Genomic DNA, 56,057 nt, shown 5'->3' on the forward strand with positions numbered 1-56,057 from the left:
GTTCCCGTATCGCCTGTTCGGCTGCAAAAAGCAGTTCAACACCGGCCGCGCCCGCGCCGATCATGGCGAGCGACACCGCACGATCGCGCGCAAGCTCCATCACCTGGGGCCACAGGTGCACAAAGCCTTCAATGGGCCGCACGTTGAGCGCGTGGGTGATGGCGCCGGGCATTTCAGCCTCCAGCCGTGCGCGGTCGATCGTGGCGCCGGTGTCGATGGAGAGCAGATCGTAGTTCAGAAGGGGGGGCGTGTCGATGCCTGCACCCGCCACGCTCACCGTGCGGTGCTCAGCGTCCAGGCCCACGCAACGGCCCTGTATCCAGCGCGCACCCGCGGCTTTCATCAAGGGCTCCAGCGCAATGCGCGATTCCTCGGCGGTGTAGTGGCCGGCGACGAAGCCGGGCGTCATGCCGCTGTAGGTCTGGTGGTCGTAGGGAGAGAGCACCGTCACGTCCAGATCGGCGGGGCGGTGTTGGGCCAGACTCGCCAGCACATGCACATGGGCATGGCCGGCGCCGAGCAGAAGGAGTTTTTTGATGCCGTGGTGCATGGCACCGATGTTACGGGCTGTTGCCACCGGGCTTGCCGCACCCCGTGAAGAACCACCGGGTACTGCTCGGGCAGACCGGGCGATTCAGGGCGCTGGCGTGGCCCACTGCAGATCGGCGATCCACGCTGTGCTGCGGCTGGCGGTGTTGTCGCTGTCAGCCCCAATGACGACGGACGTGACCATCGGAACGTCGGTCAGTGCGGTGGCCTTGCCCTGTGGCAGCTCGTCGGCGAACAGGGTGACGAAGTCCTGCGCCACGTTGCGCGACTGCGCCACCCACTGGCCCAGTGGTGCACCCTTGCCCTGCAGGCTGAAGAAGCGCACACGATTGGTGTAGGGGTTGGTGCCCTGCAAGGTGGCTGGCCTGCCACTGTCCCACACGTAGCACACGGTGGCTGCAGGCAGGTTCTCTCCACTCACCCCGCGTGCGATGCGCAGCACGGTGCGCTCCATGAACGGCACGCGGTCCAGCGCGTGGTCGAACATGACACAGACCTTGAGCGCTGCGTCGTCGCCCGACTTGGCCATCAGGTCCGGCGGGGCGGTGCCACCGGTGAGGGGCTGATCCAGCCGCCAGCGCCAGCGCAATGGCTGCGCGGGACCTTTCCAGTCGTTCACCAGTGTGCCGTAGGAGGCGTTGGTGTCCACGCGCAATGCGGACTGACCGTCGATGGCGTCGGCCTGAAACAGGGTGGGGGGGATGTCGGCGTGACGCCTGGGAAAACCCACCACCCGCCAGGCCGGATGAATCGATCCGCTCTCAACGGCCACGAGCGGTGGCAGCGGGCGGTCAACGGGCTGGGCCTGCGCGGCGCAACTGAGCAGCAGAAGCAACGGTGCCCAGAGGGGAGGGGTTGGGAGGGTCATACCGCTGGATTCGACCATGCGCCAGTCGATCGGTTCAGTTCCGTTTCCAGTCATGGTATTTCTTTACCCATTCCAACATCTTTCGCGGCGCGTGCGCGCGCTTCCATTCGCCTGCTGCGTACTTGTTGGCCTCGGCCAGCGTGGGGTATGTGTGGATGGTGCCCAGCACCTTGTTGAGCCCCAGGCCATGCTTCATGGCCATCACGTACTCCGCCAACAGGTCGCCCGCGTGTGTGCCCACGATGGTCACGCCCAGGATGGTGTCTTTCCCCGGCACGGTGAGCACCTTCACGAAGCCGTGGGCCTCGCTGTCGGCGATGGCGCGGTCGAGGTCGTCAATGCCGTACTTCGTCACTTCGAAAGGAACGCCCTTTTCTTGCGCCTCCTGCTCGTTCAAGCCCACGCGCGCCACCTCGGGGTCGATGAAGGTGGCCCAGGGAATCACGGAATAGTCGGCCTTGAACATCTTCCATTCGCCGAACAGGGCGTTCACGGCCGCGTACCAGGCCTGGTGCGCAGCCACATGGGTGAGCTGGTAGGGGCCCGCCACGTCGCCAGCGGCGTAGATGTTGGGGTAGAGCGTTTGCAGGTATTCGTTGGTGTCCACCGTGCGGTTGGTGGGAATGCCCAGCTCTTCCAGACCATAGCCGGTGAGACGCGCGCTGCGGCCCACGGCGCAGATCAGCTGGTCAAAAGCGATGTGAAGCGCCACGCCTTCGTGTTCAACCACCAGGATCTTTTCTCCGTCCACGCGTTCGCAGCGCAGCGCCTTGTGGTTTGTGAGCACGCTCACGCCGTCGGCTTCCAGTGCCGACTGCGCCAGTTCACTCACTTCCTCGTCTTCGCGAATCATGATGCGCGCCGCCATCTCCACCTGGGTCACCTGCGCGCCCAGGCGCGCAAAGCTCTGCGCCAGCTCGCAGCCAATCGGACCGCCACCCAGCACCACCAGCCGCTGTGGAATCTCGTCGAACTGGCCAAAGGTCTCCCACAGGGTGTCGCTGGTCACATAGCCCACGTCTTCCAGGCCAGGCAGGGGCGGTACAAAGGGTTGGGCACCGGCGGCGATCACGACGCTGCGCGTGGTCAGGGTCTGCGTGCCGCCGTCGTTGAGCGCGATCTGCACCGTCCAGGGGTTGATCAGCTTGGCGTATCCCTGCAAAACCTCCACGCCCAGGCCGGTGTAGCGCTCGATGCTGTCATGCGGTTCGATCGCACGGATCACGTCCTGGACGCGCTGCATCACAGCCTTGAAGCTGAATGTGGGTGTGGTGTCTGACAGGCCATATTTCGACGCGTGCCGCATCTGGTGCGCGAGCTTGGCGCTCTTGATCAGCGCCTTGCTGGGCACACAACCGTAGTTGAGACAGTCTCCACCCATCTTGTGGGCCTCGATGAGTGTGACCTTGGCTTTGACCGTCGCGGCGATGTAGGCACTAACCAGCCCGCCCGCCCCCGCACCGATCACGATCAGGTTGCGGTCGAATGATTGGGGTCGCACGCTGGCCCAGCGCGCGTACACCTTGCGCTTCTGCACCGCACTCACGATCTTGCGTGCGATCAGCGGGAACAAGCCTAGCAGCACAAACGAACCCAGCAGCGCAGGGCTCAGAATCCCTTGGAGCGAATCGATCTGCGCCAGCTGCGTGCCTGCGTTCACATACACCAGGGTGCCGGCGAGCATGCCGATCTGGCTCACGCCATAGAAGACGGCTGTCTTCATTTGGGTCAGGCCCATCAGCAGATTGATCGCGAAGAACGGCACCACCGGGATCAGGCGCAGCGTGAACAGGTAGAACGCGCCTTCCCTTTCCACACCCTTGTTGATTTCGGCCAGCCGGTTGCCGAACTTCGCCTCCACGCTGCTGCGCAACGCATAGCGCGACACCAGAAACGCCAGCGTGGCACCGATGCTGGAGGCGAACGACACGATCAAAGTACCCCACCACAGGCCGAACAAGGCACCACCGGCGAGCGTGATGATGGTGGCCCCGGGAAGCGACAGTGCGGTCGCGGCCACGTAGACAAGGAAGTAGATTCCCACCACCTGCACAGGCTTTTGCGCGTACAGATCGGCAAAGCTCGCCTGACTTTCCTTGAGGTAAGCCAGGCTGAGAAATCGACCCAGGTCCAGGGCGAAGAAGGCAAACACGCCCAGCAACACCACAGTCAACAGCAAGACCTTGCGAAGATTCACGACAACTCCCAGTGGATCGATGCCGATGAGTCGCAACGATGCGGCGATTCTTACATTGCCCGTGTCCCTGCGCCGGTTGTGCAGGTCGTTCACCCCATGGCCCGCTTCAACCCGGATCATCGCCGGTCACCAGCACTTGCGACACACTTGACCCATCCTCCATCACCAACGCAACCCACGCTGCATGTCGTCCGCCTTCCATTTCCAGCCGCTTTGCGCGCACTTGCATCAGGCGCTGCGCGAGGCTTCCCATCCGCTGGCCGATGCCAGGCTCGTGCCTTTGCCTGACAAGGGCCTGGCCCACGACCATGTGCGGCTGGTGGACACTGGCGTGCTGGCTCGGGTGCCGAAGCAAAGCCAGATGGGGCTGGCGGCGCGCGACAACCTGTCCTACCAGTGCGCTTGTTTCGAGCGGGCTTCAGCCAGCGGCCATACCCCTCGTTTGCACGGCTGGTTTGCGCCCTCCGATCATTTGCCGCGAGGCGCTTTGCTGGTCGAAGAGATCATCGGCAGATCAGCCCTTTTGCCACAAGACCTCGACGCCATCGCAGACGCAATGGCCGCCTGGCATCGCCTTCCCCTGCCTGCCAAAGCCGTCCGTGCGCCTTTGCTCAATGCGGATGATCCCCTGCGCGCCCTGGTGACAGAAATCGAGACCCAGGCTGCCCACTTGCCATCAGCTGCCATGGATGCCTCGGTGTCGCAGGCCATCCAGTCGCAGCTCACTCAACTGCGGCGTTTGTGCGAGCAAGGCGAACGCCCCGCGCGGCGCCTGATCGCCTTTGACGGTCACCCGGGCAATTTTCTGGTGCGTGCCGACGGGTCTGCCGTGCTCGTCGACCTGGAGAAATGCCGCTACAGCTACCCCGCGCTGGACCTGGCCCATGCCACGCTCTACACCTCCACCACCTGGGACGCTGATTCGCATGCGGTGCTCACGCCAGACGAGACCATCGGTTTCTATCGGCGATGGACGCAAGCGGTGGGCGATACCGTGCCCGACGCCCAGACCTGGCACGTGCCGCTGCGCCGCGCCATGTGGTTGTGGTCGGTGACCTGGTGTGCCAAGTGGCGTGTGCTGTCCGGGCAAGCCAGTGTGGCAGGGGCCGACGGCGAAGACTGGTCGACAGAGTGCAGCGAAGCGGCACTGGTGGCCCATGTGCGCGATCGGGTGGACCACTACCTGGGCAAGACGGTGGTGCGGCAGATGCTCGACGAGTTCGATGTGTTGGAGCGCGAGTTGCGCCCATGAAGCTCGCGATCGTGCTGCCGGTGCTGAACGAAGGTGCCTTGCTGGCCACGCGCCTGCATGGCCTGGCTGGTCTGCGCGCGCGGGGTGCGCGGGTGGTGGTGGCCGATGGTGGCAGCCACGACGACACGCTGGCCATTGCGCATCCGCTGGCCGACGCGGTGGTGAGCGCGCCACGTGGCCGAGCTGCCCAGATGAACGTCGGTGCCTATGTCGCTGCCCGGATCGGATGCGACACTTTGTTGTTCCTGCATGCGGACACGGTGCTGCCACCGGATGCCGGTGCGCTGATCCAACAAGCACTTGCGCGTGGCGGAGGCTGGGGTCGCTTCGACGTGCGCATCGAGGGCCACCACCCCTTGCTGGGCATGGTGGCCGCGTTCATGAATGCGCGATCCCGTCTCACCGGCATTGCCACCGGCGACCAGGCGGTGTTCGTGCAGCGCCGCTTGTTCGAATCCCTGGGTGGTTTCGCTCCCATCACTTTGATGGAAGACGTGGAACTCAGCAGCCGCTTGCGCCGCGTATCGCCACCGGCCTGCCTCGCTGCACACGTCACCACGTCTGGCCGCCGTTGGGACACGAATGGCTTCTGGCGCACCTTGGGCCTGATGTGGCGGTTGCGCGCTGCCTATGCGCTGGGCGCTGACCCTGCAACGCTTGCAAGGCGCTATGGTTATCACACGCGGGCTGGCGCAGCGGTGGCGGTGATGGCCAAGGCGCCGGTGGCGGGGCTGGCCAAGACACGGTTGATACCCTTGCTGGGGGCGACCGGTGCGGCTCGCGCACAGCGACGTTTCGCCTTGCAGGCCATGGCCACGGTGCGCCATGCCGCCACCGGGCCGCTCACGGTGTGGTGTGCGCCCGATGCACGACACCGCTTTTTCCGGAGCTTGCAGAACCGCCGTGGTGTGGCGTGTCTGGCGCAGCCGGCGGGCGACCTGGGGGAACGAATGTCTGTCGCAATGAAGACCCACTTTCAGGATCACTCACGTTTGCCCCTGCTCATTGTGGGCACTGACTGCCCGGCGCTCATGCCCTCGCATCTGCAGGAGGCGGCTGACGCATTGCAGGCCCACGACGCTGTGGTGATCCCGGCGGAAGACGGCGGCTATGTGCTGATCGGCCTCGCCAGACCCCTGCCCAAGGTGTTCGAACGCGTGGACTGGAGCACCGACCGAGTGCTTGCACAGACCCGGGAACGCCTGAGAGAAGCTGAAGCCAACTGGCATGAAATGCCCACCCTCTGGGACGTGGACGAGCCCGCCGACTGGCAGCGCTGGCAGGCCATTCATGCAACAGGCGCCTCTCCCACCGAACCCGAATTCGGTCCTCCTGACCATCGAACATGAAAACTGCCTCACACCGTTCCACCACCTGGTACCAGCAACGTCTCGCACCTCCTGCTGGCCCGGTTCGCGTCGTCATCGACACCGACGCGGCCAACGAGATCGACGACCAGTTCGCCATCGCCTGGGCCATGTGCCGGCCGGACAGGCTCCGGGTGGCTGGCCTGTACGCCGCGCCGTTCTCCTTCGCTCACCGCCGATCCATCCTGCCCCTCGCGTCAGCCGATGATCCGGCCTTCGCGCCTCCCGGGGTGGGCATGGCGCGCAGCTTCGACGAGATCCACAGGGTGCTCGACCTGCTGGGCGACCCGGTCAGTGTGGCGGCGAAGGCGCAGGTATGCCGGGGCAGCGAGGGCTACCTGTCAGGGCCTGGGCAGCCGCTGCACAGCGCCGCTGTGGATCACCTGATCGCCACCGCACGCGAACACGCCGCCGACGGGCCGCCGCTTTATGTGATGGCCCTGGGCTGTGTGACCAACATCGCCAGCGCGCTCATGCTGGCGCCCGATCTGATCGACCGCATCGTCGTGGTGTGGACCAGCGGCTACCCCAGCCACGCTCCCTGGCCCAACACCAGCCTCAACCTGGAGCAAGACCTGTGGGCCAGTCAGTGGCTGTTCGACTGCGGCGTGCCGCTGGTCTACCTGCCCGGCTACCACGTGGGCGCCCAGCTTCGTTTGTCGCTGCCAGAGATGCAGCGCCACGTGCAGGGGCGAGGCGCCATCGGCGACGAGCTGTACCGGCTCTACACGCACAACCCGCTGTGGGCCATCCTGGGCCAGACCGGTGCGGAGCCTTACAGCTGGGTGATCTGGGACATCATTTGCGTGGCCTGGCTGCTCAACCCCGACTGGGTGCCGAGCGGTCTTGTGGACACACCCCGACTGGGCGACGACCTGCGCTGGTTGGCCGATGCGACAAGCCTACCCATGCGCGAGGCCTACGCGGTGCAGCGTGATGCCATCTTCTCTGCGTTCTTCGCGCAGGCGCTGGGCGATGGCGGTTCATGACAAAAGTGCATGCCGAGATCGAAGCGAACGTATCCTTGCGGCAGGTCAACGCTGAAGCCTGAAAAGGTGGAAGACCTGCGCAGCGTCAGTTAAGGTTCGTCCATGGCGCATTCTTCACACACATCACAGTCGAACCAGACCTCGTCATCCGGAACCTCTCCAGGGCAGGATGCCAAGGCATGGCACACGTTGACACCTGAGAAGGCTGTGCAGGCGTTGGAGGCTTCCCCTGATGGCCTGTCGACGGACGAAGCCCGACAGCGTCAACAGCAGTACGGAGCCAACCGGCTCGATGCCGTGGCGCCGCCGCAGCTGTGGCGTCGCGTGGCCGCGCAGTTTCACAACCTGCTGATCTACGTGCTCATGGCCGCTGCCGCCACGACCGCTCTGATCGGGCACGGTCTCGACGCCGCAGTGATCATGGCCGTGGTGCTGCTCAATGTAGGCATTGGCGTATTGCAGGAGGGCAAAGCCGAGAAGGCGCTGCAGGCCATCCGCCATTTGCTGGCACCCCATGCCATGGTGTTGCGCGACGGACGCACCAACGAGATTGACGCCGCTGATCTGGTGCCCGGTGATGTGGTGCAGCTGGCATCAGGTGATAGCGTGCCAGCCGACGTCCGCCTGCTGAGGGTGCACAACTTGCGGGTGGATGAATCCGCGCTCACTGGCGAATCCATGCCGGTGGACAAAGCGCTGGCCGAGGTGGAAACCGACGCCGCCCTGGGTGACCGCCTGTGCATGGCCTACGCCGGCACGCTGGTCACGCAGGGGCAGGCGCGCGCACTGGTGGTGGCCACGGGCGCGGCGACCGAGATGGGTCGTATCGGGCATCTGCTCACCACCGTGGAGCAGACCACCACACCGCTGGTGCGCCAGATGACCCAGCTCGCTCGCTGGATCACGCTGGCCGTGATGGGCGCAGCGGCAGCCCTGTTTGCTTACGGCACTGCCGTGCGTGGCCTGCCGATGGCCGAGATGTTCATGACCGCCGTGGGGTTGGCCGTGGCCGCGATTCCCGAAGGCCTGCCCGCCATCATGTCCATCACACTGGCCATCGGTGTGCAACGCATGGCCTCACGGCACGCCGTGGTGCGACGCCTGCCGGCGGTGGAGACCCTGGGTTCGGTCACGGTGATCTGTTCGGACAAGACCGGCACGCTCACCCGCAACGAAATGACGGTGCAGCAGGTGGTGCTGGCTGGCCAGACCATTGAGGTGGCAGGTGCGGGTTACGCGCCGGAAGGCGCACTGCAAAGGGGCGACCATCATCTGCAGTCTGCCGAGTTGTTCCGCGAAGCTCCCGCGCTGCTTGCACTGGCCGAGGCCGCTGCACTGTGCAACGACGCCAGCCTGCACCGCGAGTCGCCCGACGGCGGCTGGCAGCTGGCAGGGGACCCGACCGAGGGGGCGCTGCTCACCCTGGCCATGAAGGCGGGTATCGACCCGCAGGAACTGGCACGCGACCGGCCTCGCGTGAACGTGATTCCCTTCGAATCCGAACATCGATACATGGCCACGTTGCACCGCGATGCCGATGGCTGTGTCGCTCTGCTCAAAGGTGCACCTGAACGTGTGCTGGCCATGTGCGAGTCCCAGCTCACAGCCGATGGAGCAGTCGAACCCATGGACGCCGACGCCTGGGAGCAAGCGATCGATGCCCAGGCGCGTGCCGGTCGCCGTGTGCTGGCACTGGCTCGCAAGCCGGGGATGGACGAGACGAGCTTTGGTCCCGACGACGTGGCCCGGGGACTCACGCTGATGGGGCTGGTGGGCATCATCGATCCGCCACGCGACGAGGCGGTGCGCGCCGTGGCGCAGTGCCGCGCAGCAGGCATTCGCGTGAAGATGATCACCGGTGATCATGGTGTGACCGCCAGCGCCATCGCCGGGCAACTCGGCATGGGCGAGGGCCTGCGCGCCGTCACTGGCCCGGAGATCGGCGCCGCCAGCGACGCTGCCCTGCAGCAGCTGGTGCTGGAGGTGGACGTGTTTGCCCGCGCCAGCCCGGAACACAAGTTGCGCCTGGTGCGTGCCTTGCAAGCTCAGGGTGAGGTGGTGGCCATGACCGGCGACGGGGTGAATGACGCACCCGCGCTCAAGCAGGCCGACGTGGGTGTGGCCATGGGCCGCAAGGGCACCGAGGCCGCCAAACAGGCCGGTGCGGTCGTGCTGGCAGACGACAACTTTGCCTCCATTGCACACGCGGTGGAAGAGGGGCGCACCGTCTACGACAACCTGCGCAAGACCGTGACCTTCCTGCTGCCGATCAATGGAGGCGAGTCGCTGTCTTTGCTGGCCGCCGTTCTGTTCGGCCTGGCGCTGCCCATCCTGCCGGCTCAGATCCTGTGGGTCAACATGGTGAGCTCGGTCGCGCTGGCCATGGTGCTGGCGTTCGAGCCCACCGAACCCGACGTCATGCGCAGGCCCCCACGCTCACCCACCGAACCCATGCTGTCGCCTTTTGTGATCTGGCGCGTGGGGCTGGTGTCGATATTGTTCCTGTTCGGCATCTTCGGTTCGTACCGCTGGGCGCTGGCTTCTGGCGCCGAGGTGGAGACGGCGCGCACCATGGCGGTCAATGCCCTGGTTTCCATGGAGGTGTTCTACCTGTTCAGCGTGCGCTTCCTGAAGTCGCCGTCGTTCACCTGGGTGGGCGTGCAGGGCACACCACGCGTGCTGGCTGCGGTGGCGGGTGTGGTGGTGTTGCAGGCGCTGTTCACCTATGCGCCTTTCATGCAGATCTTGTTCAACACCCGCGCGCTCAGCCTGCAGCAGTTGCTGGTGTGTGCGGGCATTGGGGTGGCGGTGCTGGTGGTGCTGGAGGTGGAGAAGGCTGTGCTTCGGCGAACTCACTGAGGGCTTCTTCTTGCTCCCTCCCCCGCTGGGGGAGGGAGGGCTGGGGTGGGGCCCTCTCCGCGCATTCGCCTTTTGTCTCCGGAAGCATGGTTTGGCCGGGTCTCGGCCCGGCGGCCGACCTACCTTTCTTTGCGTCGCCAAAGAAACGTAAGCCAAAGAAAGACGAGCCGGATGCGCTGTCCCTTCGCTTCGCTACGGGCACACTGCGTTGCTCGGTCCGGGCGGGGTGCGCGCAAACTCGCTTCGCTCAAACATGCGCGCCCCTTGTCCGCCCGGCCCTGTGCTACTCGCCAGCGCATGACGGCGCAAGTCGGGAGCGGGATCGGACTTCCCCTCAGGCGAGCATGCCTTCTCTCCTTGAAAGGGTAGCGTGAAGCGCCTCGCGGGGTCACCTTGTCTTCAGTGCCAACCCGCCCAGAGCGACCACGCCCACCGTCAGCCCCACGGCCAGCGGCAGCGTGCGACTCAGCAGTGCAGCAGTCAGCGCATCGGCCGTGCCCACGCCTTGCGTGTGCAGCAGCAGCACCATGGCGGCTTCGGTAGCACCCACGCCACCGGGGATGAACGAGGCCACGCCAGCCAGCAGGCCCAGCGCGAAAATGGCCACGGCGTCCGTGGCCGCAACGTCATGCCCCAGCGTCAATAGCACCGCGTGCATCGCCAAGCCTTGCGCGGTCCAGGCCATGGCGCTCAACGGCAGGGCCAAGCCCAGGCGTCGTCCAGACAGCAGGTGCGAGGTGGCGGCCAGGCCCTCGGCGGTGTGGCGACCCATTGCCCCCGCGCCCAATCGGCGCGCCAGCCACTCCAGCCCGTGCGCGCGGAACACCCAGACCACCGCCACGCAGCCTGCTACCGCCAGCCATGCGCCGGTGCGGTGATCTGGCAGCCAGCCAATGGCCAGCGTGGCCAACAGCCCCACGGTGAGCAGGTCCAGCAGGCGTTCTGACAAAAAGGCGGCCAAGCTGTGCACATAGCCCACCCCCAGTGGCTTCAGGTAGAGAGAGCGCACCGTTTCACCCGCCTTGCCTGGTGTCACCGCCATGGCAAATCCCGCCAGGTAAATGTGCAACTGGCGCCCCCAGGGCACACGATGCCCGAGCGCGCTCAGAAAGCTGTGCCATCGCATGAACCGGGCGGCGTAGCTCACCAGCGTGAGCCCGATCAACTGGGCCCACAGCAACTGGGGCAGCGTCTGAACCCGTTGAACAAGGTCGCCGAGCGCGACCGGCTTCGCCATCACCAGGTAGGCGATCAGGGCCAGCACCAGCAGCACTGAAAAGCCGCGCAGCCAGCCGGTGTTGGTGCGGGGCGCAGATGTTTGGGGAGGGTTCATGCGGGCGCGGTTCACTGGAAGCGCTGCCAGCCCCAGCCGATGCGCAGGGCGGTGGTGATCCCGCACAGCACTGCAAAGCCGTAGGCGATGGCCGAAAAGTGCTGGGGCCACGCACACATGGCAGCGAAGGCAAGCAGGGTCTCGGTGGCTTCGGTCAGGCCGCCCAGAAAGTAGATGCTCTTGTCAGGAAAGGCGACCGGGGTCAGCCGCCGCTTTTCCGCCACCGCAGCAAAGGCCAGAAAGCTGCTGCCGGTGCCGATGAAGGCCGCCAGCAGCACCGCCGCGGCGAGCGCGTTGGCGGCAGGGTCGGCCAACGCAAAGGCCAGTGGAATGGCGGCATAGAACAGGAAGTCCAGCGTGATGTCCAGAAAACCGCCCCGATCGGTGGGTGTGGTGGCTCGCGCCACCGCGCCGTCCAGTCCGTCGAATAGGCGCGACAGCAGCAGCAAGGCCAGGCCGGCCATGAACTGTTGCAGGGCAATGGCCAGTGCGGCGCCCATGCCGATGGCAAAACCAGCAAAGGTCAGCGCGTCCGCGCCCACGCCCCAGCCCAGCAGCACGCGTGCTGCGCGGGTGAGTGCGGGCTTGATGGCTTGCTGGATGGCGCGATCAAACATGGTCGGTGGTGTCGGGTGTCAAGTCGATCACCAGCGTGGGGTCGGCGATGTCGGCTGCATCGTGCGTGACCAGCACCACCGGAATGCCGCGCGAGCGCACGTGCTCGAAGACGAACTGGCGGAACTGGTCGCGCAGGGACGCGTCGAGTCGTCCGAATGGTTCGTCGAGCAGCAGCGCGTGTGGGCGGGCGAGCAGGGCGCGCATCAGCGCCACGCGCGCGCGCTGCCCGCCGGAGAGGGTGGCCGGATCGCGCTCGCCATATCCGGGCAGACCGGCTTCGTCCAGGGCCTGAGCCACCTGGGTCCGGCGCAGGTCGCGGTCACCTGGCGGCACCGCAAACAACAGGTTCTCCGACACATTCATGTGTGCGAACAGGAGGTCGTCTTGAAACAACAGGCCGACGCCGCGCCGTGCCGTGGGCAGGGTGTGCAAGTCCACGCCATCGAGTTGCACCGAGCCTCGAAAGGACAACGCCTGTGCGCCTTCGGCCACCGCCGACAATGTGCCGGCGATGGCGCCCAGTACCGAACTCTTGCCGCAGCCGCTGGGTCCCATCAGGGTCAGGATGCGGCCTGGCGGTACGTTGAAGTGCAGGTCGCGCAACAGGGTGCGTTGCTGGCTGCCAAGGTGGTCGATGCGAACGGACAGGGTCATTGAAGTGGACTGCGGTGCGAGCTTGTTTGGGAACTGTCCGGCGTTGCACTCATGAACCCTGCACTTTAAATTGCCGGGGCCGACCCACCCATGCGGCCAGCGCAAATCCCAGCACGGGCAGCACAAACTGCAGCCAGGCGTAGGCGCTCGTGAGCGAGCGCTGTGCACCGGCGGCCAGCGTCACGGCCTCGGTGGTCACGGTGGTGAACCGACCCGCGCCGATGTACAGCGTGGGCAGGTACTGGGCCACGCTCACCGCGAAACCCACCGCTGCGCTGGCAGCCAGCGCACGGCGCAGGAGCGGCCACTTGATGCGCCACAGCAGTGACCAGCGGCCGTGCCCCAGGCTGGCGCTGAGCTGTCCGTAGCGCGGGTCGAAACCCAGGTAGGCGGGCGACAAGGCCAGCGAGACATAGGGCAGCGCCATCAAGGAGTGCGCCACCAGCAGCCCGATCCAATGCCCTTCGATTCGCCATTGCAGCGCCAGTGCATACAGCCCCACCACCCACAGCACGGTCGGCAGTACCAGTGGCAGATACAGCACGGGGCGAAGGGCATTGTCCCAGCGGCGCGGCGCCAGTTCGAGCCAGGCCACACTCCAGGCCAGCGCCAGCCCGGCAGACGCTGCGGCCAGTCCCAGGGTGTTGAACACGGTGCCACGGCTGGCCCACACGCTGATCCATGCCTGGTCAGTCAACCGTTCGGGCCAGAGGTAGGGGAATGGCCACACCCCGGCCACGCTACCCACCGCCAGCACCAGCAGGACGGCGCCGTACAGGCTGGTCAGTGCGATGAAAGACCACGTGAGAGAACCAGCGTGGCATTCTTCTGAACCCGTCAACGGGGCCTGGCCACGGCGCCCCGAGGGGTACCGGCTCAGGGTAGACAAGGCCAGCTGTGCGCCTCGCCAGCCAGCGCCGAGCAGCAGGACCGCTATTGCCAGCACGCCACCGGCCGCCGCACCTTGGGCGTTGATTGCCAGATCTGCGTCACGCAACCATTGCCAGGCCAGCACCGCCAGCGTGGGTGGCGCCGCGGGGCCGATGACCAGGGCCATGTCCACCACCGTCAGCCCGTAGGCCAGCACCGCCATCAGCGGCCAGAACAGCCGGGGTGCGAGCTGGGGCCAGACCACGCGCCAGAACGCCCGCCGGGGCGCGTAGCCCAGTGTCTGCGCGATGGCGTGTTCGGCCTGCCAGCGCCGACGCACGTCGTCGCGCTGCAACTGGGTGGCGGCGGTCCACAGCAAAAAAGGGATCTCCTTGGCGACCAGGGCCACGATCAGGCCCAGGCCCCAGGGGTCCTGGGTGGTGGGCCACGGAGGCGGGAAGTTGAACCCGGTGAGCCAGGGCGAGAACAGGCGCAGCAGCCAGCCACTGGGGGCCACCAGAAACACCAGGCCGATGGCGAAGGCGGCGTGCGGCGTGGCCAGCATCACCGGCAGGCCGCGCAGCAGCCGGACCAGTGAACGCCGCACGAAACCTTGTGCCAGCAGCGCGGCGCTGCACCACCAGGCCAGCAAGGTCGATGCCAGGCCGGTCCATGCGCTCAGGCCCAGCGCGCGCCGCCATTGGGTGTCGTGCCACAGGGCACGCCAGGCGCTGGCATCAAGCAGGGCACCCATCGCCATCGCGGCCGTGGCCAGCACCGGCAGGGCGACCAGGGCCAGCAGGGCCAGAACGGCCACCCTGTGCAGAGCGGTCATGGGCAGAGCATGTCAGTATTTCTTTTTGCCGAAGCAGCACCTGACGCACGAAGCGGTGCAGTCCAGGGCACCGCCGGGCCGGCTTTGCCGGACGGCCAGTGCCGCCCCCTTGAGGGGGTGACGCGAAGCGGCGCGGGGGTGTTTCATTTCAGCCACCGTAGCGGCGCGTCCACTCCCGTTCCAGCGGATCGACCCAGGCCGCGTGAGGCTCGGGCAGCGTGGGCGCAGAGTTGCGCACCTGGCCTGGCAGTGGCTGGCTGGGAAAGCGCGCACGTTCGGCGGCGGGCAGGCGCGCCACATCGAGCACCGTCGGGTCGCCCCAGACCGCGATGTCGGCCTTGCGCGCCTGTGCCTGGGCAGACAGCAGGAAGTTCGCCACCACCTGGGCGCCTGCCGCAGCACGGGCGTTGTACGGGATGGCCACGAAGTGGGTGTTGCCGATGGTGCCCTTGGCGAACTGCCAGCTCATCACGGTTTCCGGCAGTCGCCGCGCGGCAATTTCGTTGGCAGCTTCGTTCGGGTTGAAGGTCAGACCCAGCAGGAGTTCGCCATCGGCCATCATCTGGCGGATGGCGGCAGGATTCTGCGGGAACTGTCTGCCCGTGCGCCACAGGTACGGATGCAGGTCGTCAAGGAACGCCCACAAAGGCGTTGTCACACGGGCGAAGTCCGCCTCCACGGGCGGTTGCCCCAAGACAGATGCATCACCCACGGTTTCGATCAGGGCCTGTTTGACGAAGGTGGTGCCAGTGAAGTCGGGCGGACGGGGGTAGCTGATGCGACCGGGCTGGCTGCGCGCCAGTGCCAGCAGTTCGGCCATGCTTTGTGGCGGATTCGGCAGCCGCCGGCTGTCGGCATACAGGGTGAACTGGGCCATGCCCCAGGGGGACTCCATGCCCTCCGTGGGCACCGAAAAGTCGTTGAGCGTGGTGGGCTTGCCGGTGGTGTCCACATGACGGAAGTTCGGCAGGCTTTCCGCAAAAGGGCCGAACAGCAAGCCATCGCGCTTCATGGCGGCGAAGTTCTCACCGTTGATCCAGACCAGATCCGCCGTGCCTTCGCCCGCGCTGCGCCCGGCGGCCTTTTCGGCGCGAACGCGTTTGACGACGTCAGCGGTGTCGGTGATCTTCACGTGTTCCAGCTTCACGCCATACGCAGCCTGCACCTGCGCGCCGACCCATTGCAGGTAGGCATTGGTGCGTTCGCTGCCAGCCCAGGCGTTGAAGTACACGGTCTGTCCGCGGGCGGTCTTCTCGACCTCGCTCCATGTGGTGCCGGACTGCGCCAGGGCAGGGTGCAGGCTGCTGCCGGCGGAGGCCCCGGCCAGCACCAGCCATTCGCGACGGGAGAGGGTGTGTTTCTCGAATTTCAAGTTGGGGACTCCAGCGTTCGGGGGAGCTTACCGGATCGACAGCGTCTGCTGGCTGTGCTGCCACAACAGAGATAGTCCCTGGGAAAGCACGCTCTACGATCGGTCGGTCGTTGCCGGGTTTCCTTACACTGGCAAGCCAGCGGGCCACACATGCCATCAATAATTTCCTCCGAATACGAGCAGCAGTTGGTCGTCCTGCGCGACTACCTGATGCGTTTTGCACGTCTGCAGTTGCGCAACGAGGCGTGGGCGGAAGATGCTGTGTCCGAAACCCTGCTGGCCGCCCTTGCCAAGCCGCAAGCCTTTGAGGCCCGCTCACAGCTCAAGACCTGGCTGGTGGGCATCCTCAAGCACAAGATCATCGACATACTGCGCCAGCGGCAGCGCGAGGTGGTACTCGACGAAGGTTCCGACGACGACAGCTTCGATCCGTTGGAACACATGGCGTTCAAGACGGATGGGCATTTCGCCGAAAAACCGACAGAGTGGGGCAACCCCGAGCGCGACATGCAGAGCCGGCAGTTTTTCGCAGTACTCGAGGCCTGTACCGAAAAGCTGCCACCGGCGCAAGGGCGCTTGTTCCTGATGCGCGAATGGCTGGAGCTCTCCAGCGAAGACATCTGTAAGGAACTCTCACTCACACCGACCAACCTCTATGTCCAGCTGCACCGCGCCCGACTCCGCTTGCGCGAATGCCTTGAACTGAACTGGTTTGTCACACGATGAAGCCCGTCTACCCTTTCCGCCGCACTTGCAAAGAAATCACCGCGCTGCTCATTGCACGCGAGGACCGCGATCTGCCGTTGTCTGATCGGTTGGCCTTGCGATTGCACATGGCCATGTGCCAGGCGTGTCCGCGCTTTGAGCGGCAACTGCTCACCATGCGCAACGCGATGAAGCAATGGCGCAGCTACGCAGAGGCGGTCGAGGGCACAGGCAAGGAAAAGGATTGATCTCTCAGGCGAGCAGGGCCTGGGCAAATTCCCGCGCGTTGAAGGTTTCCAGGTCCTCCAGCTTTTCGCCCACCCCAATGAAATACACCGGAATGGGCTTTTCGCGTGCGATGGCACAGATCACACCACCTTTGGCCGTGCCGTCCAGTTTGGTGATGATCAGGCCGGTGAGGCCCAGCGCTTCGTCAAAGGCCCTGACCTGCATCAGGGCGTTCTGCCCCGTGTTGCCGTCGATCACCAGCAGCACCTCGTGCGGTGCCGTGGCGTCGGCCTTTTGAACCACGCGCTTGATCTTGCGCAACTCTTCCATCAGGTGCAACTGGGTGGGCAGGCGACCGGCGGTGTCGACCAGCACCACATCGCGCCCCCGTGATTTGCCGGCCGTCACCGCGTCGAAGCTCACTGCGGCCGGGTCGCCGCCTTGCTGGGTGATGATCTCCACCGTGTTGCGATCGGCCCAGACGGCCAGTTGCTCGCGTGCCGCAGCGCGGAAGGTGTCGGCCGCCGCCAGCAGCACGGTGGCGCCTTCCTGGGCCAGGTGCCGGGTCAGTTTGCCGATGGAGGTGGTTTTCCCCGCGCCATTGACGCCCGCCACCATGACCACTGTGGGCTTGTGTTGACCGATCACCAGGGCTTTCTGAAGCGGTCTGAGCAGGTCCGCAATGGCATCAGCAAGCAAACCCTTCACGGCGGCCGGGTCGGTGGTCTTGCTTTCCTTGACGCGGCGTTTCAGGTCAGTCAGCAGGAATTCGGTGGCTTTGACGCCGCTGTCGGCCATCAGCAGGGCGGTTTCCAGGTCCTCGTACAACGCATCGTCGATCTGGGTGCCGGTGAAAACGGTGGTCAGGCTGGAGCCCGTCTTGCGCAGGCCCACCTTGAGCTTGTCCATCCAGCTCCGCCTGGGGGCCTCGACGGGCACCGGTGGTACTGCGACCGGGGGCTCAGCCTGGGGTGCGGGCGATGCGGTCAGGGGCTCCGGCAGGGCCGGGGTGGGCGCGACGGGATCGGGTGTGGGGGCTTTTTTGCGAAAGAACGAGAACATTTTTCCATCTCTAGAATCCATTGCATTCTATGAAACGCACTTTGCTTGCGCTCAACGCGCTGATGGCGGCCACATTCGCCCTGGTTCTTTCCCCCATCGCCCTGGCAGCATCGCCATCCTCGCCGCCCCTTGCGTCGCCTGCGGCGGCCATTGGGTCCACCGCTTCCCCGGCGGTGAATGCCTTGGTCGCACAGCAGTTCACGCTGGCCAATGGCATGACACTGATCGTGCGCCCGGACCGCCGTGCCCCCACGGTGGCGCACATGCTGTGGGTGCGGGTGGGCTCCATGGACGAGGTCGACGGTACCTCGGGCGTGGCGCATGTGCTGGAGCACATGATGTTCAAGGGTACGCCAGACCTCAAACCGGGTGAGTTCTCGCGGCGCGTGGCTGCGCTGGGCGGGCGTGACAACGCCTTCACCAGCCGGGACGCTACGGCCTACCACCAGCAGGTGCCCTCCAATCAACTGGAAGCCATGATGCGCCTGGAGGCCGACCGGTTTGCCCGCAACCAGTGGGCGGACGAAGAATTTGTGCGCGAGATCGAGGTCATCAAAGAGGAGCGGCGGCAACGCACCGAAGAGTCCCCTCGTGCGCGCATGTTCGAAGCGCTCAATGCCATGGTTTTCCAGGCAAACCCCTACCGGCGACCCATCATCGGCTGGATGAGCGATCTCGACGCCATGACACCCGCCGATGTGCGCGAGTTTTACCAGCGCTGGTACAGCCCGACGAACGCAGCGGTGGTGATTGCCGGTGATGTGGATGTCGATCAGGTGCGGGCATTGGCAGAAGACATCTACGGGCGCCTTCCGGCACGGGCCTTGCCAGACCGCAAGCCGCGCGATGAACCTTTGCAGGTCGGTCCGCGCAAGCTCGAGTTCCGTGCCGTGGCCGATCAGGCGCTGGTGGCATTGGCCTGGAAAGTGCCGCGCTGGACCGGCGAGGGCGATACCGGCGACGGTTCGCAGCAGGATGCACTCGCGCTCACGGTATTGTCGGCCGTACTCGACGGCTACAGCGGCGCCCGGCTGGAGCGGGCGCTGGTGCAGGGCTCCGGGACGGGGGGCAAGCGCGTGGCCGATACCGCCGGTGCGTCATATGGTCTGATGGGACGAGGGCCGCAGCTTTTCCTGCTCAGCGCCGTGCCCGCGCGTGGTGTGACACCTGAGATGGCCGCTGCCGCCCTCAAGTCCGAAGTCGAACGCATCGCCCGGGAGGGCGTCAACGAAGCCGAACTGCGCCGCGTGAAAACCCAGTGGACCGCCAGCGAAATCTACAAGCTCGATTCCGTGTTCAATCAGGCGCGCGAACTGGGCAGCTACTGGATCAATGGCATGCCCATCGACACGGGTGAGCGTCTCATGAAGCTCTTGCAAGGCGTGACGGCGGCGCAGGTGCAGTCGGTGGCTCAGCGCTATTTCAGCGACGAACAACTCACCACTGGCGTGTTGGTGCCAGACCCCGGGCGGCGAGAAGCTACCACCCCTGCCGCTTCCGGCAACCGTCCCGCCCTTCGTCATTGACGCGCCGCCGCGCTGTCTGGAATTTCATGTCATCAACTTCATTCTTCAGTGCGCGTTTCAAGCGCTTGTTGTGTGCGCTCGGCGCCTGTCTTTTGGGGCTCCAGGTGCAGGCAGCCATGCCCATCGAACACTGGACCCACGCCAGCGGTGCGCGTGTGTATCTGGTGAGCACACCCACCTTGCCCATGCTGGATGTGCAGGTGAACTTCGACGGTGGCAGCCGGCGCGAACCCATGGCCAAAGCCGGCCTGGCGAGCGCCACCGCCGGTCTGTTTTCCGGCGGCGTGATGGCCCAGGGTGAGTTGCCCGCGCTTGATGAAAACCAGTTGAGCGAGGCCTGGGTCGATCTGGGCGCCCAGTTCGGGGCACAGGCGTCGTCCGATCGTTTCACCGTGTCGCTGCGCACGCTCACCGAGTCTGCGCTCCTGGAGCAGGCCGTGGCGCTGGCAGCCCGACAACTGGCCGCACCCTCGTGGCCTGATGCCGTCTGGCAGCGCGACCGCGAACGCACCCTGGCTGCGCTCAAAGAGGCGGAGAATCGCCCGGCCACCCATGCAGGTCGAACCTTTTCGCGCGCGGTTTTCGGTGAGCATCCGTATGGATTCGAAGCCACTGCCGACACCCTCAACACCATCTCGGTGGCCGACATGCGCAATTTCTACCGCCGACATGTGGCCGCTTGTCGCGCCCAGATCAGTCTGGTGGGTGCTATCGACCGCGCCGGCACCGATCGCATCGTGAGCCAGTTCATGGCCGCCGTCCAGCCGCACGGCTGCGAACCGCTGGCAGAAGTTGGTGAGGTAAAACCAATAGACCGCGCAGTCGACGAGCGTTTGCCCTTCAAGGCAGCCCAGGCCCAGGTGCTCATCGGGCAACCGGGCGTGGCGCGCGATGATCCTGATTTTTTCCCGTTGTTCGTGGGCAACTACATCCTGGGTGGTGGTGGATTTGTGTCCCGTCTGACCACCGAGGTGCGCGAAAAGCGGGGGCTGAGCTACAGCGTGTACAGCTATTTTTCGCCTGGACGGCACGCGGGGCCTTTCCAGATCGGGCTGACCACACGCCCCGATCAGGCAGACGAAGCCGTCGGCGTGGCGCGAGAGGTGGTGCGCGCCTTCGTGGCCGATGGGCCGACCGAGGAAGAGCTGACGGCAGCCAAGGAAAACCTCGTCAATGGCTTTGCGCTGCGCATCGACAGCAATCGCAAGCTGCTGGACAACGTCGCCAACATCGCCTGGAACGGCCTGCCGCTGGATTACCTCGACACCTGGACCCAGCAGGTGGAGCGCGTGACCGTGGCCGACATCCGGCGCGCATTTGGCCGGGTGCTGCAACCCGACCGCATGGTCACGGTGGTCGTGGGCGCCCAACCCTGAGTGGCCTGGCCCCATGTGCCATCAGCGCGGGTGGCGGTTGCCGTAAGCTCGTGCGCTGTTTCATGTTCGGACTCAATGAATGAAAGCAACCGGCAAAAAGCCCGTTGGCCGTCTGGCCAAGGTTCCCCACGAAGTTCGCATCATCGGCGGACTGTGGAAACGAACCAGACTGAGCGTGATCGACGCGCCCGGGCTGCGCCCCACGCCTGCGCGCGTGCGCGAAACCCTGTTCAACTGGCTGGGCCAGGATCTCACTGGGTGGCGCTGTCTGGATGCCTTTGCTGGCACCGGTGCGCTGGGCCTGGAAGCCGCTTCACGCGGTGCGACCGAGGTGGTGCTGGTCGAGCATGACAATGAGCTGCTCATGCGCCTGCGCCGAATGAAGGACCAGCTCAAGGCGGAGGTCGTGAGGGTGGAGCGGGGTGATGCCGTGGCTTCCCTGAGGCAACGAGCCGGGCAGAACCTGGATGTGATTTTTCTGGATCCGCCTTTTGCCGAGGGTGGCAATGAGGCGCTGTTTGCCACTGCCTTGGCGGCCGCAGGTCAGGCCATCGGATCGCAAGGTTTCATCTACCTGGAAGCCCCTCGCCCCTGGACCAACGATGAGCTTTCCCAGATGGGGCTGGAGCTGCATAAACACGGCCGTGCGGGTGCCGTGGCCTTTCACCTGTTGCGGACTTTGCCCGCGCAGTAGTGGGGCGGCGCCAGGCCCTCGCGCATAATTCGCTGAATGAATGCAGTCTTGTCCACCCCCGCCACCGGCGCGCGCATCGCCGTCTACAGCGGCACGTTCGACCCACTGACCCTGGGGCATGAGGACGTGGTGCGTCGGGCCGCACAGCTGTTTGACGAGGTGGTGCTGGCCGTGGCCATTGCCCACCACAAGAAGACCCGTTTCAGCCTGAAAGAGCGTCTGGAAATGGCTGCCGAAGCCACGCGAGACCTGCCCGGGCGCGTGCGGGTACTGCCATTCGATGGCTTGATCATGGATTTCTGCCGGCAGAACGGCGCAGTGGCGGTGGTGCGTGGCATCCGCAACGTCACGGATTTTGACTATGAAGCACAGATGGCCGCGATGAACCGCAAGCTCCACCCCGGGGTGGAAACCGTGTTCCTGTTGCCGCAGGCCGACCTGCAATGCATCTCCAGCACCCTGGTGCGTGAGATTGCGACGCTGGGCGGTGATGTGTCGGGCATGGTCAGTGCGCCGGTGGCCAGGGCGTTGGCGCCCAAGCCCTTGCAAGCCTGAGCTTTTTGGCGAAGAGGGCGAGACACCATGGCACTCATGATCACAGACGAATGCATCAACTGCGATGTGTGCGAGCCAGAATGTCCCAATCAGGCCATCTACATGGGTGAGGACATCTACGAGATCGATCCGGCAAAGTGCACCGAGTGCGTAGGGCACTTTGACGAACCGCAGTGTGTGCAGGTGTGCCCTGTGAGTTGCATTCCCATTCATCCCGGGCACATCGAAAACCGGGAGACGCTCTGGCAGAAATACCAGCGTTTGCAGCAGCAGGGTCAGGCGTCTTCAGGTGCGGGTGGCGCGCCAGTGGCTGATCCTGCATTGACCAAGACCTGAGCGGCTGGGTCTTCCTTTTTCTCGGGTCTGGGTGGTTTGGGCCGGGGTGGCTTGCTGGTGTGAATCAGCGCCGTGGCCTTGTTCATGTCACCCGCAACCAGATTTGGCAGTGCTTTCAGACTGCGGTCCAATGCCTGGGCAATGGCGATGCGGTCGTCAGGCGAAGGCTTCTTCAGTACCCAGTTCGCCACCTCGTTTCTGTTGCCAGGATGGCCAATACCGATCCTCAGCCGCCAGTATTCGGCACTGCCCAACTGAGCATGGATATCACGCAAGCCATTGTGGCCGGCATGGCCGCCACCCTTCTTGAGCTTGGCTTCGCCTGGCGGCAAATCGAGTTCATCGTGAACAACCAGCACCTCCTCGGGCGCGATCTTGTAGAAGCGGGCGAGCGAGGCGACTGACCTGCCTGAGAGATTCATGAAGGTCTGCGGCTCGATCAGCCAGACGGACTGTCCACCCAGATTGGCGCGTGCCACCATGCCCTGGTGGCCCCGCTCCATCTGCAGCGAAACCTTGAGCAGGCGGGCTGCTTCATCCACCCACCAGAAGCCCGCGTTGTGGCGTGTGTGCTCGTATTCAGGTCCCGGATTGCCCAGGCCAGCGATGAGTCGGATCATTCACAGGATTATCGGTGAGGTTAGAACGAAAAACCCCCGCGCCGCTTCGAGCCACACCCTCAAAGGGACGGCATTGCCGTCCGTCCTGAGATTGTCGAAGGGCGGCCCAGCGGTGTCCTGGATGGGACTGTTTCATGCGTCGTGGGTCGCACGCTGCGCGGTGGAGCAACTGAAATGACAACGGCCCGCAGAGCGGGCCGTTGGTGGCAGAAGCAAGGGTCCGGAAGGACTTACTTCTTCTTCTTGCCCTTCTTGTCGTCAACCGCAGCCACCACAGGAGCGGCCACCACTTCTTCGACGGGCTCGACCACGGTCGCCACCGTCAGGTTGCTGCGGCCGTGCATGACCAGCTTGATGCCCTTGGTCAGCTTGATGTCACCGGTGTGGATGGTGCTGCCCTTGGTCACTTCACTCAGATCGACCACGATGTTTTCTGGCAACTGGGTGGCCAGGCACTCGATTTCGATCTCGTTCATCACGTGGTTGATCACGCAGCGGTCGACTTTCACGGCTGGCGAGCTCTCAGCGCCTTCAAAGTGCAGTGGCACCTTCTTGCGCAGACGGGTCTTGTCGTTGACGCGCTGAAAGTCCACGTGCAGCACTTGTGGCTTGTAGGGGTGGTACTGCACATCGCGCAGCAGCACTTTTTGCACGGTGCCACCAACGTCCATGTCCAGGATGGCCGAGTGGAAGGCTTCCTTCTTCAGGGCATGCCACAAGGCGTTGTGATCGAGTTCGATCGTGATGGCAGGCGCATCACCGCCAAAAACGATACCGGGCGCGCGACCGGTGTTGCGCAGACGGCGGCTCGCACCCGTACCCTGCTTGGCGCGCTCAAAAGCGACAAATTGCATGACATTCTCCATTTGAGGGGTTCCGCGACCAGAACGCCTCTGTTGATAAAGAGCAGCCCCTCAAATGAGGCGCGCTCGCTTTTTGCTGCCAGCAGGGTCTCTTAGAAGAGGTTGTCCTGATCGGCAAACAAACTCATGACCGACTCACCCGAGGCAATGCGCGCGATGGTCTCTGCCATCAGCGGTGCCACGGAGAGCTGGCGAATCTTGGAACAGGCTTGCGCCGCCTGGGACAACGGGATCGTGTTGGTCACCACCACTTCGTCCAGTGCGCTGCCCTTGGCGATGCGTTCAATGGCCGGTCCGGAAAAAATCGGGTGGGTGCAGTACGCATAGACATGCTTGGCACCGCGTTCCTTGAGCACCTCTGCCGCCTTGACCAGCGTGCCTGCGGTGTCGATCATGTCGTCCATGATCACGCAGTTGCGACCATCGATGTCACCGATCACGTGCATCACTTCGGACACGTTGGCCTTGGGGCGCCGCTTGTCAATGATGGCCATGTCGCAGTTGAGCTGCTTGGCCAGCGCGCGTGCACGCACCACGCCGCCCACGTCTGGAGACACCACCAACAGGTCGGGATAGTTCTTCTGCCGCAGGTCGCCCAGCAGCACGGGGGACGCGTAAATGTTGTCGACCGGGATGTCGAAAAAACCCTGGATCTGGTCTGCGTGCAGGTCCATGGTCAGCACGCGGTTCACACCAACTGCCTGGAGCATGTTGGCCACCACCTTGGCCGAAATGGGCACGCGGCTGGAGCGGGGGCGCCGGTCCTGGCGGGCGTAGCCGAAGTAGGGGATGACCGCAGAGATGCTCACCGCCGATGCGCGCTTGAGCGCGTCGACCATGATGATCAGCTCCATCAGGTTTTCATTGGTCGGCGCGCAGGTGGACTGAATCACGAACGCATGTCGGGCGCGGACGTTCTGGGTGATCTCGACAGTCACTTCACCATCGGAGAAACGCCCAACATTGGCCGCGCCGAGCTGCGTGCCGAGGTGCTGGGCAATTTCCGCAGCCAGCACCGGGTTGGCGTTCCCGGTGAAGATCATGAAATCCGGGGGCTGAACTTGCATGGTGTTTCCAGCGGTTTGAACGAAGCCTCTGAAGCTGTCGTCAAAAAAGCCATCTTGAGATGGCTGGTCGCGTGCTTGTCGTGCTTAAAAAGGGTGGCAGGGGAGAAAGGATTCGAACCTTTGCATGCTGGAATCAAAATCCAGTGCCTTAACCAACTTGGCGACTCCCCTACACAAGCTGCGTGCCCGGCTTGTCACCTGGCAGGCAGCAAAAAAATGTCGCTGAATCTGCATTCAGTGCTTGACAGCAGAGTCCGACATTCTAATCTGGACACCAGCCAAACAATGGATGCACATTCATATTGCTGCAAACTTGCACCGTCCATGTGCCTGGCACGTCGGACAGGTCCGGCGAATGGCGCGCATGTGCGAATACCGCAGTACCCGACCCCGTCATGCGACCTGACATACCGTGGCTCTGAAGCCAGTCGATGCACAGTCCCACATCGGGGCACAAGCCCTGTGCGACGGGTTGCAGGTCGTTGTGGCCGAAGTCCAGAATGCTCTGGAGATCGAGTCTCAAGGTGCCCGCTGACTCGTTTGCAGCAAAGCCTTGGAGTATAGCAGTTTCAGTGTCCCTTTTAAGGTCCGAAGATCGGAATATCTGTTGTGTGGACGCCCCGCCCGGTGGTTTGACCACAACAAAACGGGTTTCAGGCAAGGAAACCGGGATCAGTTCTTCGCCTATGCCCTCCACCCATGCCGTCTGCCCGCCAATGAAAAAGGGCACATCGGCCCCCAGGGGCAAGGCGATGGATGCAAGCTGGGACCGGCTCAGGCCCAGCCCCCAGAGCCGGTTCAGAGCGAGCAGGCAACTGGCCGCGTCGGAAGAGCCACCACCCAGACCGGCCTCGGCGGGAAGGCGCTTCTCCAGCCCGATGTGCGCGCCCAGCGGGCAGCCTGTGGCGGCCTTCAGCGCTTGGGCGGCTCTCACGCAGAGGTCGTCGGCGGGGAGTGCGGGGCCTGATATGTCTTCCCTCGTGACAAGCCCGTCGTCGCGGCACTCGAAATGGAGCACGTCGCACCAATCGATCAACATGAAGACGGATTGCAACAAGTGATAGCCGTCCAGCCGCCGTCCTGTGACGTGCAGAAACAGATTGAGCTTGGCGGGTGCGGGCACATCGAGCAACCGCCTCAGCGCTGGAGAGTTGGACCTGTTGTTCAAGGTTGGAGTATCAGTCGCAACTCGGCGCTGGGCAGCGGAAAGTTGCGCTTCGCTGTGATCCGCCCGTCTTTGTACCGCGACAGATCGGCTTGCCAGCCATCGGCCTCCAGAGCAGTCCCGTTCAACCAGGCAAACAGGGCGGCCACCGGCAGCGCCGTTCCTCCCAGTTCGGTGGTGAGTTCTTCAAGATTGCGCTTCTTGACGACCTGGTCGCCTTGGCGCCATTCAGCGTCTGTTTCGGTCCATGCCACGCTGGCCACGGCATTGCCCAGGGGGGACGTGAGCAGCAGTCTCCCTGAAGCGGGGGAGCCCCTGAGGTCGAATCCGGCCGTCACCGACTGAACCGGCTCGGTCTGGACAGTCAGTGCCAGGCGACCCATCCATGCGGATTCTCCGGGCAGTACCTGCCTTTGAGGTGTTGCGCAGGCAGCCAGCAGCAGGGAACATGTCATCAGGCACCAGAGCCGCCGCTGGCCGACAAGCGCGGTGACCCAGCCACTCACGGTTGCACCTGAAATCTCTTCAGCGTATTGAGAAGCGTCTCATTGTCGTTGGCCAGGAGAAGGCCTTCTCGCCAGATTTTCAATGCCTGCTCGCGTTGACCCAGCACCCAGTGAACCTCACCGAGGTGGGCCGCGATTTCTGCATCCGGACGTTTGCCGTAGGCCGCTTGCAGGATGCTCAGCGCACGCGGCACATTGCCCATTCGGAATTCGACCCATCCCAGGCTGTCCTGGATGTAGGCGTCACCAGGCGCCAACGCCACCGCTTTTTCGATCAATTCCTTGGCTTCGGGCAGGCGGACGTTGCGATCGGCGAGTGAGTAACCCAGTGCGTTGTAGGCATGGTGGAAATCGGGTTTGGCCGCAATCAACTGCCGAAGCAGGACTTCCATTTCAGCCAGGTTGTCGGCTTTCTCGGCCATCATGGCCTGGTCGTAAAGCAGGTCGGTCTGGTCCGGGAACTGCCTCACAGCTTCCTTATAGACCAGATAGGCCTCTTGCCACTGCTTGAAGTCCCTGAGCAACTGGGCTTCTGCCACCAGCTTGAGTCTGGCATCGTCAGGTCGGCGTTCAGGGTGGTTGCGCAGCAGTGCCCGGGCCTCGGTCATCTGTCCCTGTCTGGCCAGGAGCGACGCACGGCGCATTTGCGCTGCCATGATGTCGTCTGCATTTTCAATGCGGTCGAGCCAGGCATTGGCCGCCTGAATGTCGTTCTGCTTCTCGGCGATTTGAGCCATGAGCAGATAGGCTTGAGTCAGCCCCCGGGCCGATCGTTCGTCACCAGCCTCCCGCGCCAGTCGCATGTGATTCTGCAGCGATTTGCTCGCCGCATCCAGCTTGTTTTCCTGAACCTGGATCGTGGCCTGTAGAAGCCACGCATCCGCCAGCTCAGGCTGGTTCGTGGTCAGGCTCTCCAGTTGACGGGCAGCCTCTGCCGTGCGCTGCAGGTCGAGCAGGATGCGGGCATAGGCCAGGGGAACCTGTGAACCAAACGGGCCAGCGGGCGAAGCCACGCGCAGATGGTCGCGCACGATGTCCTCCGCCCCGCGCTGGCCGCGTTCCACCAGTTCAAGGGCCAGCATGGCTGGAAAGGGCGACTGCGGGTTGGCTGCGTGGCCCTTGCGCGCCGACGTCAGCGCAGCTTCGGGTTGCTCCACCGCCAGTTCCATGCGCCCGACGGTGGTCCATGCCGCCGGCGCATGGGGGCCCTGAAGATAGGGGTTGAGGGTGCCTTGAACCACTTGCAAGGCGAGTGCCTTGTCAGACACGCGCGCATAGGTTTGCGGAATCGCGTTGATGGTTTCGTCTCGCGAAACGCCGTCGCCAGAGGCCAGCAGAGACGTGAGTGCTGGCCCGGTTTCTGCCACGCGATTGAGTGCAAGCAGGATCTGCAGCACAAACCGGTCAGCGTCGGGCGACCCAGGCAGATCCCGTGACCAGGCGCGCGCAGCACTGAGCGCCGATTCTCCCGAGCGTGCCTGCAGGGCGATATCGACCGCTCGTCTGTACAGGAGCGGATCCCGTTGATTGCGTGCCGCATCCAGAATCAGTGAGTAGGCCGCGCCTGCATCTCCGGTGCGCGCATGGAGTTCACCGATCAGGAGCTGGTAGAACAATGGGGCATCGAGCCCCGAATTCGAAACAGAATCCGAAACGGCTTCGGATGCCTTGACTGGATCAGCCGTGCGCGGAGTGGGCGCCGACGTTTGTGCACAGGCTGCCATCGATGACACAGCCATCCATGTGGCCACCATGGCGTGACCGACGCGACGCTGAAGACTGGGGGGCATGGTGTCGCTACGCTGGCAATCCAGAAGGGGTGTGGGGGTGCTGCGCAGGGTAGACATCGGATGATGATAATTGAAGGGTTGTGGTCCGAAGTGGATAGGAGTCCAAGACCCTCATTGCGTTCCACCCCTTTTGAGAATGCCGACACGTCATGCCTGAATTGCCCGAAGTCGAGGTCACACGTCGGAGTTTCGTCGACCGCATTGCCGGGGCGAAGGTGCTGGGCGTGCATTTGGGAAAGCCACTGCGCTGGCCACTTGGGTGTGAGGCATCTGAGCTCCTGGGGCGTTCTGTGCTTGAGGTGACGAGACGAGGCAAGTACCTCATCGTCCAGCTTGATGACGGCATCCTCCTTGTCCATCTGGGCATGTCGGGTAGTCTCCAGTTTGCTCCCTCATTGCCCGAGAGGGGTCCGCACGACCATTTCGAGCTTCACACCAGCAGGGGTGTCCTGCGCCTTCACGATCCCCGTCGCTTTGGTGCTGTCGTGTACGCCACAGGGGTGAGTGAGCCGCCTGCCACCAAGCTTCTCGAGCGGCTGGGGGTCGAGCCACTTGAAGCAGGTTTTGATGCGCTGCGGTTTCATCAGGCGCTGCGACAGCGCCGCAGCAGCATCAAGCAGGTACTGCTTGCAGGCGATATCGTGGTGGGGGTGGGCAATATCTACGCATCCGAGGCCTTGTTTGCTGCCGGCATACGACCCACACTCCGTGCCGACCGACTGAGCAAACCGCGTGCCATACGCCTCCATGGGGCCATCGTCGCGGTCTTGCAACGGGCCCTGGTTCTGGGAGGCAGCACACTGCGCGATTTTTCCAGTGCCGAGGGACAGTCCGGCTACTTTCAGCTCGATGCGATGGTTTACGGTCGAGCCGGCCTGCCATGCCGCGTCTGTGGTAGCGTCGTCAAGCTTGTTCGTCAGGGTCAGCGCTCGACCTTTTTCTGCCCCAAGTGCCAGAAGCCCTGAGCATCGGGGGTGCGCCTGGCGCACCCGTTGTACCGTACCTCTGACGATATGGATTCTGGCCAGGGGCCGGTGCTATATTGCCGGCATCAAAGAGACAAGGGATATGAGCTTCAATCAGGAATTCGATCAGCACGGGGTGTGGCGCCGACAGTTTGCCTTGCGGCTGCGGCTATTGTCCGAGTGGCTGACCGACCACGACCTGATGGAGCCCGGTATTCGCGAGCGCCTGGACCAGCTTCATGAGCAGGTTCGCAACGACAAGATCATGGTGGCCTTTGTTGCGGAGTTCTCTCGCGGCAAGTCTGAACTGATCAACGCCGTTTTTTTTGCCGGGTACGGTCGCCGCATCATGCCTGCCAGCGCCGGGCGCACCACCATGTGTCCGACCGAACTCGGGTACGACGCAGACATTCCGCCTTGCCTGCGACTGCTCCCCATTGAGACCCGCCTGCACGCCAAGTCGCTGCTTGACTGGCGCAATGCGCCCGAAAAATGGGAGCGTATCGACCTGGATGTGAACGATCCCCATCAACTGGCACAAGCGATCCAGAAAGTGGCCGAGGTCCGCAAGGTCACTCAGGCAGAGGCTGCCGCTCTGGGCTTCTGGAACGACGAACTGCCTGATGACAACCCCCTGCCCAGCCCGGACGGGATGATCGAAGTGCCGAAATGGCGGCACGCATTGATCAACATGGCGCACCCGCTGCTCAAGCAGGGACTGGTGATTCTGGACACGCCAGGGCTCAATGCCATTGGCGCCGAACCTGAGCTGACCGTCAGTCTGTTGCCTCAGGCACATGCGGTGGTGTTCATCCTGGCGGCCGACACCGGTGTGACCAAATCCGACCTGGGCATCTGGCGTCAGCACCTCTCGGTGTTGGGTGAGGGCACAGAGTCTCGACTGGTGGTGCTGAACAAGATCGACACCATGTGGGATGCGCTGAGTTCGCCCGAGCAGGTTCAGCTTCAGATCGCATCCCAGAGAACCGATGCTGCCGACATTCTGGGATTGTCGCCACGCCAGGTGCTTGCCGTGTCAGCGCAAAAGGGGCTTTTGGCAAAGGTCAATCGCGACAAGAAGCTGCTCAAGGCGAGCAAACTGATGGAGCTGGAGACAGCGCTGGGTGTGGATCTGCTGGGCCAGCGTCGCGCGATTCTTAGAGCGGCTGTGGCATCAGGCATACAGTCCCTTCGTCTGGAGACCAGTCGACTGGTGCACACGCGTGCGCGCGATCTGGTGGAGCAGGTGCAGGAATTGGAAGGACTTCGAGGCAAGAACGACGGGGTCATCAAGCAGATGCGTTTGCGCATCGAGCAGGAGCAGGCCGAGTTTGATGCGAGTGGAGCGAAGATACAGGCGGTGCGTTCGGTGCACTTGCGGCTGTTGAAAGACCTTTTTGCGCTGCTGGGACACACCCATCTCAAGATCGAGGTGGCAGCGCTCACAAAGGCACTCAAGCAACCGGGTGTCAAGCTGGGTGTGCGTCGGGCATATGGGAAGACCTTTGAGAGCCTGCGCGAGGGCCTCATCCAGACAGAGCGTCTGGCGGGTGAAATCCAGGCCATGCTGGAGGGCAGCTTCAAAGGATTGAATGCCGAATACGGGTTTTCTCTGCAGGCGCCCCCCCAACCCAAGCTCGCTCGCTTCTACAGGGATCTGGAACTGATTGAAAAGAGCCACGTCCAGTACCTCAGCCTGGGCAATGCACTCAGGCTCGCACAACCTGAATTTGCCGAACGGCTGGCCAGAGCGCTCATGAGCCGCCTGCGCGTGGTGTTTGAGACGGCGGTCAACGAGGTCGAGCTGTGGAACAAGTCGGCTGCTGCGCAGCTTGACGCCCAGTTGCGCGAGCGCCGACGCAACTTCGGCCGACGCATCGAAGCGGTTTCACGTATCCAGCAGGCAGCGGGCGGCCTCAATGAGCGGATTCGCGAGCTGCAGGCGTTACAGGCCGAACTCCATCTGGCAGACGCCAAGCTGGCCGAACTCACGGAACACCTGCTCTCAGCCAAGGAAGACGAAGTCGCAGAAGCAACGGCTGCATGAGCAGCGGCGCGTCTGTTGGCGCTGGCTGCGCCGTACCTGCCGGTTTTGCAGCAGCCCTGATCGCCTGGCAGCGGGTACATGGCCGTCATGGCCTTCCCTGGCAGAGCACCCGCGATCCTTATGTGGTCTGGCTCTCGGAAGTCATGCTGCAACAGACACAGGTGAGCACGGTGCTCACCTATTTCCCTCGATTCCTCTTGCGGTTTCCAGATGTGAGGGCCTTGGCCAGCGCCAGCACAGACGAAGTGATGGCCCTCTGGAGCGGACTGGGCTACTACAGTCGTGCGCGCAACCTGCACCGCTGCGCCCAGATGGTGGTGACCGAGCATGGGGGTGAGTTTCCCCGGTTTGCCAGCGCTCTGGCAACGCTTCCGGGTATTGGCGAGTCCACTGCTGCTGCCATTGCCGCGTTCTGCCATGGCGAGAAAATCTCGATTGTCGACGGCAATGTGCGGCGGGTGCTGAGTCGGCTGCTGGCCTATTCAGGTGACCTGTCAATGGCATCGGCGCAGAAGGAGCTGAGCTTGCTGGCTCAGGCGCTGGTACCCAAGACCACTTTCGGCGACGATATGTCGGCCTACACGCAAGGGCTCATGGACCTGGGTGCCACCGTCTGCACCCGAAGCCGGCCGCTGTGCGAACGATGTCCCGTGTCGGAGCTTTGTCGTGCCCGGGCCGCAGGCATCGCCGAACAGTTTCCGGTCAAGACCCGAAAGACCAAGAGACGGCACGAAACCTGGTGGCTCCTGTTGGCGAAGAGGGTGCTGCGTTCTGGCCAGATTCAATGGTGGCTTTTGCGCCGTCCAGCCCGGGGCATCTGGGCCGGGCTCTATTGCGCGCCCGTGTTTGAGAGCGAGGTCAGGCTGATGGACACACTTGACGCCGCACAGCGCGAAGAAGTGCAGTTGCTTGAGCCGGTATCGCACAGCCTGACGCACCGGGAACTGCGGTTGCAGCCGTTGCTGCTGGAAATTGCAGAGCCATGCGCTGCTGTGCCTGCAGGCGAGGGTCAGTGGGTGTCTGAGCGCGATCTGCACGCCCATGGGATGCCGGCCCCGTTGCGCGCATTGCTGATGGCTCAAGCTCAGCAGCCAGCCGCCCCTGTTCAGGGAGCCGCACCTGCCCGCTGAGCCAGCGTTGCAGGCCAGCCGTCGATTTCGCGATGACGCACGCGCGTGGCCCATTCCGCACCAAAAGCCTTGGCCAGTCGCTCGACAAGGTACACCGACCGGTGTTGTCCGCCGGTACAACCAATGGCGACGGTGACGTAGCTTCGGTGGTCTTTCAGCATGTGGGGGAGCCACTGTTCGAGGAAGGCCTGGATCTGCGCTTCCATTGCCCGAACTTCATCCTGGACTTCAAGATACGCTGCCACCGCCGCATCGCGGCCGGTCAGGGGTTTGAGTGCGGGCTCATAGTGGGGGTTGGGCAGCATACGCACGTCGAACACGAAATCCGCATCCATGGGAATGCCCCGCTTGAACGCGAACGACTCAAACACCAGCGTCAAGGGCGCAGGTGATGTGCTGAGCAGCGCTTTGATGTGGCTTCTGAGTTGAGCTGGCCGGATCAGGCTGGTGTCAAGCACCAGCGCCTGGTCGCGGAGCTCAGCCAGAAGATCCCGCTCGTGTTCGATGGCGTCGGTCAGAGCCCGTTGCTGGTCGTTGGCGGTCTTGAGCGAGAGTGGATGCAGACGTCTGGTTTCCGAGAACCGTCGCACAAGCGTGTCTGTGGTGGCATCCAGAAAGACTGTGGTGAGCTGGATTTTTTTCTCGGCCTTCCGGGTGAGACGTTTCAACCGCTCCGGCAAACCAGGCAGTGAAGCGGCGCTGCGCACATCCATGGCAATGGCCACCTTGTGCGCTCGGTGGGTTTGATCCAGTTCGACAAAGGCATCGAGCAGGTCAGGTGGCAGGTTGTCCACGCAGAAAAACCCGATGTCTTCCAGCGCTGTCAGCGCGACCGATTTGCCTGATCCGGACATGCCCGTGATCAAGACCAGTTCAATGGCGGTGTCTGGCGTATCTGTCATGTGACTGGATGGGATCAAGCCATGAGCAGTTCGCGCGCATGAGCCAATGACACTGCCGACTGGACGCTCCCGCCCAGCATGCGCGCCAGTTCTTGCACGCGCGACTCGGCTGCGATAGGGGCCACCGTGCTCAAGGTCTGCTTTCCTGAACGATGCTTGCTCACCAGCAAATGTTGATCGGCACACGCGGCCACCTGCGCCAGATGGGTCACCGCTAGCACCTGCCGGTCCTGTCCGAGCTGTTTCAGCAACCGACCGACCGTGTGTGCCACAGCGCCACCAATTCCTGAATCGACTTCGTCAAAAATGAGCGTGGGCGCGGTTCCCAGCTGGCTGGTCACCACCGAAATGGCGAGAGCGATGCGCGAGAGCTCACCGCCAGAGGCCACTTTGCCGACGGACTTGGGCGTGGTGCCGGCGTGGCCCGCCACCAGAAATTCCACGTGCTCCCAACCGTGCGCCTGAGGTTCATCCAGCTTCCTGAGTGCCACATCAAAAACACCGCCTTCCATGCCCAAGGTCTGCATCGTCGCGGTGACAGCAGCAGAAAGCCGTGGAGCGGCTTGCTGGCGCTTTTTTGTCAGTGTATTGGCTGTCTTCTCGAAAGCCAGCCAAGCCTGTTGTTCGGCCTGCTTCAAATGAGCCAGATCCAGCGCCTGCCCGATTTGCCCCAGTTCGGTCTTCCATTGCGTGAGCAGGTCGGCGAGATCCTCGGGAGCTCGGCGGTAGCGCCTGGCCAGCGACACCCACAACGAAATCCTTTGATCCAGGGATTCAAGTTGCTCTGGATCAAGGTCGGCGTGGCGGGTGTATTGATGCAGGTTGTGCAACGTGTCCTGGACTTGGGCGAGCACGCCTTCAAGCGACTCGATGTGTTCGACGAACAGCGGTTCGATGTGGGATTGGGCCTTCAGTGCTGAAACCGCCCTATGGATCAGTCCGGTGGCGCTGGAGTCTTCTTCATCGAGTGCGGTCAACGCGGTCTGAGCTGCGTCCAGCAGCGCTTGTGCGTTGGCCAGGCGTGCATGCCGGGTGTTGAGGTCTTCCCATTCGCCGGCGAGAGGCGCGAGCTTTTCCAGTTCACCCAGTTGCCAGCTCAGTCGGTCTCTCTCCTCTTGAAGCGAAGCCTGCCGCTCAGTGGCATCCATCACGGCCTTGCGACGCTCTCGCCAGGTCATCCAGCCTTGTTCCGCTTCCCGTGTGTCGATTCCTGCGTAGGCGTCAAGCAGTTGGCGCACTGCCTGGGGGCGCGTGAGACTTTGCCAGGCATGCTGGCCGTGAATATCCACCAACGGTTCGGCCAATGCCTTGAGCTGTGCCACGGTGGCTGCGCTGCCATTGATCCAGGCGCGACTTCGACCTTCCGTATCGATCGTTCGCCGCAGCAGCAAAGGCTCATCAACCCCGAATCCATGCTCTTCGAGCCAGGGCATCAGCGAGGGCAGGGCTTCGAACTCGACAGCGATCTCGCACCGCTGCGCGCCTTCGCGCACCACGCCGCTCTCTGCTCTGCCACCGAGTGCAAGCTGCAGAGCATCGACCAGAATGGATTTGCCAGCACCGGTTTCACCCGTGAGCACGCCAAATCCCTTTTCGAGCTCAAGGTCGAGAGATTGCACGATCACGAAGTCGCGCAAAACGATGCGTCGCAGGCTCATGAAATGGAGAAGGTAGAGAGCGTGTTCCAGAACACAAACAAATTCCAGGGCCGAACAGGAGCCAAGGAGCCTGTATTCTGACCGTTAATTCAGACCCCTTCATTCCAGTGCAGCTTCTTTCTCAGGGTATCGAAGTAGTTCCAGCCGGAGGGGTGCAAGAGCCGCAAGGCGTGCTCCGATCGGCGAACCACGATCCGGTCCCCGTGGAGCAGGCTGGTGAGCGACTGCATGTCGAAGTTGGCACTGGCGTCCTTTCCAGAGACGATTTCCACCGCAATCTCGCTGCGTGCCGGGAGCACGACTGGCCGATTCGACAGGGTGTGTGGCGCGATCGGCACCATGACCCAGCCGTCGATGGCCGGATGCAGCAATGGGCCGCCCGCCGAAAGGGCGTAGGCAGTGGATCCGGTGGGCGACGCGATGATCAGGCCGTCGGCCCGCTGGTTGGCCACGAAATGACCGTCCACCTCCACTCGCAGCTCGATCATGCTGGCGGCCCCGCCGCGGTTGACGACGACATCATTGAGCGCTGTGGCTTCAAAGACGCAGCGGCCATCCCGCCACACCGAAGCAGCCATCAGCGCCCGGGCTTCTTCTTCAAATTCGCCGCGCAAGATGGGCTTCAGCGTTTCGCGGAAGCTTTCAAACGGCACGTCGGTGATGAAGCCCAGCCGGCCTTGATTGATACCCACCAGGGGAAGGCCGTAGCGTGCCAGCTGGCGGCCGATGCCCAGCATGGTCCCGTCTCCACCCACCACGAGCGCGAGATCACAGGTTTGCCCCATGGCGGGAACCGTGAGCGCTGGATACTGGAGCAATCCGGTGTTGAGCGCTGTGTCGCGTTCCAGCGACACCTCGCACCCTTCGTCATGCAGGAAGTGGGCAATTTCTTCAACGGCGTTTCGAGCACCTGGTGCATGGTACTTGCCGACAATGACCACATGGGCGAATCGAAGGCCACTGGCCGTCCGCGAAGAGGGGGTCCGTTGGTCGGTGGCGTGGCTCATGAGCAAATTACAGCACAGCTGGCCGATCGCTCCAGTCTCCCAAACCCTCGTTGTCGCTCGGCACAACAGCGACACACTCCTTAGAATGCAGGCATGCTGGATGACCGCGCAAAGCTCTTGCTCAAAGCCCTGGTCGAGCGATACATCGCCGACGGTCAACCTGTTGGTTCGAGAACGCTCGCCAAGGCCGCCGGGCTGGACCTGTCGCCAGCGACGATTCGCAATGTGATGAGTGACCTGGAAGAGTTGGGATTGATTGTCAGCCCCCATACTTCAGCAGGGCGAATCCCCACGGCACGCGGTTATCGTCTGTTTGTCGACACCATGTTGACCGTGCGCCGAGAGAGTCTCTCTCCAGTGGGCGACATGTCTGCGCCCAGTATTCAAGGGGGGCAACCCCAGCGCGTCATCAGTCACGCGGCGAACATGCTTTCGAATCTGTCCCAGTTCGTTGGGGTGGTGATGGCTCCCAGGCGTGCATCTGTGTTTCGACACATCGAGTTCCTGAGCCTGTCTGAACGCAGGGTGCTGGTCATCATCGTGTCACCCGATGGCGACGTTCAGAACCGCATCATTCACACCCAGGTGGATTTTTCCCAGACCCAGTTGCTGGAGGCCGCCAACTTTCTCAATGCTCACTACGCTGGCCTCACGATGGAGGCTGTGCGCGAGCGTCTGCGGACCGAAGTGGATGCGTTGCGAGGTGAAATTGCCGATCTGATGAAGGCAGCAGTGGACATAGGTGTCGAGGGCGACAGCGATCACGAGGACGTGGTCGTTTCTGGTGAGCGCAATCTTTTGTCCGTCAGCGAGTTCTCCAGCGACATGGGCCAGTTGCGTCGCATGTTTGATCTGTTCGAGCAAAAGACCCAGCTCATCCGGTTGCTCGACGTGTCTACCCAGGCCGACGGCGTGCGCATCTACATCGGTGGGGAGAGTCAGGTGGTGCCGTTTGAGGATCTGTCAGTGGTCACCGCTCCATACGAAGTCGATGGAAAGGTGGTTGGAACACTCGGCGTGATCGGGCCACAGCGCATGCCGTACGACAAGATGATCCAGATCGTCGATGTCACGGCCAAACTGGTGAGCAACGCGCTCAGCCACAGCAAATAGCCGTGTGCGGGTGCGCCTACAATGCGCATTCCGTAGGGCCGTTAGCTCAGTTGGTTAGAGCAGAGGACTCATAATCCTTTGGTCGTAGGTTCAAGTCCTACACGGCCTACCAAAAAAGCCATGCTATACTGCAGGGCTTGCGCGGCTGTAGCTCAGCTGGATAGAGTACTTGGCTACGAACCAAGGGGTCGTGGGTTCGATTCCTGCCAGCCGCACCATAAATGAAAGCCTGCAGCCAAAAGCTGCAGGCTTTTTCATTTTCTGCCTTTACACCCGCTTGGGTGGTGTGTTGCCCCCCCGACCTGTTCGTTTCTGGTGTTTCATGAGCAAGGCTTTCACCCGCGAAACCGATCGCGACGAGGATGACGAAGATCCTCCTGTACCCAGTGCGCCTGATGGCAAGAACTACATCACGCGGGCTGGATACGAGCGGCTGAAAAGCGAGCTCTTTGCGCTCATTGACGAGGAGCGCCCCAGAATCGTGGAGATCGTACATTGGGCAGCGAGCAACGGTGACCGTTCAGAAAATGGCGACTACCTCTACGGCAAGAAGCGCCTGCGTGAAATCGATCGGCGCATTCGATTTCTGACGCGGCGCCTGGAGATTGCCGAGGTGGTGGATGCGTCGTCGCACTTCGGCGGTGAGCATGTCTACTTTGGCGCGACAGTGACATACGCTGATTCGGCAGGAGAAGAAACCACCGTGACGATTCTCGGCATCGACGAGGCCGACAGTGCACAGGCCCAGATCAGCTGGGTGTCGCCAGTGGCCCGCGCTTTGCTCAAGTCACGTGTGGGCGACGAGGTTCGACTGGTGCTACCCGACGGGCCGCAGGTGCTGGAGGTGCTGTCGGTGTCCTACCCTGCGCCAGGGCGAGACTGAAAACCCGTCAAGGTTTCGAAGGCTTGAATCTCTGCGCCTTGAGCACCGAGGGCGTGCGCTTGAGGCTTCGCAGCACGTCCGCCAGATGCACCCGGTCTCGTACTGAAACAAGAAAACGGATGTCGGTGGCAGATTGGGCCGGCTCGTTGCCCATGTCAACGTGAGTGATGTCGGCTTCAGCGGCTGCGATGGCTGAGGCCACGCGAGCCAGCACGCCTTTGCCGTTGGTGACTGTGACCAGCAATGTGGTGTCGAACGAGCGCAAGGGCTCGTCTGCCCACTCGACCTCCAGAAACCGTTCGCTGTCGCGTGCCAGAAGACGCTTGCCTGTGGGGCAGTCTTCCGCGTGCACGATCAGGCCTTCTCCGCGCCCCAGGTAGCCCACGATACGATCGCCCGGGATGGGCTTGCAACATGGCGCGTATTGCACCGACAAGCCCTCGCTGCCGTCCAGCGTGACCATGCCCTGAGACATCGACTCATCTGCGCCTGAAGCGTAGCGTTCGGTGCTGATGAGCAAGGCGTCTGGCTTGAGGCCCGTTTCCGAGAGCAGCACGGCAAGCTTCTTGCCCACCATGCCGGCAATGCGCTTGCCCATGCCAATGTCGGACAGCAGCTCGATACGGCTCTTGTTGCCCGTGAAGCGCAGGAGCTTGTCCCAGGTCGCGCGGTACTCGTCATCTTCAAGGGGCAGTGCCGCGATGCCTTCGGAGCGCAATGCCTGATTCAGCATGCGCTCCCCGAGCACATGGGCCTTTTCCTGTGCCATGGTCTTGAGGTAGTGGCGAATCTTGGACCTTGCCCGCCCGGTCTTCACGAACGACAGCCACGCGGGGTTGGGCTCTGCGCTGGCCGCGGTAACGATTTCCACCACGTCCCCGTTGTTGAGCTCGGTGCGCAAGGGCAATTGCTCGCCGTTGATACGCGCCGCCACGGTGCGGTTGCCCACGTCGCTGTGAATGGCATAGGCGAAGTCCATCACGGTTGCACCCCGTGGCAGCGCCATGATCTTGCTCTTCGGGGTGAACACATACACCGCATCGGGAAAGAGGTCGATCTTGATGTGGTCCCAGAACTCGCTGGCGTCGTGAGTCTCTTGTTGAATGTCCAGCAGCGATTGCAACCACTGCGTGCCCAGCCGTTGAGACGTGTCGCTGTTGGGCTCGCTGGCTTTGTACAGCCAGTGCGCAGCGACGCCGGATTCGGCCACCACATCCATGGCGTGGGTGCGCAACTGAAACTCGATGTTGGTCCCGAACGGGCCGATCAGCGTGGTGTGCAGGGACTGGTAGCCATTGACCTTGGGAATGGCCACGTAGTCTCTGAACTTGCCAGGCAATGGTTTGTAGAGCTGGTGCAGGATGCCCATGCCGGTGTAGCAATCGGTCAGTTCGGGGACCACGATCCGAAAGCCGTAGATGTCGGTCACCTGCGAGAAGGACAGGTGCTTGTTGTCCATTTTTCGGTACACCGAATACAGGGTCTTCTCTCGTCCGAGGATGCGGACCGGCATGCCATGCTGGGAAAAAAGGGCTTCGACTTCCTGTTCCACCCGGCCAATGAGGTCTCTACGGCGGGTGCGGGACTTGTTCAATGCCTTGCGAAGCACCTCATAGCGCCAAGGATGCAGATGGCGGAAAGCCAGATCCTGCAGTTCCCGGTAGGTGAAGTTCAGGCCCAGGCGGTGAGCGATGGGAGCGTAGATCTCCAGCGTTTCGCTGCTGATGCGTTCCCACTTGCTGCGCGGCATGTCTCCCATGGTGCGCATGTTGTGGGTGCGATCGGCGAGCTTGATCAGGATGACGCGAACGTCTTTCGCCATCGCCAGCAGCATCTTGCGAAACGACTCGGCCTGGTTCTGCTCACGCGTATCGAATTCGAGCTTTTCCAGTTTGGTCAGCCCGTCGACGAGCTCGGCCACCGGAGATCCGAACCGCTCCACCAGCTCCGGTTTGGTGATGCCACAGTCTTCGATCACGTCGTGCATGAGCGCTGCCATCAGCGCCTGGGCGTCCAGCTTCCATTCCGCACACTGGGCAGCCACTGCGATGGGGTGGGTGATGTAGGGGTCACCGTTCTTGCGCAATTGTCCGAGGTGAGCCTCATCGGCGACCCGGTAGGCCTGGCGCACGCTCTCGACCTCGACCGGCGTCATGTAGTCCAGCTTTCCGACCAGCGCGGCAAAACTGGCCGCAGCGGCACTCACTGCAGGGTGCGAAGGCACTTCTGCAGGCGCGAAAACACTGGTTGGGGCCGCGGGACTCATGCCACTACTTTAGCGCGAGATGGGAGGAATTGGCCGCGTGCGCCATGGAAGGCTGTCTATGGGCGCAATTGGCCCGGACACAGAAACAAAAAAGCACCGCCAAGCGGTGCTTTCTGGAGAGTGAAACCCGCTGAATCAGAGGGGGACCTTCTTGAGCATCTCAAGGCCAATCTTGCCTTCGGCAATCTCGCGCAGGGCAGTGACGCCTGGCTTGTTCTTGCTTTCAATCTTGGGGGCGTGGCCCTGGCTGAGCATTCTGGCGCGGTAGGTCGCTGCCAGCACAAGCTGAAAGCGGTTCGGGATTTTTTCCAGGCAGTCTTCGACAGTGATGCGTGCCATGTGTGGGCTCCGGGGTATTTCGGTGAATCAGGCGATGTTGAGTGCGCTGAACGTTTCGCTCCTGGCGATACGTTGGGCGGCAAACTTGAGCCGCTGGGCATGGACGATGGCCTTGAGGTCGAACAAGGCCCGTTCAAACAACTCATTGATTATAACGAAATCGAACTCCCGGGCGTGGCTCATTTCCGTGGCGGCATTCTGAAGTCGCAGCTCGATCACATCGGGGGTGTCCTCGGCACGGCGTTCCAGCCGCGATCGCAGCTCGTCCCAGCTCGGAGGCAGGATGAACACGAGCACGGCGTTCGGAAAAATCCGCTTGACCTGGATCGCGCCCTGGAAGTCGATCTCCAGCACCACGTCGGCACCCTGAGCCATGCGCTGCTCGATCGCCGTTTTTGACGTGCCGTAGCGGTTGCCATGCACCATGGCCCATTCAAGGAAGGCTCCCTGAATCACCATCTGGTCAAAGGTCTCCTTTGAGACGAAGTAGTACTCCCGTCCATGCAGCTCCTGCCCCCTGGGAGGTCGCGTGGTGTGCGAAACGGAGGGCACGACACGGGCGTCGAGTTCCATCAGGGCCTTGACCAGGCTGGACTTGCCCGCACCACTGGGTGCAGCCACAACGAACAGGTTTCCGGGGTATTGCATGAAATTCTGGCTATTCAATGTTCTGGACTTGTTCGCGCATCTGTTCAATCAGCACTTTCATGTCCACAGAAATCCGGGTCAATTCGATGTTGGACGATTTGGACCCCAGCGTATTGGCTTCGCGATGCAGTTCCTGAATCAGGAAGTCAAGCCGCTTGCCCACTTCGGCACCTTTTTTCAACAACCGCTCTATCTCGATCAGATGCGAATCCAGCCGCGTGAGCTCTTCGGCCACATCGATGCGGATGGCAAAAGCGGTGGCTTCCGTCAAAGCCCTTTCATGGGCCATCTCGGGGGCCACGGTATTGCCCGTCACCGCACTGGCGGATGCCACCAACGCATCGTTCCATCGGTCAATGAAGCGCTGGCGCTGCTGCGCCACCATTTGTGGGATCAGCGGCTGGGCATCGTGCGCCAACTGGCGCAATTGACTCAGACGATCGAGCAACATGTCCGTCAGTCGCTGGCCCTCCCGAGCTCGGGCTGAGAGCAGATTGTCCAACGCCTTGGCGGCGAGCGCCATCAAGGGTTTGTGCAGATCACTCGCATCAAACGGATTGCGGGAGGACAGCTGCAGCACCTCTGCGACGGACAAGGGGGCAGCGGTGGGCAGCCATGCCCGCACATTGTCCTGGAGCCCCACCAGTTTTTGTAGCTCCAGCGTGCTGGGTGAGCGCGGGCCGGATTCCGCTCGGCCTTCAATCCATGCGCGAACCTCGACCTTTCCACGTTTGAGCTTGGCCGTCAGCATTTCCCTGAGGGCCGGTTCGGTGCCGCGCAGATCGTCCGGCAACTTGAAGGACAGATCCAGAAACCGGCTGTTCACCGATCGAATTTCCACGCCCACCGATGGCTGGACATCCCGGGCGTTCTCTGGTGATCTGGCTTCTGCAGAGCCTCCGGACTGGCCTGTCGCGTAGCCGGTCATGCTGTAAACTGCCATTGAACTGTGCCCCATCAGGTTGTCTGGTCCAAAACGAGGCGTTCCGGAATCCATCCGAATTATGTCAAAGGTCAAACCCGCCCCCTTGCCACCCGACACCGTCATCGGTGGTTATCGCATCGTTCGCAAGGTTGCGGCGGGTGGTTTTGGTGTCGTATATCTGGCTGTGGACACCGAGGGCCAGCAAGTGGCCGTCAAGGAATACCTGCCATCCTCGCTTGCCTCGCGTGCTCCAGGGGAATTGCTGCCCCAGGTGCAGCCTGAAAAGCTCTCGCTGTACCGGCTTGGCCTCAAGAGTTTTTTCGAAGAGGGTCGGGCCCTGGCGCAGATTTCGCACGCTTCGGTGGTCAGCGTGCTGAATTTCTTTCGCGAAAACGAAACGGTGTACATGGTGATGAACTACCTTGAAGGTGCGTCCCTTCAAGAATTCATCATCACGGCGAGAGAGCAAAAAAAGCAGAAGGTGTTTCGCGAATCCACCATTCGCTCGTTGTACGACGAGGTGCTGCGCGGTTTGCGTATCGTGCACCAGCACAAGATGCTTCACCTGGATATCAAGCCAGCCAACATCTTCGTCACCGATGACAACCGGGCCGTGCTGATCGACTTTGGCGCAGCGCGCGAGGTGCTGAGCAAAGAGGGTAATTTCATTCGGCCCATGTACACGCCGGGATTCGCCGCACCGGAGATGTACCGCCGGGACTCCTCCATGGGCCCGTGGACCGACATTTATGCCATTGGCGCCTGCATTTACGCCAGCATGCAGGGTTATCCGCCCAACGACGCGCCGCAGCGACTGGAAAAGGACCGCCTGTCGCTCGCTTTGTCCCGCCTGCGCGGCGTGTATTCGGACAATCTCATCGAAGTGGTGGAATGGTGCATGTCACTCGATCCTCTGTCCCGTCCGCAATCGGTGTTCGCCTTGCAGAAGGAGCTGAGCCGGGAGACCGAACGCAGCTACACCAAGCTGACAGTGGCCGAGAAGATGCGCCTGCAATTTGACAGCATCGTGTCGGACAACAAGAAGTCCGGCATGCGCAAGTCCACGAACGCTGGCACCAAGTTTCGATGAAGTTTTCGGTCTACCAGATCAGCCGGCAGGGCGGTCGTGAGCGAAACGAAGATCGCATGGGCTATGCCTACACCCGCGAGGCAGGGCTCTTTGTGCTGGCCGACGGTATGGGGGGGCACCCTGAAGGTGCGATGGCCGCACAGCTTGCACTTCAGACATTTTCTGCCTACTTCCAGAAAGCGGCGAATCCCACCGTGCGAGAGGTGGCAGAGTTTCTCTCCAGTGCCTTGATGGCCGCGCACCACCAGATCATTCGGTATGCGTCTGAAAAAGGCATGCTGGACACGCCGCGAACCACCCTGGTGGCGGCGGTCATGGAGCGCAACCACATGCACTGGGTGCACTGTGGTGACTCCCGCCTCTACATCGTGCGAGACGGCAAGTTGCTCACCCGCACACGGGACCACTCGTACATGGAACAACAGGCGCACCTCGGTAAGGCGACCGACCACATCAACCGCAACATCCTGTTCACTTGCCTGGGTTCACCCGCGAAACCGGTCTATGACCTTTCGGGACCACTCCAGTTGCAGCAGGGCGATCGCGTCCTGTTGTGTTCGGACGGTTTGTGGGGCACGGTGAAGGACTTGGAGATTGCTTCAGAGCTTTCCAAGCGTCCGTTGGAGCAGGCGGTGCCCGAACTGGTGGAAATGGCACTCAAACGGGGTGGGGCCCGGTGCGACAACGTGACCGTGCTGGCCATGGAATGGGAAACGCCTGAAGAATTCCAGTCGACCAGCGTGTCCACCGAAGACATCGAGGATGGCGTGTTCGCCTCCACCATCCAGTCCGGCGTGCCCGATCCGACCATCGAGGACATGGACGATGAGGCCATCGAACGATCGATCGCCGAGATCAATGAAGCGATCCGCCGCACGGCCGAACGCAAACTCTGAAACCCAACTTTCCTTCCATGACAGTATCGATCCGACCGGGCCAAAGGGCCCCAGATGCGTTGCGCGACGTTCGCATCACCCGTGGCTACACCATTCATGCCGAGGGATCGGTACTGATCGAATTCGGCCAGACCAAGGTCTTGTGCACCGCCTCGGTGGAAGAAAAGGTGCCGCCGCACAAGCGCGGCAGCGGAGAAGGCTGGGTGACGGCCGAGTACGGCATGTTGCCGCGTGCTACCCACACCCGCAGCGACCGGGAGGCCGCCCGCGGCAAGCAGAGCGGGCGTACCCAGGAAATCCAGCGACTGATCGGGCGTTCCTTGCGCGCTGTGTTCGACCTGAAGGCATTGGGTGAGCGTACGATTTCGCTGGACTGCGACGTCATCCAGGCCGATGGCGGCACGCGCACCGCCAGCATCACTGGCGCGTTTGTGGCGGCGCATGATGCGGTGGGCAAACTGCTCAAGGAAGGCAAGTTGTCGGCCTCACCGATCAAGGACCACGTGGCTGCCATTTCTGTGGGCCTCCTTCAGGGTCAAAGCCTGCTCGACCTGGAGTACGTGGAAGACGCGGCCTGTGACACCGACATGAATGTGGTGATGACCGGGGCCGGTCATTTCGTGGAGGTGCAGGGTACGGCCGAAGGCGCGGCATTCACTCGGCGCGAAATGGATTCACTGCTGGAACTGGCAGAAAAGGGCATTGGCGAGCTCGTGGCCCTGCAGCGCCGCGCCCTTGGTCTGGCCTGAATGAAGCTGGTACTGGCATCCAACAACGCGGGCAAGCTGGCCGAGCTGCAGGCCCTTTTTGCGCCGCTGGGCGTGGAACTGGTGCCACAGGGAGAGCTGGGCATTCCAGAGGCGCCCGAGCCCCACCGGACCTTTGTTGAAAACGCTTTGGCCAAAGCCCGCCACGCCGCCCAGCTGAGTGGCTTGCCGGCGGTTGCCGACGATGCGGGACTGTGTGTGGAAGCCTTTGGCGGATTACCCGGTGTGGACACCGCCTTTTATGCCACCCGGTTTGGGTATGAAAAAGGCGATGACAACAATGTGCGTGCCTTGCTCGAACAAATGAATGACATGAATGACCGGCGCGCTGCGCTGGTCAGCACGCTGGTGGCGTTGCGCAGCGCGGACGACCCCGAGCCGCTGGTGGCAACCGGTCGAGCTCCGGGACTGATCACGCGCGAGCCTGCGGGAACCAACGGTTTCGGCTTTGACCCGGTGATGTTCTTGCCCGAATTCGGCCGGACCTTTGCCGAACTGCCCACCGAGGTGAAGAACGCCAACAGCCACCGGGGCCGTGCGGTGCGGCAGATGCTGGCGCTGATGCGCGAGCGCTGGTTCGCATTGCCCGCAGAAGCGACGAAATGACTGCGGGCAAACCGGCGCCGATGACCTGGCCCCGAGAGATCGAAAAGAACCGGGACAAGTCGCCCCAGGCGGCATGGAACGACGTGAGCCACTGGATGCGGCCAGGCACCTTGCAACTGCAAAGCCTGCCGCCGCTTTCGCTCTACGTGCATCTGCCGTGGTGTCTGAAGAAGTGTCCGTACTGCGACTTCAATTCCCACGAATGGATGGCCAACGCTGGAGCCGATGAACCGCTGCCAGAAGCGCGCTACCTGGACGCCTTACGCGCCGACCTTGAGGCTTCTCTGCCTCTTATCTGGGGGCGACCGGTACACAGTGTGTTCATTGGCGGCGGCACGCCCAGCCTGTTCTCGCCTGCTGCCATCGATCGTTTGCTGGGCGATATCCGCTCCCTTGTGCGTCTGGATGCCGACGCCGAGATCACGCTGGAGGCCAATCCGGGCACTTTCGAGAAGGACCGTTTCCGTGCCTTTCACAAGGCCGGTGTGACACGCTTGTCGATCGGCGTGCAAAGCTTCAATGATCAGCACCTGAAGGCGCTGGGCCGGGTGCACAACGCTGACCAGGCAATGTCCGCAGTCGAAGAGGCCGCCCGTTCGTTCGAAACCTTCAACCTTGACATCATGTACGCGCTACCGGGCCAGTCCCTGGCTCAATGCGAAAAGGACATTCGCACCGCGTTGTCGTTTTCGCCACCGCACATTTCCATCTACCACCTCACGCTGGAGCCCAACACCTACTTTGCAAAGTACCCGCCGGCGTTGCCGCAGGAGGACGATGCCTGGGACATGCTGGACCTGATCACCGAGGCCACAGGCAGTGCAGGTCTGGAGCGGTATGAGGTGTCGGCCTACGCGCGAGGGGGGCACCGTTGCTGGCACAACACGAACTACTGGCAGTTTGGCGACTACCTGGGCATCGGCGCCGGCGCGCACAGCAAGCTCAGCTTCGCGCATCGAATAGGCCGACCGGTGCGTGTGCGCGATCCCCGGTTGTACATGGATCGAGCCATTGCTGGAGACGCCGTGGTCAGCGCAGAGGAAGTTGCCCGCAAAGAGCTTCCGTTCGAGTTCATGCTCAATGCACTGCGACTCAGGGACGGCTTCACCCTCCAGCAATTCTCCGAACGCACTGGCTTGCCGCTCTCCAGCATCGAAGTGGCCCTGCAGAAGGCGCAGGACCAAGGTTTCGTGACAGTTGAAAGCTCGCAGGTGAAACCCACCATCCGGGGGTTTGATTTTCTGAGCGATCTGCAGACACTGTTCCTGGCCGACTGACGCGTTTTCCTGGGTGGCGAGATTTCAGCTCACGCAGCCAGACCAGGCTCGGGTACCAACAGGCTAAACCCCACCCGGGTGGTGCCGTTGCTCGACTCGGCTGTGGGGAATCCATCGTGCATGCGGGCAATGGCTGCCACGATGGAAAGTCCCAGGCCATGATGCTGGCGCTCTGGATTGGGCTCACTTCGCGCGGAATCCACGCGAAAAAATCGGTCAAAAAGTCGCGGGAGGTGGGTGGCGTCGATGCTGGGACCGACGTTTTCCACCCAGAGTTTCACGGAATGATCATGGTCCCGCGCAATGTGCACAGACAGGCGTGAGCCCCTGTCGGCAAAACGGATGGCGTTGCCCAGCAGATTGGAGAGTGCGCGCTTGACCAGCGGCTCGTCGATTGGCAGGCTGACATCGCCTTCGATGGCTACGGTCAGACCCGATTCTTCGATGGCGGCTTCATGGAATTCCACCACCTGCTGCACCAGTTGGGCCAGGCCGACAGGCGCGCCTCGCCGGGCTTTGACCCCCCGGTCGGCCTGTGCGAGGAAGAGCATGTCGTTGACGATGGCCGCCATGCGCTGGAGTTCTTCCAGGTTGGAGGCGAGGGTTTCAGTCAGTTCTTCGGCGCTCCTCTCCCGGCTCAACGCCAGTTCGGTGTGCCCGATCAGCGTGGCCAGTGGGGTTCGGAGTTCGTGGGCCACGTCGGCATTGAAGCCTTCGAGCTGCATGTAGGTGCGCTCCACCCGGTGCATGAGGCCGTTGAACTGATCGATCAGGGGCTGGAGTTCTTCCACCGGTTCGGGCAGCGTGAGGCGTTGCCCCAGCCGTCGCGCATCAATGGCCTTGGTTTGCGCGGCCAGATCGATCAGGGGCCGCAAACTGCACCGGACACGCCAGAAAGTGCCCCAACCCACCAGGGCAGCCCCGGCGATGACCGAGGCGATCAGAAGCATTGCCACCCGCCTGCCGGTCTTGGCGTCTTGCGTGCGATCAAGAACGAGCTGCCCCCGGTACATCGGTTCGCCACCGGCGGTGGGTACGGTGAACGCCATGGACCGTGTGATGCTTTCGGCGAGGTCGAAAGAGGGGGGCGTGTCCCGGTGAAGCGTGCTGCCATCCGCTCTTTCCACCTCCAGATAGAAGCCCGGGCTCCGCTCGGCCAGCCAATCCAGTTTGGCCAGAACCTCTGGCTCGCCGCCGTGCTCCCTGGCTTCCCTGATCACATCCACCAGCACACCACTGTAGGTGCGCATCTGCTCTTCGTGCTTCATCTTGAAAAGCATGGTGGTGGCACCGTAGATGATGGCCAGCAGCACGCCAAGGCCAATCACCGTCTGGATGGCCAGTAGCAGAGAAAGGCGCCGGCCGATTGAATAGGCACATGGCGTTGCACCCGTTTGGGCCGCCGTTGAGTTGGTTTGCAGGGCTGTGCCGTCTGGGCGTTTCATGCTCTTTCCTCCAGCACATAGCCCATGCCCCGCACGTTGTGCAGCAATTTGGGCTTGAACGGGTCGTCCATCTTGGAGCGCAAGCGGCGCACCGCGACCTCAACCACGTTGGTGTCGGAGTCGAAATTCATGTCCCAGACCTGCTCGGCAATGGTGGTGCGCGACAGGATCTGGCCTTTTCGCCGGGCCAGAAGGGCCAGCAAGGAAAATTCTTTGGCCGTCAGATCGAGTCGCTGTCCCGCACGCCATGCCTTGCGACTGATCAGGTCCATTTCGAGGTTGCTCACCGTCATGCGAGCCGTGGCACTTTCATTCGCTGCGGGGCCACGGCGAAGCAGCGCGCCCACACGAGCGAGCAGTTCTGAAAAGGCAAATGGCTTCACAAGGTAGTCGTCTGCACCGGCCTCGAGGCCTTGCACCCTGTCTTCGACCCTGTCGCGTGCGGTCAGCATCAGCACGGGTGTGCTGTGGCGCTGGCGCAAAGCCGAGAGAACGCCAAAGCCGTCAATGCCGGGCAGCATGATGTCGAGCACCACCAACTGGTAGTCCCCTTCGAGTGCCAGGTAGCGACCCTCGATGCCGTCGCGTGCCACGTCCACCGTGTGCCCAGCTTCGGTGAGACCGCGCTTGACGTAGTCCGCCAGTTTGGCTTCGTCTTCAATGACCAGGATGCGCATGGGACGTGGAGCTGACTCAGAGGTGCGATTCAAAGACGAAATTGTCGGAGAAACAGCCCGTTGCTGCATTACGAATTGGTAATCCTCGCGTTCATGAAACGCAAGCTGCGGTTTCTAAAGTTCGTTCTGTGCCGCAAACAAAGCGGTGCAAATGTCTCTCAACCTTCACTTTGTTCAGGATCTGTCATGAAATTTTCCACCCGCATCCTTGTCCCGTTTGTTCTCGTTGCTACCGCTGGGTTGGCCATGGCCCAGGAAGCTGTTCCCGATCTGCCGACTGCATCCACCTCGAGCCTGAGTCGTGCCACCGTGCTGGCAGAGGCACGTACCGCACAAGCTGCTGGTTTGATTGCACATGGTGAAGTTTTACCTGTGCAAGCCGAACGTGGTGTGGGCAAGACGCGAGATCAGGTGCGTGCAGAGTATTCGGAAGCCCGTCGCCTCGGCCTGGTAGGCACCGGTGAAATCCTGCCCATTGCCACGCCTGAGCAAGCTGAACAAATTCGCATGGCCGGTGTGCGTGCCACCCAGTTCGTCCAGAAGTGATGGCTGCCGGCATGGCCAGGGCATGCCGTGTGCTCTCTGGAGCACCCACGACCTGGTCATCGCCGCAGTGCGTTCCGAATGCGTTCCAGGCAAGTGCCGCCGCGTAAAGCAGGCGCAAGAACTGGATTTCGCCGTTGGTTGAACGCGCCCTTTTTGGCACGCTGAGCGCATCCCGCGACCCCTGTGAATGAGCTGCACTTCATCACGGGTGACAGAGTGTGAATTCTTCGGTGATGCCTGGTTTTCGCTGCTTGCAGGGTCTTCAGTCTCCAAAATGCGCAGGATCTTTTTTGATCCTTCAGCTTGGAGTCCTGTACAGATCCGCACCCCCCGATTCCCCAGACGACCGATTGTGCTCGGCGCCATTGTTGCGGTGTCCCCTTTATGGGTTCTGATGACAGACAGCCATCCACCGATGGCGAAACGAAATACAACTGTGGCACGGATCAGCCTCTGGTGGTGCGCCTCGCCGCCGATCGGGCGCAGCTCATCGTGGCCTTGCCGAGTGGTCACCGGATCCCCGGTATCTCTGGATGGGGCACTTCGCTCCGGAAAGCCTCGTGAACACCTCTGAACGCGATCCGTTGGGCGGCACTCACCGCCCCCCGCGGGGTCCTGGGTCGCGCTGGTTTAGGTGGCGAGGCGATGGCGCCCGGGCGCCAAATAATAGATACCGATACGCAACGCTGTGCTGCCCCGTCTGCCGCACGTACGGTTTGGGGATGTGCCGCGACAGCCTTTGCGCTTAAATGGGCACCTCTACAAGGAGGTGTCCATGTTTCCTTGGTTGTTTGTCTTCGCGCCCCAGTGGCAGTTGCCGTTCAGCGGCAGTGTGGCGCAGCGGATCGACCCGCAAACCCATTGGTTTTTTGACGGAATCGATGCGTCAGCAGGCGATGGGAGGATAGAGCGCCAGGCATTTGAAGTGGCCACTTATGGTCGGCAACTGGGACTCCTGACCGAGGTCCTGGTGGATCTGGCCGAACAGATCCCGCTCCAGTCCGAGGCGGCTGCCATGTCTTTGAAGCGTCTCAAGGCCATTCAGGCTGAAATCGAGAAGATCAAGACCAAAGACGCTGCCACCCTGGTTCAAGACGTGGAGCTGGCGCTGGATCGTCTGAAAAAGTACCATCCAACGGAGTACCAGCGACTGGGTGAACGCATGCAGAGCCCGCCCAGACCCGACTGAAGCCGCTCCTGGGGATCAGCCGGTCAGGGACGCGCCCAGCCAATGAACGAGGGTGGCGATGACCAGCAACGAGAGCAGGTTCAGGGCGAACCCTGCCTTCATCATGTCGGTCATGGCCACTTGTCCTGAACCATAAATGATGGCGTTGGGGGGGGTGGCCACGGGCAGCATGAACGCACAGCTCGCGGCCAGGGCCACCGCCATGAGCAGGGGCAGTGGCGCGACCCCCAGGCCCACCGCTGCGGCCGCCATCACCGGCATCAGTGTGTTGGCAACCGCCGTGTTGCTGGTGAGTTCGGTCAGGAAAATGACCAGCGTGGTCACCGACAGCAGCACCCAGAACAAGGGTACACCGGCCAGTGCTGAAAAACCTGAAGCCAGCCAGGCGTCCACGCCATGGGTGCTGATGGCGGTGGCCAGACTGAGCCCACCGCCAAACAGCAAGAGGATGCCCCAGGGCAGCTTGACCGCCGTTTCCCAGTCCATGGCGAAGCTGCGCTGGCGAATGTCGACGGGCAGGACAAACAGGAGCAGGGCGCCAGTCATGGCGATGGCTGCGTCGGTCAACTGGGGGAGGTCGAGCCACTGTGACAATGGCAGGCGCAGCATCCAGCCGGTTGCCGTGAGGCCAAAGACCACGAGCACGATGGCTTCTCCGCGGCTCATTGGCGCGCTGCTGCTCAGGTCGCTCAGGAGGGTTTCGCGGGTGCTGGCATCGACCTTCAGGCGGACCGGAAACGCCACCTTCACAAGCCAGAGCCAGGTCAGCGGCAGCAGTACCATCACCAGGGGAAGGCCCATGGCCATCCAACCCAGCATGGTGATCTCCATGCCGAGCTGCTCGCGGGCAAAGCTCGCCAGAATCAGGTTCGGAGGCGAACCGATGAGGGTGCCCAGCCCACCGATGGAGGCGCCGTAGGCGATGCCCAGCAGCAGGCAGGTGCGGAAGTGTCGGAGTGAGAGCTGCTCAGTCGGGTCGCTCAGGGGCGTGCGATCCTGCAGCAACTGGATCACGCTCAGACCCACTGGCAGCATCATCATCGCTGCGGCGGTGTTCGATATCCACATGCTCATGAAGGCCGTGGCTGTCATGAAACCTGCCACCAGTCGAGCTGGCGAGGTACCCACCATCCGCACGATGGAAAGGCCGAGCCGCGTGTGCAGCCCCCAGCGTTGCATGCCCAGTCCGATGATGAAGCCGCCCATGAAGAGGAAGATGATGTCGGAGGCATAGGGCTGCAGCGTCTGAGCTGTGCTTTGCACGCCAGAAAGCGGAAAGGCCACCACCGGAAGCAGGGCGGTCGCAGGCAGTGGAATCGCCTCGGTCATCCACCAGACCGCCATCCAGACCCCCAGCCCAGTCGTGATACGGCCCGCCTGGCTGAGTGCTTCGCCGTGGGGAAGCAGCCAAAGGCACAACAGGAACAGCACCGGGCCAGCGACCAGACCCGCGAAAGACACGCGAGATTGCCATCGTTCTTCGGTTGGGCCAGGTTGGAGCAATGCGGATTCAGACATCGAAACAGGATAAACGGCCCGCACCTGTGTCTGTCCTGACCTGTATCAAGGGTTCGGGCCCGATAGGGATGGACACTGTGCACCTTTGCTTGCCTTGTGCATGGCTTGTCTCAACTGGCGCGTCCGTTCCGGTCTCGTCCACTCTTTCGCGTCGCCACATACCGCCGCCCATGTCATCTGCCGCCACGCAACTGCCAAGCATGCACCGACCGCACGAGGACGTGCAGGCCTTGCTCGCAGGCACCTTGTTTGTTGCCCTGGGTGTGGTCATGTTTCAGCAGACCGGGCTGCTCACCGGAGGCACGGCAGGGTTGGCATTCTTGCTGCACTACGCCACGGGCTGGAGTTTCAGCGTGGTGTTCTTCTCAATCAACCTGCCTTTCTACGCCCTGGCGGTGCGTCGCATGGGATGGGCTTCACGCTCAAGACCTTTGCTGCGGTTGCGTTGCTGGCCGCGTTTGTGCACTGGCTACCTCTCTGGATCACCTTCGGCAGGCTGAGCACCGGTTTTGTGGCGATGTTGGGCGGTTTGCTGATGGGCACGGGCATGTTGATGTTGTTTCGCCACCGGGCCAGTCTGGGCGGCTTCAATGTGCTGGTGCTCTTCGCACAGGAGCGATTCGGATGGCGCGCAGGTCACCTGCAGATGGCAATGGATTGTGCAATCGTGCTGGCCGCTTTTCTGGTGGTTGGCTGGCAGCAGGTTGGCTGGTCCGTGCTGGGCGCGGTGGTGCTCAATCTGACGATCGCCATCAACCACCGGCCTGGACGCTACATGGCCATGTAGGCTCCCTTCAGTCCACCCCTGCTTGCCGCGGGCATGCAATGCGTTGAGCCTGGGGGTTTGGTGCGAGTGCCGTGTTCAATGGTGGCAGACTCAGCGCATGGGTATTTTTCAATCGGCGTCGGCAGGGCGTCTTTCCATGTCGTGGTCTGCAGGTGTGCTTTTGCTCCTTGGACCTTTTGTGGTTGTGCAGGCTGCGAGTGTTTCAGTCCAGGACCGGGCCAATAAAAACAGCAGCGGCGACAGGGTGTATCTGGCCAAAGTGACCCGGGTGTTCGATGGGGACACTTTGTGGGTACGTCCCCTCTCCGGAGGTCGCTACCGAAAATTGCGTCTGGATGGCATTGATGCCCCGGAAATCTGTCAGACCGGTGGCGTGGCATCACGGGATGCGCTCGCTGCCATGGTGACGGCGCAGGAGGTACTCGTGGAAGTGCGTCGCTACGACGACTATGGCCGGGCGTTGGTGCGTGTGAGCGTGCGCGGTGAAGATGTTTCGGCTCGCCTGGTCAGCGCTGGTCACGCCTGGTCCTACCGCTGGCGGCGCAGCCTGGGACCCTATGCCGAACAAGAAGCGGTGGCGCGGGAATACAGGAAAGGCCTGTTTTCCGATCCAGCCCCGGAACTGCCACGTGACTTCCGGCGCCGCTATGGATCCTGCCCACTGCCTTGAGGCAGCATGCCCCGGATTCTGGAGTCTGGATCAGTGCCCGCCAGTCGGGCCGCAGACCGCGCAGTGGGGATTTTGGGGCAAGGCAATTTCGTTGAAGGCCATGTCCCGGCCGTCGATCATCATCAGCCGTCCGACCAGCCGGGACCCCATGCCGCTCAGCAGCTTGAGCGCTTCGGCGGCCTGCAGTGTGCCCACGATCCCCACAAGGGGAGCGAACACCCCCATGGTGGCGCAGCGCGTTTCTTCCACGCCGGAGGTCTCAGGAAACACGCAGGCGTAGCAGGGATTGCCTGGCTGGCGGGGATCGAACACGCTGAGCTGGCCGTCCATGCGGATGGCGGCACCAGAAACCAGTGGTTTGCGGTGTGCGACACAGGCGCGGTTGATGGCGTGGCGTGTTTCAAAATTGTCTGTGCAGTCGAGCACCACGTCGGCCTGAGCTACCAGCTGATTCAACAGGTCGGGACCAGCCCGCTGGTTGATCACATTCACCACCACGTCAGGGTTGATGGCCGCGATCGCATCACGCGCCGACTCGGCCTTTGGGTGCCCCACTCGAGACAGATTGTGCGCAATCTGGCGTTGCAGGTTGGTGGCGTCGACCGTGTCGTGATCGACGATGGAAATGCGTCCGACACCGGCACTGCCCATGTAGAGCACCACCGGCGAGCCCAGGCCACCCGCTCCAACCACGAGGGCGTGAGAGGCAAGCAGTTTTTCCTGACCTTCGACACCCAGCTCATTGAGCAGGATGTGGCGCGAATACCGAAGAAGCTGGTCGTCGTTCAAGTGTCTGCCGCCGTGAGCAAACCGCTCAGTTTTCGGATTTTTCTTCGCTGCGAATGGTCTGTGTCTTGCTCACAAGCACTGGTCTGCCTTTGAGCTGGTTGAGCGCTTGCTGGAGCTGGAAGTCCTGCTCGCTGCCGAACTCGGGCACCAGACGCTGGCCGGGGTTCTTGCGCGCTTCATCTTCAAGACGACGGCGGGCATCTTCGCGGTCCTGGTCCCGACGTTGCTCGGCCGCCCGTTGAGCGTCCGTCATCGGTGGGATGGCCCCCCCGCCATTGCCGAGGTGCTTCTGCAGATCGGCTTCGCGGGTCCGCAGGGCAGCGAACACATTGCCTTCTGCGGTTTCGTCCAGAAGCACATCGGGCACGATGCCTTTTGCTTGAATGGAGGTGCCCAGAGGCGTGTAATAGCGGGCTGTCGTGAGCTTGAGGCCTGTGTCCGGGCCCAGTGGCCGCACCGTCTGCACCGATCCTTTGCCGAAAGTCTGGCTGCCCATGATGGTGGCGCGCTTGTGATCTTGCAGGGCGCCTGCCACGATTTCACTGGCAGAGGCCGAGCCTTCGTTCACGAGCACGACCAACGGCACAGTGCGCAAGGCGCCCTTGGTTGCCTCGGTCAGGCGGCGGATGGGGTCGCTGCCGCCCCGGCGCAGATAGTGCTGGGGCACGGCCTTGTAAACGAACTTGCTGTCTTCCAGCTGCCCGTTGGTGGAAACCACCGTCACGTTCTCAGGCAGAAAGGCGGCCGACAGCGCCACGGCTGCGTCCAGCAAACCGCCTGGATCGTTACGCAAATCGAGGACCATGCCCTTGATGTTGGGATCGGCCTTGTAGATGTCTTCCACACGGCGCGCAAAGTCTTCAATGGTGCGTTCCTGGAACTGGGAGACGCGAACCCACGCATAGCCGGGTTCAACCAGTTTGGACTTCACACTCTGGGTCTTGATCTCTTCGCGCGTGATGGTCACGGAGAAAGTGCGGTTCTCGTCCTTGCGGAAGATCGTGAGCAGCACCTTGGTGCGGGGCTCTCCCCGCATCAGTTTCACCGCATCGTTGATCGCCAGGCCCTTGACCATGGTGTCGTCGATCTTGGTGATCAGGTCCCCCGTTTTCAAGCCCGCACGAAACGCGGGCGAATCTTCAATGGGTGACACCACCTTGACAAGGCCGTCTTCCATGGTGATTTCAATACCGACACCGACGAACCGCCCGCTGGTGCCCTCTCGGAATTCCTTGAAGGATTTTTTGTCGAAGTACTGGGAATGGGGGTCCAGGCTGGCGACCATGCCCGTGATGGCGTCGGAAATGAGCTTTCTTTCGTCCACTGGTTCCACATAGTCGCTCTTGACCATGCCAAAAACGGCTGCGAGTTGTTGCAGCTCTTCCAGTGGCAACGGCGCCATGGTGCCCCTGGCCACGGCCTGAAACTGCACCGTGGTAAGCGCGCCGGCGACTGCGCCAATGGCCACCCAGCCCGCAATCCTCAGCTTGTGACTCACTTGTTTGCCCATCGAAATATCCTGAAGTTAACGCCAGCGCCAAGCCCAGTTGGCCCACTGGCGAGCCAATATACACCTTGGAGCGGTGTCATGGCCGTCGGTTCCGTAAACCCCGTCACAGCGTGGGAATGCGCCCGCTCAACGGTGGGTCACCGGCGACGTG

Annotated in this window: 51 protein-coding genes, 3 tRNA genes and 1 pseudogene (1 of these 55 running past the window's edge); 27 read left to right on the top strand and 28 right to left on the bottom strand. The window is 62.6% G+C overall.

Annotated features, from left to right (window positions below; genetic code table 11):
• The 3 genes from Q7V46_RS12310 to Q7V46_RS12320 form a co-directional block, all read right to left on the bottom strand.
• On the bottom strand, positions 1-550 hold the 5' portion of the coding sequence (locus tag Q7V46_RS12310; protein WP_304913836.1) for an FAD-dependent oxidoreductase. It extends 599 nt beyond the left edge of the window; 550 of the gene's 1,149 nt are visible here — the first part of the coding sequence; its start codon is at positions 548-550; its stop codon lies beyond the left edge, outside the window.
• 84 nt (positions 551-634) lie between these two features.
• Positions 635-1,417: a DUF3047 domain-containing protein gene (locus tag Q7V46_RS12315; protein WP_304913837.1), complete on the bottom strand. Its 783-nt coding sequence runs from the start codon at positions 1,415-1,417 to the stop codon at positions 635-637.
• A gap of 34 nt (positions 1,418-1,451) precedes the next feature.
• Positions 1,452-3,734 carry an FAD-dependent oxidoreductase gene (locus Q7V46_RS12320; RefSeq protein WP_304913838.1) on the bottom strand — a complete coding sequence of 761 codons (2,283 nt, stop codon included), beginning with the start codon at positions 3,732-3,734 and terminating at the stop codon, positions 1,452-1,454.
• A gap of 64 nt (positions 3,735-3,798) precedes the next feature.
• Between Q7V46_RS12320 and Q7V46_RS12325 the strand changes: the two genes are divergently transcribed.
• The 4 genes from Q7V46_RS12325 (at position 3,799) to Q7V46_RS12340 (ending at position 10,081) form a co-directional block, all read left to right on the top strand.
• Complete coding sequence (locus Q7V46_RS12325) at positions 3,799-4,866, top strand: phosphotransferase (RefSeq protein ID WP_304913839.1); 1,068 nt, start codon at positions 3,799-3,801, stop codon at positions 4,864-4,866.
• Positions 4,863-6,215, top strand: a complete 1,353-nt coding sequence (locus Q7V46_RS12330) for a TIGR04283 family arsenosugar biosynthesis glycosyltransferase (protein WP_304913840.1) — start codon at positions 4,863-4,865, stop codon at positions 6,213-6,215. The genes Q7V46_RS12325 and Q7V46_RS12330 overlap by 4 nt, the downstream gene beginning before the upstream one ends.
• Positions 6,212-7,222 carry a nucleoside hydrolase gene (locus Q7V46_RS12335; protein WP_304913841.1) on the top strand — a complete coding sequence of 337 codons (1,011 nt, stop codon included), beginning with the start codon at positions 6,212-6,214 and terminating at the stop codon, positions 7,220-7,222. Before Q7V46_RS12330 ends, Q7V46_RS12335 begins: the two co-directional genes overlap by 4 nt.
• 102 nt (positions 7,223-7,324) lie before the next feature.
• Entirely contained in the window at positions 7,325-10,081 is a 2,757-nt protein-coding gene (locus tag Q7V46_RS12340; RefSeq protein ID WP_304913842.1) for a cation-transporting P-type ATPase, read from the top strand.
• 388 nt (positions 10,082-10,469) lie between these two features.
• Here Q7V46_RS12340 and Q7V46_RS12345 read toward each other — a convergent pair whose 3' ends face one another.
• The 5 genes from Q7V46_RS12345 to Q7V46_RS12365 form a co-directional block, all read right to left on the bottom strand.
• Positions 10,470-11,414: a lysylphosphatidylglycerol synthase transmembrane domain-containing protein gene (locus Q7V46_RS12345; protein WP_304913843.1), complete on the bottom strand. Its 945-nt coding sequence runs from the start codon at positions 11,412-11,414 to the stop codon at positions 10,470-10,472.
• Positions 11,415-11,425: 11 nt separating this feature from the next.
• Positions 11,426-12,031 carry a CDP-alcohol phosphatidyltransferase family protein gene (locus Q7V46_RS12350; RefSeq protein ID WP_304913844.1) on the bottom strand — a complete coding sequence of 202 codons (606 nt, stop codon included), beginning with the start codon at positions 12,029-12,031 and terminating at the stop codon, positions 11,426-11,428.
• Positions 12,024-12,686: an ATP-binding cassette domain-containing protein gene (locus Q7V46_RS12355; protein WP_304913845.1), complete on the bottom strand. Its 663-nt coding sequence runs from the start codon at positions 12,684-12,686 to the stop codon at positions 12,024-12,026. Before Q7V46_RS12355 ends, Q7V46_RS12350 begins: the two co-directional genes overlap by 8 nt.
• Positions 12,687-12,735: 49 nt before the next feature.
• On the bottom strand, positions 12,736-14,391 hold the full coding sequence (locus tag Q7V46_RS12360) for an ABC transporter permease (protein WP_304913846.1): 1,656 nt from the start codon (positions 14,389-14,391) through the stop codon (positions 12,736-12,738).
• A 148-nt stretch (positions 14,392-14,539) separates the two neighbouring features.
• Positions 14,540-15,763: an ABC transporter substrate-binding protein gene (locus Q7V46_RS12365; protein WP_304913847.1), complete on the bottom strand. Its 1,224-nt coding sequence runs from the start codon at positions 15,761-15,763 to the stop codon at positions 14,540-14,542.
• A gap of 150 nt (positions 15,764-15,913) precedes the next feature.
• On the opposite strand from Q7V46_RS12365, the gene Q7V46_RS12370 reads away from it, so the two are divergent.
• Both Q7V46_RS12370 and Q7V46_RS12375 read left to right on the top strand, forming a co-directional pair.
• The gene (locus Q7V46_RS12370; RefSeq protein ID WP_304913848.1) at positions 15,914-16,489 is read left to right on the top strand and encodes a sigma-70 family RNA polymerase sigma factor; all 576 of its coding nucleotides are present in this window, start codon (positions 15,914-15,916) and stop codon (positions 16,487-16,489) included.
• The gene (locus tag Q7V46_RS12375; RefSeq protein ID WP_304913849.1) at positions 16,486-16,716 is read left to right on the top strand and encodes a zf-HC2 domain-containing protein; all 231 of its coding nucleotides are present in this window, start codon (positions 16,486-16,488) and stop codon (positions 16,714-16,716) included. The genes Q7V46_RS12370 and Q7V46_RS12375 overlap by 4 nt, the downstream gene beginning before the upstream one ends.
• A gap of 4 nt (positions 16,717-16,720) precedes the next feature.
• Here the strand turns inward: Q7V46_RS12375 and ftsY are convergent, their stop codons facing one another.
• The gene (gene ftsY / locus Q7V46_RS12380) at positions 16,721-17,758 is read right to left on the bottom strand and encodes a signal recognition particle-docking protein FtsY (protein ID WP_304913850.1); all 1,038 of its coding nucleotides are present in this window, start codon (positions 17,756-17,758) and stop codon (positions 16,721-16,723) included.
• 29 nt (positions 17,759-17,787) lie between these two features.
• Between ftsY and Q7V46_RS12385 the strand changes: the two genes are divergently transcribed.
• From Q7V46_RS12385 to Q7V46_RS12405, 5 genes are all read left to right on the top strand, one after another.
• Entirely contained in the window at positions 17,788-19,284 is a 1,497-nt protein-coding gene (locus tag Q7V46_RS12385; protein ID WP_304913851.1) for a pitrilysin family protein, read from the top strand.
• Between the two features lie 26 nt (positions 19,285-19,310).
• On the top strand, positions 19,311-20,660 hold the full coding sequence (locus Q7V46_RS12390; RefSeq protein WP_370690338.1) for a M16 family metallopeptidase: 1,350 nt from the start codon (positions 19,311-19,313) through the stop codon (positions 20,658-20,660).
• A gap of 79 nt (positions 20,661-20,739) precedes the next feature.
• Entirely contained in the window at positions 20,740-21,354 is a 615-nt protein-coding gene (gene rsmD, locus Q7V46_RS12395; RefSeq protein ID WP_304913852.1) for a 16S rRNA (guanine(966)-N(2))-methyltransferase RsmD, read from the top strand.
• A gap of 36 nt (positions 21,355-21,390) precedes the next feature.
• Complete coding sequence (coaD, locus tag Q7V46_RS12400; RefSeq protein WP_304913853.1) at positions 21,391-21,909, top strand: pantetheine-phosphate adenylyltransferase; 519 nt, start codon at positions 21,391-21,393, stop codon at positions 21,907-21,909.
• Positions 21,910-21,936: 27 nt separating this feature from the next.
• On the top strand, positions 21,937-22,245 hold the full coding sequence (locus Q7V46_RS12405) for a YfhL family 4Fe-4S dicluster ferredoxin (RefSeq protein ID WP_304913854.1): 309 nt from the start codon (positions 21,937-21,939) through the stop codon (positions 22,243-22,245).
• Here the strand turns inward: Q7V46_RS12405 and pth are convergent.
• From pth to Q7V46_RS12440, 7 genes are all read right to left on the bottom strand, one after another.
• Positions 22,185-22,865 carry an aminoacyl-tRNA hydrolase gene (gene pth, locus Q7V46_RS12410; RefSeq protein WP_304913855.1) on the bottom strand — a complete coding sequence of 227 codons (681 nt, stop codon included), beginning with the start codon at positions 22,863-22,865 and terminating at the stop codon, positions 22,185-22,187. The two genes, Q7V46_RS12405 and pth, sit on opposite strands and share 61 nt — an antisense overlap.
• A 230-nt stretch (positions 22,866-23,095) precedes the next feature.
• The gene (locus Q7V46_RS12415) at positions 23,096-23,719 is read right to left on the bottom strand and encodes a 50S ribosomal protein L25/general stress protein Ctc (protein WP_304913856.1); all 624 of its coding nucleotides are present in this window, start codon (positions 23,717-23,719) and stop codon (positions 23,096-23,098) included.
• A gap of 101 nt (positions 23,720-23,820) precedes the next feature.
• A complete protein-coding gene (locus Q7V46_RS12420) occupies positions 23,821-24,795 on the bottom strand; it encodes a ribose-phosphate pyrophosphokinase (RefSeq protein WP_304913857.1) in 975 nt (324 codons plus the stop codon).
• A gap of 94 nt (positions 24,796-24,889) precedes the next feature.
• Positions 24,890-24,966 (bottom strand) — tRNA-Gln (locus tag Q7V46_RS12425).
• Between the two features lie 91 nt (positions 24,967-25,057).
• Entirely contained in the window at positions 25,058-25,936 is an 879-nt protein-coding gene (ispE, locus tag Q7V46_RS12430) for a 4-(cytidine 5'-diphospho)-2-C-methyl-D-erythritol kinase (RefSeq protein WP_304913905.1), read from the bottom strand.
• A gap of 23 nt (positions 25,937-25,959) precedes the next feature.
• Positions 25,960-26,343 carry a lipoprotein insertase outer membrane protein LolB gene (locus Q7V46_RS12435; protein ID WP_304913858.1) on the bottom strand — a complete coding sequence of 128 codons (384 nt, stop codon included), beginning with the start codon at positions 26,341-26,343 and terminating at the stop codon, positions 25,960-25,962.
• A 119-nt stretch (positions 26,344-26,462) separates the two neighbouring features.
• A complete protein-coding gene (locus Q7V46_RS12440; protein WP_304913859.1) occupies positions 26,463-28,313 on the bottom strand; it encodes a lipopolysaccharide assembly protein LapB in 1,851 nt (616 codons plus the stop codon).
• Positions 28,314-28,405: 92 nt separating this feature from the next.
• Between Q7V46_RS12440 and mutM the strand changes: the two genes are divergently transcribed.
• The 3 genes from mutM (at position 28,406) to mutY (ending at position 32,398) form a co-directional block, all read left to right on the top strand.
• Positions 28,406-29,221, top strand: coding sequence for a bifunctional DNA-formamidopyrimidine glycosylase/DNA-(apurinic or apyrimidinic site) lyase (gene mutM / locus Q7V46_RS12445; protein ID WP_304913860.1), 816 nt, complete (start codon positions 28,406-28,408; stop codon positions 29,219-29,221).
• Between the two features lie 103 nt (positions 29,222-29,324).
• The gene (locus Q7V46_RS12450) at positions 29,325-31,268 is read left to right on the top strand and encodes a dynamin family protein (protein ID WP_304913861.1); all 1,944 of its coding nucleotides are present in this window, start codon (positions 29,325-29,327) and stop codon (positions 31,266-31,268) included.
• Positions 31,265-32,398, top strand: a complete 1,134-nt coding sequence (gene mutY, locus Q7V46_RS12455; RefSeq protein WP_304913862.1) for an A/G-specific adenine glycosylase — start codon at positions 31,265-31,267, stop codon at positions 32,396-32,398. Before Q7V46_RS12450 ends, mutY begins: the two co-directional genes overlap by 4 nt.
• Here mutY and rapZ read toward each other — a convergent pair.
• The 3 genes from rapZ to Q7V46_RS12470 form a co-directional block, all read right to left on the bottom strand.
• The gene (gene rapZ / locus Q7V46_RS12460; RefSeq protein ID WP_304913863.1) at positions 32,374-33,300 is read right to left on the bottom strand and encodes an RNase adapter RapZ; all 927 of its coding nucleotides are present in this window, start codon (positions 33,298-33,300) and stop codon (positions 32,374-32,376) included. The two genes, mutY and rapZ, sit on opposite strands and share 25 nt — an antisense overlap.
• Before the next feature lie 14 nt (positions 33,301-33,314).
• On the bottom strand, positions 33,315-34,958 hold the full coding sequence (gene recN / locus Q7V46_RS12465) for a DNA repair protein RecN (RefSeq protein ID WP_304913864.1): 1,644 nt from the start codon (positions 34,956-34,958) through the stop codon (positions 33,315-33,317).
• A gap of 89 nt (positions 34,959-35,047) precedes the next feature.
• Positions 35,048-35,965: an NAD kinase gene (locus tag Q7V46_RS12470; protein WP_304913865.1), complete on the bottom strand. Its 918-nt coding sequence runs from the start codon at positions 35,963-35,965 to the stop codon at positions 35,048-35,050.
• Positions 35,966-36,058: 93 nt separating this feature from the next.
• Here Q7V46_RS12470 and hrcA point away from each other — a divergent pair, with 93 nt between their 5' ends.
• The 4 genes from hrcA to greB all read left to right on the top strand — a co-directional run bounded on the left by hrcA (position 36,059) and on the right by greB (position 37,961).
• A complete protein-coding gene (gene hrcA / locus Q7V46_RS12475; protein WP_304913866.1) occupies positions 36,059-37,078 on the top strand; it encodes a heat-inducible transcriptional repressor HrcA in 1,020 nt (339 codons plus the stop codon).
• A gap of 35 nt (positions 37,079-37,113) precedes the next feature.
• Positions 37,114-37,190: transfer RNA gene (locus Q7V46_RS12480), tRNA-Ile, on the top strand.
• Positions 37,191-37,219: 29 nt separating this feature from the next.
• Positions 37,220-37,296, top strand: a tRNA-Arg gene (locus tag Q7V46_RS12485).
• A 104-nt stretch (positions 37,297-37,400) separates the two neighbouring features.
• A complete protein-coding gene (gene greB, locus Q7V46_RS12490; protein ID WP_304913867.1) occupies positions 37,401-37,961 on the top strand; it encodes a transcription elongation factor GreB in 561 nt (186 codons plus the stop codon).
• 7 nt (positions 37,962-37,968) lie between these two features.
• Here the strand turns inward: greB and Q7V46_RS12495 are convergent, their stop codons facing one another.
• The 4 genes from Q7V46_RS12495 to Q7V46_RS12510 all read right to left on the bottom strand — a co-directional run bounded on the left by Q7V46_RS12495 (position 37,969) and on the right by Q7V46_RS12510 (position 42,157).
• On the bottom strand, positions 37,969-40,227 hold the full coding sequence (locus Q7V46_RS12495; protein WP_304913868.1) for a bifunctional (p)ppGpp synthetase/guanosine-3',5'-bis(diphosphate) 3'-pyrophosphohydrolase: 2,259 nt from the start codon (positions 40,225-40,227) through the stop codon (positions 37,969-37,971).
• Positions 40,228-40,362: 135 nt separating this feature from the next.
• A complete protein-coding gene (gene rpoZ / locus Q7V46_RS12500; RefSeq protein WP_056272051.1) occupies positions 40,363-40,566 on the bottom strand; it encodes a DNA-directed RNA polymerase subunit omega in 204 nt (67 codons plus the stop codon).
• Positions 40,567-40,593: 27 nt separating this feature from the next.
• The gene (gene gmk, locus Q7V46_RS12505; protein ID WP_304913869.1) at positions 40,594-41,214 is read right to left on the bottom strand and encodes a guanylate kinase; all 621 of its coding nucleotides are present in this window, start codon (positions 41,212-41,214) and stop codon (positions 40,594-40,596) included.
• Between the two features lie 10 nt (positions 41,215-41,224).
• Entirely contained in the window at positions 41,225-42,157 is a 933-nt protein-coding gene (locus Q7V46_RS12510) for a YicC/YloC family endoribonuclease (RefSeq protein WP_304913906.1), read from the bottom strand.
• Between the two features lie 61 nt (positions 42,158-42,218).
• On the opposite strand from Q7V46_RS12510, the gene Q7V46_RS12515 reads away from it, so the two are divergent.
• The 5 genes from Q7V46_RS12515 (at position 42,219) to hemW (ending at position 46,775) form a co-directional block, all read left to right on the top strand.
• A complete protein-coding gene (locus Q7V46_RS12515; protein WP_304913870.1) occupies positions 42,219-43,229 on the top strand; it encodes a serine/threonine-protein kinase in 1,011 nt (336 codons plus the stop codon).
• Positions 43,226-44,125: a PP2C family serine/threonine-protein phosphatase gene (locus Q7V46_RS12520; protein ID WP_304913871.1), complete on the top strand. Its 900-nt coding sequence runs from the start codon at positions 43,226-43,228 to the stop codon at positions 44,123-44,125. Before Q7V46_RS12515 ends, Q7V46_RS12520 begins: the two co-directional genes overlap by 4 nt.
• Positions 44,126-44,142: 17 nt before the next feature.
• Positions 44,143-44,874, top strand: a complete 732-nt coding sequence (gene rph, locus Q7V46_RS12525) for a ribonuclease PH (protein ID WP_304913872.1) — start codon at positions 44,143-44,145, stop codon at positions 44,872-44,874.
• Positions 44,875-45,498 carry an RdgB/HAM1 family non-canonical purine NTP pyrophosphatase gene (rdgB, locus tag Q7V46_RS12530; protein WP_304913873.1) on the top strand — a complete coding sequence of 208 codons (624 nt, stop codon included), beginning with the start codon at positions 44,875-44,877 and terminating at the stop codon, positions 45,496-45,498.
• A 95-nt stretch (positions 45,499-45,593) separates the two neighbouring features.
• A complete protein-coding gene (gene hemW, locus Q7V46_RS12535; protein ID WP_370690340.1) occupies positions 45,594-46,775 on the top strand; it encodes a radical SAM family heme chaperone HemW in 1,182 nt (393 codons plus the stop codon).
• A gap of 29 nt (positions 46,776-46,804) precedes the next feature.
• Here hemW and Q7V46_RS12540 read toward each other — a convergent pair whose 3' ends face one another.
• Together Q7V46_RS12540 and Q7V46_RS12545 are read right to left on the bottom strand one after the other, a co-directional pair.
• Positions 46,805-48,220, bottom strand: coding sequence for a heavy metal sensor histidine kinase (locus tag Q7V46_RS12540; RefSeq protein ID WP_304913874.1), 1,416 nt, complete (start codon positions 48,218-48,220; stop codon positions 46,805-46,807).
• The gene (locus Q7V46_RS12545) at positions 48,217-48,897 is read right to left on the bottom strand and encodes a heavy metal response regulator transcription factor (RefSeq protein ID WP_304913875.1); all 681 of its coding nucleotides are present in this window, start codon (positions 48,895-48,897) and stop codon (positions 48,217-48,219) included. Before Q7V46_RS12545 ends, Q7V46_RS12540 begins: the two co-directional genes overlap by 4 nt.
• A 93-nt stretch (positions 48,898-48,990) precedes the next feature.
• Between Q7V46_RS12545 and Q7V46_RS12550 the strand changes: the two genes are divergently transcribed.
• Both Q7V46_RS12550 and Q7V46_RS12555 read left to right on the top strand, forming a co-directional pair.
• On the top strand, positions 48,991-49,443 hold the full coding sequence (locus Q7V46_RS12550; RefSeq protein WP_304913876.1) for a DUF4148 domain-containing protein: 453 nt from the start codon (positions 48,991-48,993) through the stop codon (positions 49,441-49,443).
• A gap of 775 nt (positions 49,444-50,218) precedes the next feature.
• A complete protein-coding gene (locus Q7V46_RS12555) occupies positions 50,219-50,632 on the top strand; it encodes a hypothetical protein (RefSeq protein WP_304913877.1) in 414 nt (137 codons plus the stop codon).
• A gap of 15 nt (positions 50,633-50,647) precedes the next feature.
• On the opposite strand, the gene Q7V46_RS12560 is transcribed toward Q7V46_RS12555, so the two are convergent.
• Positions 50,648-52,150: an SLC13 family permease gene (locus tag Q7V46_RS12560; RefSeq protein WP_304913878.1), complete on the bottom strand. Its 1,503-nt coding sequence runs from the start codon at positions 52,148-52,150 to the stop codon at positions 50,648-50,650.
• 170 nt (positions 52,151-52,320) lie between these two features.
• Here Q7V46_RS12560 and Q7V46_RS12565 point away from each other — a divergent pair.
• Both Q7V46_RS12565 and Q7V46_RS12570 read left to right on the top strand, forming a co-directional pair.
• A pseudogene (locus Q7V46_RS12565) lies at positions 52,321-52,937 on the top strand (YitT family protein).
• A gap of 136 nt (positions 52,938-53,073) precedes the next feature.
• Positions 53,074-53,607, top strand: a complete 534-nt coding sequence (locus tag Q7V46_RS12570; RefSeq protein ID WP_304913879.1) for a thermonuclease family protein — start codon at positions 53,074-53,076, stop codon at positions 53,605-53,607.
• A gap of 30 nt (positions 53,608-53,637) precedes the next feature.
• Here Q7V46_RS12570 and Q7V46_RS12575 read toward each other — a convergent pair whose 3' ends face one another.
• Entirely contained in the window at positions 53,638-54,396 is a 759-nt protein-coding gene (locus Q7V46_RS12575; protein WP_304913880.1) for a molybdopterin-synthase adenylyltransferase MoeB, read from the bottom strand.
• A 25-nt stretch (positions 54,397-54,421) separates the two neighbouring features.
• The gene (locus tag Q7V46_RS12580) at positions 54,422-55,894 is read right to left on the bottom strand and encodes a S41 family peptidase (protein ID WP_304913908.1); all 1,473 of its coding nucleotides are present in this window, start codon (positions 55,892-55,894) and stop codon (positions 54,422-54,424) included.
• Between the last annotated feature and the right edge of the window lie 163 nt (positions 55,895-56,057).

Source organism: Hydrogenophaga sp. (assembly GCF_030651625.1).
GTDB lineage: Bacteria > Pseudomonadota > Gammaproteobacteria > Burkholderiales > Burkholderiaceae_C > Hydrogenophaga.

Bases quoted from the DNA above. Each gene is read 5' to 3' on its own strand.
- Q7V46_RS12370 (WP_304913848.1), top strand. From the start codon at position 15,914: ATGCCATCAATAATTTCCTCCGAATACGAGCAGCAGTTGGTCGTCCTG.
- Q7V46_RS12355 (WP_304913845.1), bottom strand. From the start codon at position 12,686: ATGACCCTGTCCGTTCGCATCGACCACCTTGGCAGCCAGCAACGCACC.
- Q7V46_RS12420 (WP_304913857.1), bottom strand. From the start codon at position 24,795: ATGCAAGTTCAGCCCCCGGATTTCATGATCTTCACCGGGAACGCCAAC.
- Q7V46_RS12375 (WP_304913849.1), top strand. From the start codon at position 16,486: ATGAAGCCCGTCTACCCTTTCCGCCGCACTTGCAAAGAAATCACCGCG.
- Q7V46_RS12390 (WP_370690338.1), top strand. From the start codon at position 19,311: ATGTCATCAACTTCATTCTTCAGTGCGCGTTTCAAGCGCTTGTTGTGT.
- Q7V46_RS12570 (WP_304913879.1), top strand. From the start codon at position 53,074: ATGTCGTGGTCTGCAGGTGTGCTTTTGCTCCTTGGACCTTTTGTGGTT.
- Q7V46_RS12325 (WP_304913839.1), top strand. From the start codon at position 3,799: ATGTCGTCCGCCTTCCATTTCCAGCCGCTTTGCGCGCACTTGCATCAG.
- pth (WP_304913855.1), bottom strand. From the start codon at position 22,865: ATGATCCGACTCATCGCTGGCCTGGGCAATCCGGGACCTGAATACGAG.
- Q7V46_RS12550 (WP_304913876.1), top strand. From the start codon at position 48,991: ATGAAACGCAAGCTGCGGTTTCTAAAGTTCGTTCTGTGCCGCAAACAA.
- mutY (WP_304913862.1), top strand. From the start codon at position 31,265: ATGAGCAGCGGCGCGTCTGTTGGCGCTGGCTGCGCCGTACCTGCCGGT.
- Q7V46_RS12555 (WP_304913877.1), top strand. From the start codon at position 50,219: ATGTTTCCTTGGTTGTTTGTCTTCGCGCCCCAGTGGCAGTTGCCGTTC.
- Q7V46_RS12350 (WP_304913844.1), bottom strand. From the start codon at position 12,031: ATGTTTGATCGCGCCATCCAGCAAGCCATCAAGCCCGCACTCACCCGC.
- Q7V46_RS12545 (WP_304913875.1), bottom strand. From the start codon at position 48,897: ATGCGCATCCTGGTCATTGAAGACGAAGCCAAACTGGCGGACTACGTC.
- Q7V46_RS12385 (WP_304913851.1), top strand. From the start codon at position 17,788: ATGAAACGCACTTTGCTTGCGCTCAACGCGCTGATGGCGGCCACATTC.
- Q7V46_RS12415 (WP_304913856.1), bottom strand. From the start codon at position 23,719: ATGCAATTTGTCGCTTTTGAGCGCGCCAAGCAGGGTACGGGTGCGAGC.
- Q7V46_RS12405 (WP_304913854.1), top strand. From the start codon at position 21,937: ATGGCACTCATGATCACAGACGAATGCATCAACTGCGATGTGTGCGAG.
- Q7V46_RS12320 (WP_304913838.1), bottom strand. From the start codon at position 3,734: ATGATCCGGGTTGAAGCGGGCCATGGGGTGAACGACCTGCACAACCGG.
- coaD (WP_304913853.1), top strand. From the start codon at position 21,391: ATGAATGCAGTCTTGTCCACCCCCGCCACCGGCGCGCGCATCGCCGTC.
- Q7V46_RS12340 (WP_304913842.1), top strand. From the start codon at position 7,325: ATGGCGCATTCTTCACACACATCACAGTCGAACCAGACCTCGTCATCC.
- greB (WP_304913867.1), top strand. From the start codon at position 37,401: ATGAGCAAGGCTTTCACCCGCGAAACCGATCGCGACGAGGATGACGAA.
- Q7V46_RS12345 (WP_304913843.1), bottom strand. From the start codon at position 11,414: ATGAACCCTCCCCAAACATCTGCGCCCCGCACCAACACCGGCTGGCTG.
- Q7V46_RS12335 (WP_304913841.1), top strand. From the start codon at position 6,212: ATGAAAACTGCCTCACACCGTTCCACCACCTGGTACCAGCAACGTCTC.
- Q7V46_RS12450 (WP_304913861.1), top strand. From the start codon at position 29,325: ATGAGCTTCAATCAGGAATTCGATCAGCACGGGGTGTGGCGCCGACAG.
- Q7V46_RS12510 (WP_304913906.1), bottom strand. From the start codon at position 42,157: ATGGCAGTTTACAGCATGACCGGCTACGCGACAGGCCAGTCCGGAGGC.
- Q7V46_RS12540 (WP_304913874.1), bottom strand. From the start codon at position 48,220: ATGAAACGCCCAGACGGCACAGCCCTGCAAACCAACTCAACGGCGGCC.
- rsmD (WP_304913852.1), top strand. From the start codon at position 20,740: ATGAAAGCAACCGGCAAAAAGCCCGTTGGCCGTCTGGCCAAGGTTCCC.
- Q7V46_RS12360 (WP_304913846.1), bottom strand. From the start codon at position 14,391: ATGACCGCTCTGCACAGGGTGGCCGTTCTGGCCCTGCTGGCCCTGGTC.
- rpoZ (WP_056272051.1), bottom strand. From the start codon at position 40,566: ATGGCACGCATCACTGTCGAAGACTGCCTGGAAAAAATCCCGAACCGC.
- rdgB (WP_304913873.1), top strand. From the start codon at position 44,875: ATGAAGCTGGTACTGGCATCCAACAACGCGGGCAAGCTGGCCGAGCTG.
- hemW (WP_370690340.1), top strand. From the start codon at position 45,594: ATGCGGCCAGGCACCTTGCAACTGCAAAGCCTGCCGCCGCTTTCGCTC.
- mutM (WP_304913860.1), top strand. From the start codon at position 28,406: ATGCCTGAATTGCCCGAAGTCGAGGTCACACGTCGGAGTTTCGTCGAC.
- Q7V46_RS12440 (WP_304913859.1), bottom strand. From the start codon at position 28,313: ATGTCTACCCTGCGCAGCACCCCCACACCCCTTCTGGATTGCCAGCGT.
- Q7V46_RS12435 (WP_304913858.1), bottom strand. From the start codon at position 26,343: ATGGGTCGCCTGGCACTGACTGTCCAGACCGAGCCGGTTCAGTCGGTG.
- Q7V46_RS12495 (WP_304913868.1), bottom strand. From the start codon at position 40,227: ATGAGTCCCGCGGCCCCAACCAGTGTTTTCGCGCCTGCAGAAGTGCCT.
- Q7V46_RS12330 (WP_304913840.1), top strand. From the start codon at position 4,863: ATGAAGCTCGCGATCGTGCTGCCGGTGCTGAACGAAGGTGCCTTGCTG.
- recN (WP_304913864.1), bottom strand. From the start codon at position 34,958: ATGAGCCTGCGACGCATCGTTTTGCGCGACTTCGTGATCGTGCAATCT.
- Q7V46_RS12520 (WP_304913871.1), top strand. From the start codon at position 43,226: ATGAAGTTTTCGGTCTACCAGATCAGCCGGCAGGGCGGTCGTGAGCGA.
- Q7V46_RS12315 (WP_304913837.1), bottom strand. From the start codon at position 1,417: ATGACCCTCCCAACCCCTCCCCTCTGGGCACCGTTGCTTCTGCTGCTC.
- Q7V46_RS12560 (WP_304913878.1), bottom strand. From the start codon at position 52,150: ATGTCTGAATCCGCATTGCTCCAACCTGGCCCAACCGAAGAACGATGG.
- Q7V46_RS12470 (WP_304913865.1), bottom strand. From the start codon at position 35,965: ATGAGCCACGCCACCGACCAACGGACCCCCTCTTCGCGGACGGCCAGT.
- gmk (WP_304913869.1), bottom strand. From the start codon at position 41,214: ATGCAATACCCCGGAAACCTGTTCGTTGTGGCTGCACCCAGTGGTGCG.
- ftsY (WP_304913850.1), bottom strand. From the start codon at position 17,758: ATGTTCTCGTTCTTTCGCAAAAAAGCCCCCACACCCGATCCCGTCGCG.
- Q7V46_RS12515 (WP_304913870.1), top strand. From the start codon at position 42,219: ATGTCAAAGGTCAAACCCGCCCCCTTGCCACCCGACACCGTCATCGGT.
- rph (WP_304913872.1), top strand. From the start codon at position 44,143: ATGACAGTATCGATCCGACCGGGCCAAAGGGCCCCAGATGCGTTGCGC.
- rapZ (WP_304913863.1), bottom strand. From the start codon at position 33,300: ATGACAGATACGCCAGACACCGCCATTGAACTGGTCTTGATCACGGGC.
- hrcA (WP_304913866.1), top strand. From the start codon at position 36,059: ATGCTGGATGACCGCGCAAAGCTCTTGCTCAAAGCCCTGGTCGAGCGA.